Origin of the sequence: Streptomyces sp. NBC_01012 (assembly GCF_045162755.1) — a bacterium.
Lineage (GTDB): Bacteria > Actinomycetota > Actinomycetes > Streptomycetales > Streptomycetaceae > Streptomyces.
Genome location: NZ_CP108688.1, coordinates 2006197 through 2061747 on the forward strand (window position 1 = coordinate 2006197; position 55551 = coordinate 2061747).

56 protein-coding genes and 1 pseudogene (2 of these 57 cut by a window edge) are annotated in these 55551 nt (G+C 70.6%); 10 read left to right on the top strand and 47 right to left on the bottom strand.

Translation table 11 applies throughout. The features are described 5' to 3' along the window. The 6 genes from rlmN to rpsB all read right to left on the bottom strand — a co-directional run. On the bottom strand, positions 1 to 344 hold the start of the coding sequence (rlmN, locus tag OG623_RS08620) for a 23S rRNA (adenine(2503)-C(2))-methyltransferase RlmN (protein ID WP_406145656.1). 763 nt of this gene lie to the left of the window's left edge; the window shows 344 of its 1107 coding nt (coding positions 1-344); its start codon is at positions 342 to 344; its stop codon lies off the left edge, out of view. A gap of 95 nt (positions 345 to 439) precedes the next feature. Next, entirely contained in the window at positions 440 to 1528 is a 1089-nt protein-coding gene (locus tag OG623_RS08625; protein ID WP_406145658.1) for a phosphatidate cytidylyltransferase, read from the bottom strand. After that, positions 1528 to 2085: a ribosome recycling factor gene (gene frr / locus OG623_RS08630; protein ID WP_406145660.1), complete on the bottom strand. Its 558-nt coding sequence runs from the start codon at positions 2083 to 2085 to the stop codon at positions 1528 to 1530. Before frr ends, OG623_RS08625 begins: the two co-directional genes overlap by 1 nt. Before the next feature lie 115 nt (positions 2086 to 2200). Beyond that, a complete protein-coding gene (pyrH, locus tag OG623_RS08635; RefSeq protein ID WP_406145662.1) occupies positions 2201 to 2977 on the bottom strand; it encodes a UMP kinase in 777 nt (258 codons plus the stop codon). A gap of 156 nt (positions 2978 to 3133) precedes the next feature. Continuing rightward, on the bottom strand, positions 3134 to 3970 hold the full coding sequence (gene tsf, locus OG623_RS08640; protein ID WP_406145664.1) for a translation elongation factor Ts: 837 nt from the start codon (positions 3968 to 3970) through the stop codon (positions 3134 to 3136). Positions 3971 to 4070: 100 nt separating this feature from the next. Next, positions 4071 to 5018 (bottom strand): 30S ribosomal protein S2, encoded by a 948-nt coding sequence (gene rpsB, locus OG623_RS08645; RefSeq protein WP_406145666.1) that lies wholly within the window; start codon positions 5016 to 5018, stop codon positions 4071 to 4073. A 278-nt stretch (positions 5019 to 5296) separates the two neighbouring features. On the opposite strand from rpsB, the pseudogene OG623_RS08650 reads away from it, so the two are divergent. Then, positions 5297 to 5881, top strand: a pseudogene (locus OG623_RS08650) (murein hydrolase activator EnvC family protein); the annotation flags it as partial. A gap of 20 nt (positions 5882 to 5901) precedes the next feature. Here the strand turns inward: OG623_RS08650 and OG623_RS08655 are convergent. The 17 genes from OG623_RS08655 to OG623_RS08735 all read right to left on the bottom strand — a co-directional run bounded on the left by OG623_RS08655 (position 5902) and on the right by OG623_RS08735 (position 18901). After that, positions 5902 to 6459 carry a TetR/AcrR family transcriptional regulator gene (locus tag OG623_RS08655; RefSeq protein ID WP_406151740.1) on the bottom strand — a complete coding sequence of 186 codons (558 nt, stop codon included), beginning with the start codon at positions 6457 to 6459 and terminating at the stop codon, positions 5902 to 5904. 97 nt (positions 6460 to 6556) lie between these two features. Then, positions 6557 to 7393 carry an RNA polymerase sigma factor WhiG gene (gene whiG, locus OG623_RS08660; protein WP_406145668.1) on the bottom strand — a complete coding sequence of 279 codons (837 nt, stop codon included), beginning with the start codon at positions 7391 to 7393 and terminating at the stop codon, positions 6557 to 6559. Between the two features lie 261 nt (positions 7394 to 7654). Next, positions 7655 to 8827: a DNA-processing protein DprA gene (dprA, locus tag OG623_RS08665; protein ID WP_406145670.1), complete on the bottom strand. Its 1173-nt coding sequence runs from the start codon at positions 8825 to 8827 to the stop codon at positions 7655 to 7657. Further along, a complete protein-coding gene (locus tag OG623_RS08670) occupies positions 8824 to 10446 on the bottom strand; it encodes a YifB family Mg chelatase-like AAA ATPase (RefSeq protein WP_406145672.1) in 1623 nt (540 codons plus the stop codon). The genes dprA and OG623_RS08670 overlap by 4 nt, the downstream gene beginning before the upstream one ends. Next, on the bottom strand, positions 10446 to 10805 hold the full coding sequence (locus tag OG623_RS08675) for a YraN family protein (RefSeq protein ID WP_406145673.1): 360 nt from the start codon (positions 10803 to 10805) through the stop codon (positions 10446 to 10448). The genes OG623_RS08670 and OG623_RS08675 overlap by 1 nt, the downstream gene beginning before the upstream one ends. Positions 10806 to 10939: 134 nt before the next feature. Continuing rightward, positions 10940 to 11248, bottom strand: coding sequence for a DUF2469 domain-containing protein (locus OG623_RS08680; protein ID WP_003965949.1), 309 nt, complete (start codon positions 11246 to 11248; stop codon positions 10940 to 10942). Positions 11249 to 11311: 63 nt separating this feature from the next. Continuing rightward, positions 11312 to 11881, bottom strand: coding sequence for an NUDIX hydrolase (locus OG623_RS08685; protein WP_406145675.1), 570 nt, complete (start codon positions 11879 to 11881; stop codon positions 11312 to 11314). Continuing rightward, positions 11871 to 12656: a signal peptidase I gene (gene lepB / locus OG623_RS08690; protein ID WP_406145677.1), complete on the bottom strand. Its 786-nt coding sequence runs from the start codon at positions 12654 to 12656 to the stop codon at positions 11871 to 11873. Before lepB (OG623_RS08690) ends, OG623_RS08685 begins: the two co-directional genes overlap by 11 nt. A 50-nt stretch (positions 12657 to 12706) precedes the next feature. Next, a complete protein-coding gene (gene lepB, locus OG623_RS08695; protein ID WP_406151742.1) occupies positions 12707 to 13588 on the bottom strand; it encodes a signal peptidase I in 882 nt (293 codons plus the stop codon). Continuing rightward, a complete protein-coding gene (gene lepB, locus OG623_RS08700) occupies positions 13506 to 14576 on the bottom strand; it encodes a signal peptidase I (RefSeq protein ID WP_406145679.1) in 1071 nt (356 codons plus the stop codon). Before lepB (OG623_RS08700) ends, lepB (OG623_RS08695) begins: the two co-directional genes overlap by 83 nt. Beyond that, a complete protein-coding gene (gene lepB, locus OG623_RS08705; protein WP_406145680.1) occupies positions 14569 to 15345 on the bottom strand; it encodes a signal peptidase I in 777 nt (258 codons plus the stop codon). The genes lepB (OG623_RS08700) and lepB (OG623_RS08705) overlap by 8 nt, the downstream gene beginning before the upstream one ends. A 45-nt stretch (positions 15346 to 15390) precedes the next feature. After that, on the bottom strand, positions 15391 to 15741 hold the full coding sequence (rplS, locus tag OG623_RS08710) for a 50S ribosomal protein L19 (RefSeq protein WP_028443269.1): 351 nt from the start codon (positions 15739 to 15741) through the stop codon (positions 15391 to 15393). Positions 15742 to 15868: 127 nt separating this feature from the next. Further along, a complete protein-coding gene (trmD, locus tag OG623_RS08715; protein WP_406151744.1) occupies positions 15869 to 16690 on the bottom strand; it encodes a tRNA (guanosine(37)-N1)-methyltransferase TrmD in 822 nt (273 codons plus the stop codon). Further along, positions 16690 to 17343: a ribosome maturation factor RimM gene (gene rimM / locus OG623_RS08720; protein WP_406145681.1), complete on the bottom strand. Its 654-nt coding sequence runs from the start codon at positions 17341 to 17343 to the stop codon at positions 16690 to 16692. Before rimM ends, trmD begins: the two co-directional genes overlap by 1 nt. Before the next feature lie 126 nt (positions 17344 to 17469). Further along, positions 17470 to 17709 (bottom strand): RNA-binding protein, encoded by a 240-nt coding sequence (locus tag OG623_RS08725; RefSeq protein ID WP_014153811.1) that lies wholly within the window; start codon positions 17707 to 17709, stop codon positions 17470 to 17472. 2 nt (positions 17710 to 17711) lie between these two features. After that, positions 17712 to 18152: a 30S ribosomal protein S16 gene (gene rpsP, locus OG623_RS08730; RefSeq protein ID WP_362891314.1), complete on the bottom strand. Its 441-nt coding sequence runs from the start codon at positions 18150 to 18152 to the stop codon at positions 17712 to 17714. Between the two features lie 155 nt (positions 18153 to 18307). Next, entirely contained in the window at positions 18308 to 18901 is a 594-nt protein-coding gene (locus tag OG623_RS08735; RefSeq protein ID WP_362891312.1) for a hypothetical protein, read from the bottom strand. A gap of 440 nt (positions 18902 to 19341) precedes the next feature. On the opposite strand from OG623_RS08735, the gene OG623_RS08740 reads away from it, so the two are divergent. Further along, positions 19342 to 20202 (top strand): SAM-dependent methyltransferase, encoded by an 861-nt coding sequence (locus tag OG623_RS08740; RefSeq protein WP_406145684.1) that lies wholly within the window; start codon positions 19342 to 19344, stop codon positions 20200 to 20202. A 42-nt stretch (positions 20203 to 20244) separates the two neighbouring features. Here OG623_RS08740 and ffh read toward each other — a convergent pair whose 3' ends face one another. From ffh to OG623_RS08765, 5 genes are all read right to left on the bottom strand, one after another. Next, entirely contained in the window at positions 20245 to 21792 is a 1548-nt protein-coding gene (gene ffh, locus OG623_RS08745) for a signal recognition particle protein (RefSeq protein WP_406145685.1), read from the bottom strand. Positions 21793 to 21913: 121 nt separating this feature from the next. Beyond that, positions 21914 to 24364, bottom strand: coding sequence for a [protein-PII] uridylyltransferase (locus OG623_RS08750; protein ID WP_406145687.1), 2451 nt, complete (start codon positions 24362 to 24364; stop codon positions 21914 to 21916). A gap of 33 nt (positions 24365 to 24397) precedes the next feature. Next, entirely contained in the window at positions 24398 to 24736 is a 339-nt protein-coding gene (locus tag OG623_RS08755; RefSeq protein ID WP_200694701.1) for a P-II family nitrogen regulator, read from the bottom strand. Next, positions 24733 to 26085 (bottom strand): ammonium transporter, encoded by a 1353-nt coding sequence (locus OG623_RS08760; RefSeq protein WP_406145688.1) that lies wholly within the window; start codon positions 26083 to 26085, stop codon positions 24733 to 24735. The genes OG623_RS08755 and OG623_RS08760 overlap by 4 nt, the downstream gene beginning before the upstream one ends. Positions 26086 to 26423: 338 nt before the next feature. Continuing rightward, the gene (locus OG623_RS08765; protein WP_406145690.1) at positions 26424 to 27899 is read right to left on the bottom strand and encodes a hypothetical protein; all 1476 of its coding nucleotides are present in this window, start codon (positions 27897 to 27899) and stop codon (positions 26424 to 26426) included. Between the two features lie 422 nt (positions 27900 to 28321). Between OG623_RS08765 and OG623_RS08770 the strand changes: the two genes are divergently transcribed. Beyond that, positions 28322 to 28969, top strand: a complete 648-nt coding sequence (locus OG623_RS08770) for a bifunctional DNA primase/polymerase (RefSeq protein WP_406145692.1) — start codon at positions 28322 to 28324, stop codon at positions 28967 to 28969. A 65-nt stretch (positions 28970 to 29034) separates the two neighbouring features. Here the strand turns inward: OG623_RS08770 and ftsY are convergent, their stop codons facing one another. After that, complete coding sequence (gene ftsY / locus OG623_RS08775) at positions 29035 to 30234, bottom strand: signal recognition particle-docking protein FtsY (RefSeq protein ID WP_406145693.1); 1200 nt, start codon at positions 30232 to 30234, stop codon at positions 29035 to 29037. 110 nt (positions 30235 to 30344) lie between these two features. On the opposite strand from ftsY, the gene OG623_RS08780 reads away from it, so the two are divergent. Next, positions 30345 to 31814 (top strand): purine-cytosine permease family protein, encoded by a 1470-nt coding sequence (locus OG623_RS08780; RefSeq protein WP_406145694.1) that lies wholly within the window; start codon positions 30345 to 30347, stop codon positions 31812 to 31814. Here OG623_RS08780 and OG623_RS08785 read toward each other — a convergent pair. From OG623_RS08785 to OG623_RS08800, 4 genes are all read right to left on the bottom strand, one after another. Then, a complete protein-coding gene (locus tag OG623_RS08785; RefSeq protein WP_406145695.1) occupies positions 31723 to 33141 on the bottom strand; it encodes a sugar porter family MFS transporter in 1419 nt (472 codons plus the stop codon). The two genes, OG623_RS08780 and OG623_RS08785, sit on opposite strands and share 92 nt — an antisense overlap. A 143-nt stretch (positions 33142 to 33284) precedes the next feature. Further along, the gene (locus OG623_RS08790) at positions 33285 to 36992 is read right to left on the bottom strand and encodes an AAA family ATPase (RefSeq protein WP_406145696.1); all 3708 of its coding nucleotides are present in this window, start codon (positions 36990 to 36992) and stop codon (positions 33285 to 33287) included. A 220-nt stretch (positions 36993 to 37212) separates the two neighbouring features. Next, positions 37213 to 37425 carry a hypothetical protein gene (locus OG623_RS08795; protein WP_033304037.1) on the bottom strand — a complete coding sequence of 71 codons (213 nt, stop codon included), beginning with the start codon at positions 37423 to 37425 and terminating at the stop codon, positions 37213 to 37215. A gap of 437 nt (positions 37426 to 37862) precedes the next feature. Beyond that, positions 37863 to 38144: an acylphosphatase gene (locus OG623_RS08800; protein ID WP_406145697.1), complete on the bottom strand. Its 282-nt coding sequence runs from the start codon at positions 38142 to 38144 to the stop codon at positions 37863 to 37865. Positions 38145 to 38299: 155 nt separating this feature from the next. Between OG623_RS08800 and OG623_RS08805 the strand changes: the two genes are divergently transcribed. Both OG623_RS08805 and OG623_RS08810 read left to right on the top strand, forming a co-directional pair. Beyond that, positions 38300 to 39259, top strand: a complete 960-nt coding sequence (locus OG623_RS08805; RefSeq protein ID WP_406145698.1) for a CAP domain-containing protein — start codon at positions 38300 to 38302, stop codon at positions 39257 to 39259. 43 nt (positions 39260 to 39302) lie between these two features. Then, positions 39303 to 39686, top strand: coding sequence for a VOC family protein (locus OG623_RS08810; protein ID WP_406145699.1), 384 nt, complete (start codon positions 39303 to 39305; stop codon positions 39684 to 39686). Positions 39687 to 39704: 18 nt separating this feature from the next. Here OG623_RS08810 and mutM read toward each other — a convergent pair whose 3' ends face one another. From mutM to OG623_RS08855, 9 genes are all read right to left on the bottom strand, one after another. After that, positions 39705 to 40562, bottom strand: coding sequence for a bifunctional DNA-formamidopyrimidine glycosylase/DNA-(apurinic or apyrimidinic site) lyase (gene mutM / locus OG623_RS08815; RefSeq protein WP_406145700.1), 858 nt, complete (start codon positions 40560 to 40562; stop codon positions 39705 to 39707). 76 nt (positions 40563 to 40638) lie between these two features. After that, the gene (gene rnc / locus OG623_RS08820; protein ID WP_406145701.1) at positions 40639 to 41463 is read right to left on the bottom strand and encodes a ribonuclease III; all 825 of its coding nucleotides are present in this window, start codon (positions 41461 to 41463) and stop codon (positions 40639 to 40641) included. Positions 41464 to 41482: 19 nt separating this feature from the next. Further along, positions 41483 to 41656 (bottom strand): 50S ribosomal protein L32, encoded by a 174-nt coding sequence (rpmF, locus tag OG623_RS08825; protein WP_003965982.1) that lies wholly within the window; start codon positions 41654 to 41656, stop codon positions 41483 to 41485. A 2-nt stretch (positions 41657 to 41658) separates the two neighbouring features. Next, complete coding sequence (locus OG623_RS08830) at positions 41659 to 42330, bottom strand: YceD family protein (protein ID WP_406145702.1); 672 nt, start codon at positions 42328 to 42330, stop codon at positions 41659 to 41661. Positions 42331 to 42467: 137 nt separating this feature from the next. Continuing rightward, positions 42468 to 43607: a cell division initiation protein gene (locus tag OG623_RS08835; RefSeq protein WP_406145703.1), complete on the bottom strand. Its 1140-nt coding sequence runs from the start codon at positions 43605 to 43607 to the stop codon at positions 42468 to 42470. Positions 43608 to 43704: 97 nt separating this feature from the next. Further along, the gene (gene coaD, locus OG623_RS08840; protein WP_406151745.1) at positions 43705 to 44184 is read right to left on the bottom strand and encodes a pantetheine-phosphate adenylyltransferase; all 480 of its coding nucleotides are present in this window, start codon (positions 44182 to 44184) and stop codon (positions 43705 to 43707) included. 26 nt (positions 44185 to 44210) lie between these two features. Further along, positions 44211 to 44795 (bottom strand): 16S rRNA (guanine(966)-N(2))-methyltransferase RsmD, encoded by a 585-nt coding sequence (rsmD, locus tag OG623_RS08845; RefSeq protein WP_406145704.1) that lies wholly within the window; start codon positions 44793 to 44795, stop codon positions 44211 to 44213. 89 nt (positions 44796 to 44884) lie between these two features. Next, on the bottom strand, positions 44885 to 47098 hold the full coding sequence (gene recG, locus OG623_RS08850) for an ATP-dependent DNA helicase RecG (protein ID WP_406145705.1): 2214 nt from the start codon (positions 47096 to 47098) through the stop codon (positions 44885 to 44887). A gap of 39 nt (positions 47099 to 47137) precedes the next feature. Continuing rightward, the gene (locus OG623_RS08855; protein WP_406145706.1) at positions 47138 to 48760 is read right to left on the bottom strand and encodes a DAK2 domain-containing protein; all 1623 of its coding nucleotides are present in this window, start codon (positions 48758 to 48760) and stop codon (positions 47138 to 47140) included. Between the two features lie 256 nt (positions 48761 to 49016). Here OG623_RS08855 and rpmB point away from each other — a divergent pair, with 256 nt between their 5' ends. Further along, positions 49017 to 49202: a 50S ribosomal protein L28 gene (gene rpmB, locus OG623_RS08860; protein WP_003965989.1), complete on the top strand. Its 186-nt coding sequence runs from the start codon at positions 49017 to 49019 to the stop codon at positions 49200 to 49202. 86 nt (positions 49203 to 49288) lie between these two features. Here rpmB and thiD read toward each other — a convergent pair whose 3' ends face one another. Then, complete coding sequence (gene thiD, locus OG623_RS08865) at positions 49289 to 50098, bottom strand: bifunctional hydroxymethylpyrimidine kinase/phosphomethylpyrimidine kinase (protein WP_406145707.1); 810 nt, start codon at positions 50096 to 50098, stop codon at positions 49289 to 49291. A gap of 38 nt (positions 50099 to 50136) precedes the next feature. Further along, positions 50137 to 51108, bottom strand: a complete 972-nt coding sequence (locus tag OG623_RS08870) for a thiamine-phosphate kinase (protein ID WP_406145708.1) — start codon at positions 51106 to 51108, stop codon at positions 50137 to 50139. Between the two features lie 252 nt (positions 51109 to 51360). On the opposite strand from OG623_RS08870, the gene OG623_RS08875 reads away from it, so the two are divergent. After that, complete coding sequence (locus tag OG623_RS08875; RefSeq protein WP_104789405.1) at positions 51361 to 51594, top strand: Lrp/AsnC family transcriptional regulator; 234 nt, start codon at positions 51361 to 51363, stop codon at positions 51592 to 51594. Positions 51595 to 51614: 20 nt separating this feature from the next. Further along, positions 51615 to 52103 (top strand): DUF3515 domain-containing protein, encoded by a 489-nt coding sequence (locus tag OG623_RS08880; protein ID WP_406145709.1) that lies wholly within the window; start codon positions 51615 to 51617, stop codon positions 52101 to 52103. A 56-nt stretch (positions 52104 to 52159) separates the two neighbouring features. On the opposite strand, the gene OG623_RS08885 is transcribed toward OG623_RS08880, so the two are convergent. From OG623_RS08885 to OG623_RS08895, 3 genes are read right to left on the bottom strand one after another with little or no spacing between them, the layout of a single operon-like run. Then, positions 52160 to 53344 carry a D-alanine--D-alanine ligase family protein gene (locus OG623_RS08885; protein WP_406145710.1) on the bottom strand — a complete coding sequence of 395 codons (1185 nt, stop codon included), beginning with the start codon at positions 53342 to 53344 and terminating at the stop codon, positions 52160 to 52162. Positions 53345 to 53378: 34 nt separating this feature from the next. Then, positions 53379 to 54389 carry an NAD(P)H-dependent glycerol-3-phosphate dehydrogenase gene (locus tag OG623_RS08890; protein WP_406145711.1) on the bottom strand — a complete coding sequence of 337 codons (1011 nt, stop codon included), beginning with the start codon at positions 54387 to 54389 and terminating at the stop codon, positions 53379 to 53381. Beyond that, positions 54386 to 55138 (bottom strand): lysophospholipid acyltransferase family protein, encoded by a 753-nt coding sequence (locus OG623_RS08895; RefSeq protein WP_406145712.1) that lies wholly within the window; start codon positions 55136 to 55138, stop codon positions 54386 to 54388. The genes OG623_RS08890 and OG623_RS08895 overlap by 4 nt, the downstream gene beginning before the upstream one ends. A gap of 150 nt (positions 55139 to 55288) precedes the next feature. On the opposite strand from OG623_RS08895, the gene cofC reads away from it, so the two are divergent. Beyond that, positions 55289 to 55551, top strand: partial view of a 2-phospho-L-lactate guanylyltransferase gene (cofC, locus tag OG623_RS08900; protein WP_406145713.1) — the 5' portion only. Its footprint extends 421 nt past the window's final position; only the first 263 of its 684 coding nucleotides appear in the window; the start codon lies at positions 55289 to 55291; its stop codon lies beyond the right edge, outside the window.

A 55551-nucleotide genomic window follows, 5' to 3' on the forward strand; every position in this document is an offset into this window, starting at 1 on the left:
TACCGCATGAGGACGGACTCGACGAGCGTGCCGTCGTGCAGCTTCCACAGCGTCTTACGGGTGGTGTCGTCGTCGCAGCTGATGTGGCGCATCACCGACATCAGGTCGGGGAACATCGCCTCGGCGAGCTTGTCCCGCGACGCCGCCGGAATGTTGGTCCACTCCGCCGGGTCGTGGGCGTACCGCGTGAAGTAGTGCTGTGACAGCTGCTTGGCACGGAAGGGCTTCTCGCCGGTCGCGGCGACTGCTTCCTTGCGCTCGTCGGGTGTGAGGTCGGCGAGGTGCCGCGGCGGCCGCTTGGCTCCACGGGGCGCGACAAACTGGAGTTCTCCGGGCTTAGGCATGGTTCTTCCAGTGTCGCAGACGTACGAGTAAGTCCGACCGGCCCCGAGGACCCGCCCCGAGGACCGGCCGAGCGGGCAGGCCCCTCAGGGCGTGATCAGCCGGATCCGACGAACAGCACGAGCAGCAGCCATACGACCGGGGCGCTCGGCAGGAGCGAGTCGAGCCGGTCCATGATGCCGCCGTGGCCGGGCAGCAGCGTGCCCATGTCCTTGATCCCGAGGTCCCGCTTGATCATGGACTCGCCGAGGTCCCCCAGCGTGGCGCTGGCGGCGACGGCGAGGCCCATCAGCAGACCCTGCCACCAGCTCCCGTCGTCGATCAGGAACTCCATGCACAGGGCGCCGGCGACCATCGCGAAGGTGACCGCGCCGATCAGGCCCTCGCGGGTCTTCCCGGGGCTGATGCGGGGTGCCAGCTTGTGCGTACCGAAGCGCCAGCCGACGGCGTACGCGCCGGTGTCGCTGACCACGGTCAGCAGGAGGAAGGTCAGCACCCGCCAGGCGCCGTCGTGCGCGGTGAGCATCATCGCGACGAACGTGGCCAGGAACGGGACGTAGAACACGGCGAAGACACCCGCCGTGACGTCCTTGAGGTAGCCCTCCGGGGGCTCCGTCATCCGCCAGACGAGCACCGCGAGGGCCGTGAGCGCCATCGCGACCCAGGCCCCTTCGGCCTCCCGTACATAGCCGGCGACCACCATCGCGGCGCCACCGACGGCGAGGGGCACCAGCGGGGCGTTGATGCCCTTGCGCTCCTTGAGCCGGGAGGTGAGCTCCCAGAGCCCGACCACCACCGCCAGCACGATCACACCGACGAAGACGGCCTTGACGATGAAGAGGGAGCCGACGACCAGAGCGCCGAGGCCGACACCGACCCCTATGGCGGCGCGCAGATCACGCCCCGCACGCTTCTTGGGCGGCGGGGTGGACGGCGGCGGGGTGGACATGGGCTCCTGCGGCTTCTCGTCACGGAACAGGGGGCCGCTGATGCGCGCGGCGTCCCCCCTCCGGTCGTCGCGGTCGTCAGCGTCTCTACCTGCGTCGGGAGCGTCCGGCACGATGGGCATGGGCCGAGTCTGCTGGGCGCCGTGCACATCGTAGGCAGGACCCGCCGGAGCGCGCCCCATCTCGGGTGCGGCCCCGTAGCCGGGTCCCTGCGGGGCGCCCCAGGAAGAGTCGTTCATCAGACTTCGAGCAGCTCGGCTTCCTTGTGCTTGAGCAGCTCGTCCACCTGCGCGACGTACTTCGCGGTGGTGTCGTCGAGCTCCTTCTCCGCACGGCGGACCTCGTCCTCGCCGGACTCCTTGTCCTTGACGAGCTTGTCGAGCGACTCCTTGGCCTTGCGGCGGACGGAGCGGATCGAGATCTTGGAGTCCTCGGCCTTGTTCTTGGCGACCTTGATGTACTCCTTGCGACGGTCCTGCGTGAGCTCCGGGAACGTCACACGGATGATGTTGCCGTCGTTGCTCGGGTTGACTCCGAGGTCGGAGTCACGGATCGCCTGCTCGATGTTGCGCAGAGCGGTCTTGTCGAACGGGGTCACCACCGCCATGCGCGGCTCGGGAACCGAGAACGAGGCGAGCTGGTTGATCGGGGTCAGCGCGCCGTAGTAGTCGGCGACGATCTTGTTGAACATCGCCGGGTGCGCACGGCCGGTACGGATCGCGGCGAAGTCCTCTTTCGCGACCACGACGGCCTTCTCCATCTTCTCCTCGGCCTCGAGGAGGATTTCTTCGATCACCACGTGCTCCTGCGTGTCTTGAGCGGACCCGGCATCGTCGGGTCCTGCGGATCCTGCGTCGCGTCCTCACCTGCACGGTGTCCGACCGGCAGGCCGTTGTCCATCTTCTGGGCCGTCAGACCCGGGTGCTCCGGTCGCTCACCAGTGTGCCGATCTTCTCACCCTTGACCGCGCGGGCGATATTGCCCTCCAGGGTCAGTTCGAAGACGAGGATGGGGAGCTGGTTGTCACGGCAGAGCGTGATGGCGGTGGCATCGGCGACCTTGAGGTCCCTGGCGATCACCTCGCCGTACTCCAGGGCGTCGAACTTCACCGCGTCGGGGTTGGCCTTCGGGTCGGAGTCGTAGACCCCGTCCACGCCGTTCTTCCCCATCAACAGCGCCTCGGCGTCGATCTCCAGGGCGCGCTGGGCCGCGGTCGTGTCGGTGGAGAAGTACGGCATCCCCATGCCGGCACCGAAGATCACGACGCGCCCCTTCTCCATGTGCCGCACGGCGCGGAGCGGGATGTACGGCTCCGCGACCTGACCCATGGTGATGGCGGTCTGGACGCGTGAGTCGATGCCTTCCTTCTCCAGGAAGTCCTGCAGCGCCAGGCAGTTCATGACGGTGCCGAGCATGCCCATGTAGTCGGACCGCGCCCGGTCCATGCCGCGCTGCTGGAGCTCGGCGCCACGGAAGAAGTTACCGCCGCCGATGACGACCGCGATCTCCGCTCCGTCGCGTACGACCGCGGCGATCTCGCGGGCGATGGCGTGCACGACGTCGGGGTCGACTCCGAGGCCTCCGCCACCGGCGAAGGCCTCGCCGGACAGCTTGAGCATGAAACGGCCTGAAATCGTACCGTTGTCGCGCTTGTGGTCACCCTGTGTGGCGTCCGCGCCCTTGTTCATGGAGATTCTCCTCGTGCACATACGAAGAAGGCCATTGCCGTCGGGTCTGCTGTCCCTCGCGGCAATGGCCTCCTCGTCAGATCTGCGGTCGTCCGGCTGAGTGCGGCCGTCGACTGCACCAGACCCTATCGGGTCCACCGTTGTTCGCGGACGGACTCAGATGCCGACCTTGATACGCGTGAAGCGCTTCAGGGCGACACCGGCCTCGTCCAGGACCTTCTGAACGGACTTCTTGTTGTCCAGGGCGTACGGCTGGCCGAGGAGGGTGGCCTCCTTGAAGAAGCCGTTGACGCGACCCTCGACGATCTTCGGGAGCGCGGCCTCGGGCTTGCCCTCGGCGCGCGTGGTCTCCTCGGCGACGCGGCGCTCGGCCTCGACGACCTCGGCGGGGACGTCCTCGCGGGAGAGGTACTTCGGGGCGAAGGCGGCGATGTGCTGCGCGAGGCCCTTGGCCAGCTCGGCGTCGGCCTTGTCCAGCTCGACCAGCACACCGATCTGCGGCGGCAGGTCGGGCATGGTGCGGTGCATGTACACGGAGACGAACTCGCCCTTGAACTGCGCGAAGCGGTCCAGGACGATCTTCTCGCCGAGGTTGGCGTTGGCCTCGTCGACGTACGCCTGGACGGTCTTGCCGGGCTCGATCTCGGAGGAGAGAAGCGCCTCGATGTCGGCCGGGGAGGTCGCGGCGACGTGGGCGGCGAGCGTGTTGGCGACGGCCTGGAACTTGTCACCCTTGGCGACGAAGTCCGTCTCGCACTTCAGCTCGACCAGGACGCCGGACGTCTTGTCCTCGGAGACGAGGGAGACGACGGCGCCGTTCTCGGCGGAACGGCCCTCGCGCTTGGCGACGCCCTTCTGGCCCTTGATGCGGAGCGCCTCGACGGCGGCGTCGACGTTGCCGTCGGCCTCGTCGAGCGCCTTCTTGCAGTCCATCATGCCGGCGCCGGTGAGCTCGCGGAGCTTCTTGACGTCAGCGGCGGTGTAGTTCGCCATGAGTCTGTTTCTCTCTCGAAGTCTGAAAGATCTACGGGTGAACGGCGGGGGCGGTGCCGTGCACCGGCCCCCGCCGTCATTCAGCCGTGACTGACGGGTGTCAGGCCTGCTCGTCCTTGGCCGGCGCCTCGGCGGCCGGGGCCTCCGCGGCGGGGGCCTCGGCCTTCTCGGCGGCCTGCGCGTCGGCGGCGGCGGCCGGCTCGGCGTCGGCGGCCTTCTCCGTCTCGGCGGAGGACTGGACCTCGGCGGCGCCCTCGGCGTCGGCCTTCTTGTCGCCCGCGAGCAGGTCACGCTCCCACTCGGCGAGGGGCTCGCCGGCGGCCTTCTCGCCCGGCTTCGAGTCACCGGTGGCGGCACCGGAACGGGCGATGAGGCCCTCGGCGACGGCGTCGGCGATCACGCGGGTGAGCAGGGTGACGGAGCGGATCGCGTCGTCGTTGCCCGGAATCTTGTAGTCGACCTCGTCGGGGTCGCAGTTGGTGTCGAGGATCGCGACGACCGGGATGTGGAGCTTGCGCGCCTCACCGACGGCGATGTGCTCCTTCTTGGTGTCGACGATCCAGACGGCGCTCGGCACCTTCTGCATCTCGCGGATACCACCGAGGGTCTTCTCCAGCTTGGCCTTCTCGCGCGAGAGGACCAGGAGCTCCTTCTTGGTGAGGCCGGAGGCGGCCACGTCCTCGAAGTCGATGAGCTCGAGCTCCTTCAGACGCTGAAGGCGCTTGTAGACGGTGGAGAAGTTGGTGAGCATGCCACCGAGCCAACGCTGGTTGACGTACGGCATGCCGACGCGCGTCGCCTGCTCGGCGATGGCCTCCTGGGCCTGCTTCTTCGTACCCACGAACATGATGGAGCCGCCGTGGGCGACGGTCTCCTTGACGAACTCGTAGGCGCGGTCGATGTACGACAGCGACTGGAGCAGGTCGATGATGTAGATGCCGTTGCGCTCGGTGAAGATGAAGCGCTTCATCTTCGGGTTCCAGCGACGGGTCTGGTGACCGAAGTGGACGCCGCTTTCCAGCAGCTCCCGCATCGTGACGACGGCCATGGCCGTACTCCTTGAGGTACTCGGTTGTCGCGACCGCAGGATTGCTGTCGCGCCTGACGCCCCGACGCGCCGTGCCACAAGGGACCGAGGAGCGCGGCCACCGTCCGCAGAGGGGGTGGTGGCGGGGCGTGCGAAGTCGACCCGGTGACCCGGATCGCCAGAAGAAGTGTACGGGACCCGCAAGGTGCGGGGTGACGGCGATGTCCACAACCCGTCCGTCGTCCACAGATCCGGACCATGATCCCCGCGGAACGGGCCTGCGAGGAGATCGTTGCGTCATGCGCCGCCCACCTGGAACGACCGCCACGCTGCCGACCGCCGCACTCCTGGCCGTCCTGCTCCCAGTCCTGCTGGGAGCTGCCTCCGCCCGGGCGGTGTCCCCGGCGACGGGAGCTCCGCCGGGGACGCCGCCCGGCGGTGACCGCGTCTGGCCGCTCTCGGGCCGGCCCCTGGTCGTGCGGGGCTGGGAGCCGCCCGAAGGTCCCTACGGCCCCGGCCACCGCGGGGTCGACCTCGCCGCCCCACCGGGCACCCCGGTGCGGGCGGCCGCCCCCGGCCGGGTCGCCTTCGCGGGACCGGTGGCCGGGCGCGGGGTGCTCTCCGTCGATGTGGCGGGGAGCGGGGATCCACCGCTGCGCTTCACGTACGAGCCGGTGCGGGCGCGGGTCGCCGAGGGCGACGAGGTGGCCGCGGGGCAGGTGGTGGGTGTGACCGGGCCCGGGCCGTCCCACTGCGCCTCGGGCTGTCTGCACTGGGGGCTGCGGCGCGGGGACGTCTATCTGGATCCGCTGTCGCTGCTTCCGCCGTCCCTGCTGCGACGGGGCCCCTCCAGGCTGCTGCCGGTGTTCGGTGTGCCGCTCCCCGATGCGGGCAGGGCGCGGGCTCAGCCCCGCACACCGCGCAGGACCATGGCCACGGCCGTGTCCGCCACAATGCCCGGCTCCTCGGCCGCGCCCAGCTCGATCCTGCGGACCGCCGCGTCCACGGAGCCCTGCAGCAGCATGGCCGCCAGCCTCGGCTCGGTGTGGCCCAGGTCGACAAGGGCCTCGACGATCATGGCGATCAGACCGCCGTGCGCGGCGCGGATCTTCTCCCGGGCGCCCGCGTCCAGCTCGCTCGCGGAGATGGCCACGACAGCGCGGTGCCGCCGGTCTCCGACCAGATCGAGCTGCCGGCGGACATAGGCCTCGATCTTCGCCTCGGGCGTACCGGCGCGCTGCATCGCGTTCTCGACCTCGGCGGCCCAGACGGGGAAGTCGACGGCGCAGAGCTCCTCGACGACGGCCGCGCGGGAGCGGAAGTACTCGTAGACGGAGGACCTGGCGAGGCCCGTGCGCTCGGCGAGGGCGGGGAAGGTCAGCGCCTCCGTACCACCCTCGGACAGCAGGGAGCGCGCGGCGTCCAGGAGGGCGCCGCGCTGCATGGTCCGGTGCTCGGCCACGGAGGCCGCTCGAATCCTGGGCACCCCTCCACTCTACGGCGGCACCGGTCGGAAAGGAGGCCCGCGTCCGTGTCCGGGTGGCCGAAGCCGCTCCGGTTCAGCGTCCGGCGTCGGCCAGCTTCGCCCGCAGTTGCAGCACGGACTTGGTGTGGATCTGGCTGACCCTGCTCTCGGTGACCCCGAGGACATTGCCGATCTCGGCGAGGGTGAGGCCCTCGTAGTAGTAGAGCGTGACCACGGTCTTCTCCCGATCGGGGAGGGTGTTGATGGCGCGGGCGAGCAGCCGTCTGAGCTCGCGGTCCTCGGCGACCTCGACCGGGTTGTCGGCCGCGGTGTCCTCCAGCGTGTCCATCAGACTCAGCCGGTCGCCGCCCTCACCGCCGACATGCAGCAGCTCCTCCAGCGCCACCACATTGGCCAGGGACAACTGGCTGAAAACAGCGTGCAGTTCTTCCAGGGCCACGCCCATCTCCGCGGCGACCTCGGCCTCCGACGGGGTACGCCGCAGCTGCGCCTCCAGCGTGGCGTAGGCGCGCTCGACGTTGCGCGCCTTCTGCCGCACGGAGCGTGGGATCCAGTCCAGCGCACGGAGTTCGTCGATCATCGCCCCGCGGATCCTGGTGATCGCGTAGGTCTCGAACTTGATGGCCCGCTCGACGTCGAACTTCTCGATGGCGTCGATCAGCCCGAAGACCCCGGACGACACGAAGTCCGCCTGCTCCACATTGGACGGCAGCCCCACGCTGACCCGGCCGGCGACGTACTTCACCAGGGGCGAGTAGTGCAGGATCAGTTGCTCCCGCAGCCTCCCGTCGCCGGTGGTCTTGTACGAACGCCACAACTCGTCGAGCGAGGAGGGGGCGGGAGGACGCACAGTGCCACGCGCAGCCGGTGGTACTGCCGCGCGGTCAGACCCGGAGGTGTGCTGGGGCATGTGGTGCCTTGAGCCGTTCTGCTGTGAAGTGCTGGGACGTGTCTCTCGGGCGGAAACCTTGTGAGCGTAGCGTGACCGCGGTGTCGCGGTGCGCTCAGGACAAGGGAACCGTGCGGTGCTGTCGCGCTCCAAATCTCTCGTCGTTTCCCCGCCGTCGGAGGAAGCCGACAGGGCCGACCGCCACCGCTCGCAGCGTCCCCGAAGGCCTGGCCGGGTGCCGCCGGGGTCTTCCGCATCACCTTTTCACCCGAATGCTCCGGGTCAAGTACCGCCTCGCCGCGCGTCCCCATTGCGTGTCCGTCCCGGCGTCAACCGCCATCCGTCGCCCTCGCGTTCGACGAACCCCAGTGAGTGGAGTTCGTACAACCGCCCGAGCACTTCATCCGTCGACGCTCCGGCGCTCCGGGCCACGTCACGACCGTCCACGACGCCCGTCCCCGGCAGCGCGTCCAGCACCCGCGCGGCGCCGGCGTCGAGGAGATCCCTGGGCAGGACGGGACCCCTTCTGGCCGGGGCCAGTTCGCCCATCTCCCCCACCAGTTCACAGATCTCGGCGGCGTCGGTGACCAGGACCCCCTCACCGCGCAGGAGTTCATGGACGCCGGCCGACAGCCCGCTGGTGGCGGGGCCGGGCACCCCCATCGTGAAGCGGCCCAGCCGCTGCGCGCTCCTCGCGGTGACCAGCGAGCCGCTGCGGTATTCGGCCTCCACCACCACGGTGCCCCGGGTGAGGGCCGCGATCACCCGGTTCCGCAGGATGAATCTGCTGCGTGTCGGGTGGTCCGAGGGCGGCAGCTCGCCCACGACCATGCCCTGTTCCGCGATGCGCCCGATCAGCTCCGCGTGCCCCCGCGGATAGGCCACGTCCACCCCGCAGGCCAGCACCGCCATGGTCGCCCCGCCCGCGGCCAACGCCCCACGATGGGCGGCTCCGTCCACACCGAAGGCAGCACCGGAGACCACCACCCAGCCTCGCTCGGCCAGTCCGCCGGCGAGCGTCGCCGCCATGTGCGCCCCGTAGGGCGTGCAGGCCCGGGCGCCGACCAGGGCCACCGAGCGCAGTGCCCACAGACGCAGGTCGGGCCCGCCGCGCGCCCAGAGCCCGATCGGCCGCCCGTCGCCCAGGTCGTCGAGCTGGCTCGGCCACTCCCGGTCACCGGGGCAGACGAACCGTCCACCGATCGCGGCCATGTCCGCCAGATCCCTCGCGGGGGCCGCGCTCGACGCCCGCAGCCGGTAGCCGGCGAGACGGGCCGCCGTCATTCCCCCGAGCGCCCGCGCAGGTCCGTCCGGGCCGGTGAGACGCCGCATCAGCTCGACGGGCCCGAGCTCACGGATCCACCGGCCACCGCGCTCGTCCCCGGGCTCGAACACCCGGGTCAGGGCGGCGCGCGCCAGCCGCTCCCGCTCGGCGTGGGGCGGCGGGGCCGTCATCGCGCACCCGCCTGCATCGGGACCCCCCGCTGGATGCCGGTCCGCAGCTCCAGAGCCATCGCGATGTCCGAGGCGTCCGGGCGGTCTGCGGCTCTCAGGTCCGCCACGGTCCATGCCACGCGCAGGACCCGGTCGAGCCCGCGGGCCGTGAGAATCCCCCGCTCCATGTCCCGCTCGGCGGCCATCAGCGCGCCGGGAGCGGCGACCAGCCTGGTCCTCAGCTCATGCCCGGGGACTTCGCTGTTGGTCGCCCAGGGTGTGCCGGCGAGCCGCTCGGCCGCACGCTTCCTGGCCTCCCGCACCCGGGCGGCCACCTCGGCCGACGACTCCCCTCGGCCGCCGCCGCCCATCAGGTCGGCCCGTGCGACCGGCTCGACCTCGACCCGCAGATCCACCCGGTCGAGCAGCGGCCCCGACAGCCGGGCCTGATAGCGGCGGACCGCCGACGGCGGACATTCGCAGCCCGCACCCGCCAGGGTGTGCCGCCCGCACGGGCAGGGATTCGCGGCCAGGACCATCAGGAAGCGCGCGGGCAGCCGGACGACCCCGGCCGCCCGCGCGACCACCACATGTCCGGACTCCAGGGGCTGGCGCAGCGCGTCGAGGGCCCGCCCGGAGAACTCCGGAGCCTCGTCGAGGAAGAGGACGCCCCGGTGCGCCAGGGACACCGCTCCCGGCCTCGGCAGGCCGTTGCCCCCGCCCACGAGCGACTGCATCGTCGCCGAGTGGTGCGGCGCGCAGTACGGCGCGCTGCTGATCAGGGGCTCGCCGGGCGGGAGGATGCCCGCGACCGAGTGCACCGCCGTCACTTCGAGGGACTCCTGCCGCGAGAGCGGCGGCAGGATCGCCGTGATCCGCTCGGCCAGCATGGTCTTCCCCGCCCCGGGCGGCCCGGACAGCAGCAGATGGTGCCCGCCCGCCGCGGCCACCTCCAGGGCCTTGCGCGCCCGGCCCTGGCCCGCGACATCGGCCAGGTCGAGCCGCTGAGCCGCCCCGTCGGCCGACAGCGGGGCCAGACCCGTGCCGAGGCCCGCTCCGGGCACCATGAGTCCGGCGAGCATCGCGTCGGGGCGGCCCGGGCCCGGAGCCGGCTCATCGGGCACGGGTTCGTCGCCGAGGACAGCGATCAGCTGGCGCAGGCTGCGCACACCGAGGACCGATACGCCCGGCACCAGGGCGGCCTCCCCCGCGGTCTGCTCCGGGACGACGACCTGGCGGTATCCCGCCTCCGCCGCCGCGAGCACCGCGGGCAGCACCCCGCGCACCGGCCGGACCCTGCCGTCGAGGCCGAGCTCCCCGATCATCACCACATCCGCGACGGCGGCCGGGTCGATCCGCTCCGCGGCGCCGAGCACCGCGCACGCCACGGCGAGATCGAAGCCCGAACCACTCTTGGGCACGGAGGCGGGGGACAGCCCCACCGTGAGCTTCTTCTGCGGCCACTCAGCCCCGGAGTTGACGACCGCGGCCCTGACCCGGTCCCTGCTCTCCACCAGGCTCTTGTCCGGCAGGCCGACCAGCGTGAACGCTGCCACGCCCGGTTCCAGATCGGCCTGGACCTCCACCACCACACCCTCGACGCCGACCAGCGCCACCGAGCACGCCCGTGCGAACCCCATCAGGCCACGCCCCGCACATGCTCGGCGACCGGTGCGCCGCGCCTGGGCATGAGCACGCCGATGAGATCGATCCGGACCCCGCCGGGCGGCGGCCCGCCGTGCCGGTCGAGCCAGGTCTCGGCGAGTCTGCGCAGCCGGTCGGCCTTGACCGCCGTGACGGCCTCCATGGGATGCTCGAAGACGCCCGCCCTGCGCGTCTTCACCTCACAGACGACCAGTGCGTCGCCGTCCCGCGCGACGATGTCGATCTCTCCTGCGCGGCACCGCCAGTTGCGCTCCAGCACAGTCATTCCGGCTTCGGCCAGCAGCCGCGCCGCCAGATCCTCGCCGTACCGCCCGAGTGCCCCCCGTGCGTTCATATCGGCACCACCTCCGGCACCGACTGTGACGCGCCCCGGCCGATCTATTGGATCTTGGTGGACAACCAGTCCGATGTGAACATCCTGGCCACCCGGACGAGTGAACCGAAGCGTCGGGGTCAGCTATCCAGGGCTCAACCGCCCGGGAGTTCGAGGTCACTCTTGTTGAGCTCTTCGATGTTCACGTCCTTGAACGTCAACACACGGACCTGCTTGACGAACCGAGCGGGCCTGTACATGTCCCAGACCCACGCATCCGCCATGGAAACCTCGAAGAAAACCTCACCCTGGACCGAGTGCACCTGCATCTCGTAGTCGTTGGTGAGGTAGAAGCGCCGTTCGGTCTCGATCACATATTTGAACAGACCGACGACATCGCGGTACTCCCGGTAGAGCTTCAGCTCCATCTCGGTCTCGTACTTCTCGAGGTCCTCGGCACTCATGGCATGTTCCCCTTCAGCCGTGCGTCCCCCTATTGTGCGTCAGCCCTTCCGACCCCTGGCCGATTAGACGATTTCGGGGGCGAGAACCAGCGGCGCACTCGGGGGACCCTCGTCGAGCAGCGTGCGCAGCAGCCCGGCGAGCCTGGTCGGATACACCGTCTCACGCGTGGCGAGAAGTTCGGCGGAAGTCCACCACCTCAGACCGGCGACACTGCGCAGCTCCAGCTCGGTGAGGCCTCCCTGATCGGTCGCCGTCTGCGACGTACGGGCCAGGAAGTACCACTCGTCCTGGTCCCAGCGCCGCCCGTCGAACGGGAAGGAGCAGATCCTCGTCCACAGCAGCGGACCGAGCGAGACATCCGTGATCCCGGTTTCCTCGGCCAGCTCACGCAGAGCGGCCTCCTCGCGGGTCTCGTCGCCCTCCAAACCCCCGCCGGGCGTGAACCACCACCTGTCGGCCGGATCCTCGGGCTCGAAGCCGTGCAGCAGGAGGATCCGGTCGTCCGGGTCCAGGAGCACCACACGAGCGACCTTGCGGCTCTCGGTCGCCCCGGCCGCCCCGGTCGCCCCAGTGGCCCCGGTAGCCCCAGCGGCCCCGGCCGCGCCTGCCGCCCCGTCCGTCTCAGCGGACACCGGCGGCCGCCCTCTGCCCGTTGCTCCCCTGGCCGCCCCGCCGCGCGGAGCGTGCCGCCAGCGGGCCGTAGGCGGCTCCGCCCACGATGAGCACCACTCCCACCACGAGGACCCCGACCTGGAGCGGCAGCGGCCCTTCGGACGACACGCCGCCCGGCAGCGCCGCGAAGGCGTCGGGCCGGCCGATCATGCCGTTCATGGGCCAGGCGATGGCGTCCACCCGGGCCTGGACGGCGCTGCGGGGCACCGAGCCCTGACCCGGGTCCTCCAGATGGACGCGGGAGTCCATGGAGGTGCTGCGCTCGTCCCCGAGGAGGAAGAGCTGGCCCTTGGGCACATCGGCCGTGAACTTCTGGACGGAGGCCGTGGACCCGCCGCCCAGCGAGGCGAACGGCGACGCGCCGTCCGCCCGCAGATACGGTTCCTCGATGGGCTTGCCGTTGAGGGTGAGCCTGCCCTCCTTGTCGCAGCAGGCGACCTTGTCGCCGCCCACGCCGACGACCCGCTTCACCATGGGCACATCGCCCCATGCCGAGTCGGTGAAGACGACCACGTCCCCACGTCGCACGTCGTCGCCCGTTATCCGCTCCGCGAGGACCCGGTCACCGGCGTTCACCGTCGGTGTCATCGAGTCGGTCGGCACGGTGTACGGCTTGTACACCACCGCTCCCCAGGCGAATCCGCCGAGGAAGAGCACACAGCCGACGGCCACGGCCAGGTTCGACAGCGTGGTGCCGAGCCGGCCGCGGCCGTCATGACGTCCTGATCCACTCATCCCAGCGCTCCCCCATCGGAGATCGACAATCGCTGATCCGAGTCGGCACCCTACCCGGCGGTATGCCCGCGGGTCAGCCTGCGGCGACGCCAGAACACGAGGGGCAGCGCACCGGCTACACCCAGTGCTCCCGGCACCGCGGCCGTGGCTGCGGCGTTCAGACCGGACTGGTCGAACGTGCCAGGCACCGGAAGGGTCGCCCAGCGGTTGACGGGCCAGACCACGACCACGGCCCGGCCGACGACCTCGTCGGTGGAGACCGTGCCGTGCCCCGGCAGCTCCTGGTGGTAACGGGAGTCCAGCGAATTCTGCCGGTGGTCGCCCATCACCCAGATACGCCCCTTGGGCACATGGATCGGCCCGAACGGTTCGTCGTCGCAGGCGCTGTTGCCCTCGAAGATGAACGACTTGTCGTCCAGCGCCTTGCCGTTGACCGTGACCGGGCCGTTCTTCTTGCACTCGACGGTGTCGCCGCCGACCGCGATGACCCTCTTGATCAGGTCCTTCTCCTCGGCGGACGGCATCAGCCCGATGAAGCTCAGGAACTTCTGCACCGCGTTGGGCTCGGGCGTCGCGGTGTCCTCCAGCCAGCCGCCCGGGTCGTGGAAGACCACGACCTCACCGCGCTCCGGCTCCGAGCCGAACCACGGTGTCAGCTTGTCGACCAGGACCCGGTCACCCCGCTGCAGGGTGTTCTGCATGGAGTCCGACGGGATCGAGAAGGCCTGCACGAGGAACGTCTTGATCAGCAGCGCGAGAATGAGCGCGATACCGATGAGGAGCGGCAGCTCCTTCCAGAAGGAACGTGGCTTCTTCACCGCAGTGCTGCCACCGTCCGGGGACTCGCCGTCACTCTCCGCCTCCACCGGGACCTCGTCGCTCGAAGGCCGGTCCTCGGGTTCCTCGTGTCCGGATCGTGCGCCGACCGCCAAATCCCCCACATCCACTCCTCACTCCGTGCCACCGCCTGCGACCGATTCGGTGCAGGCCCACCACTCCCATAACGAGCGGGAGTTCCGCAGGGGTCGGGAGCAGGACCATTCCGTTGAGATCCTGGTTGAGGTCCTGGGAGGACACACTATTCGACGGGGCTTCCGCGGCCGTCGCGCCGACGCTCCCCGCGGGGACGGAGGCATACGTTCCGGGCTCCTTCAGCCTGGTCCAGTGGTCGAACGGCCAGGCGATCACCACGGCCCGTCCCACGACCTCGTCCACCGAGACCGTGCCCTTTCCCGGCTTGTCGAGATGGAAGCGGGAGTCCGCGGAATTCGACCTGTGGTCGCCCATCACGAAGATGCGGCCCTGCGGAACCTTTACCTCGAATTTGAGAGTGGAGGGCACATCGCCGGGATTCAGATACGGCTCGTCGAGCGCCACGCCGTTGACCGTGATCCTGCCGTCGGTGCCGCAGCACTTCACGGTGTCGCCTCCGACGGCCACCACACGCTTGATCAGATCCTGCTCGTCCGCCGAGGGCAGCAGTCCGATGAAGGTCAGCAGTTGCTTGATCTGTTTGACGCCGGCCGGCGGGTCGTCGGTGTCGCCGGTCTCCTGCTGGAGCCAGCCGCCCGGGTCCTTGAAGACCACGACGTCGCCGCGCTGCGGCTCGGACCCGAACCAGGGGGTCAGCTTGTCCACCAGCACCCGGTCACCGATCCGGATGGTCTGCTCCATCGACCCGGAGGGAATCACGAAGGCCTGGACGAGAAAGGTCTTGAGAACGAGCGCGATCAGCAGCGCCACCAGGACGAGGAGGGGTATCTCCTTGATCGCGGACCGGCGTCGGCGGCGTTTCACCTTACGGGCGAGCTTGCGGCGCTCCGCCCGCGTGGGCAGTGAGCGGCCCGTGGCCGGCCCCTGCCCTGTGGGCTGTGGCGGGCCGGAGTCCGGTGCTCCGCGCCTGCGCCCCCGGTTACCCATGGTCCGCGTCCGCCGGCCGTATGCCGGTGAAGGCGTCGGTGCCCTCCAGGGAGCCGATCCGGCCGAGCGGCCAGCCGAGCCAGTCGACCCGTCCGACGACCTGCTCGACGGGCACCATGCCGCCCCCGGGCTGCCCCAGGTGGTCCCTGGAGTCCCGGGAGCTGCTCCGGTGGTCGCCCATCACCCACAGCCTGCCGTCGGGCACCACGATGTCGAAGGCCACGTCGGACGGATGATCCCCCGGGTACAGATACTCCTCGTCCACCGGAGCGCCGTTCACCTCGAGCCTCCCCCGCTTGTCGCAGCAGACCACACGGTCTCCCCCCACGCCCACCACCCGCTTCACGAAGTCGGACCCGGCGGGTTCGGCCAGGCCCAGGGACGCGGCCACTGTGTGCACCAGCTCACCGACGGCGTTCTCCCCTGACTCCGTCTCCTGTACGAAGGATCCGGTGCCGTCGAAGACCACCACGTCGCCGCGCCGGGGCTCCGAGCCGAAACGGTACGCCAGTTTGTTGACGAGGACCCGGTCCCCGACGCGCAGAGTGGGCCGCATCGAGCCACTGGGAATGAGGAAGGGCTGCAGCACGAACGCGCTGAGAAGCAGCAGCGCGACGGTGCAGAGCACGCCCAGGAGGGCGGCACGCCCCCAGGGCCCCACAGCGGACAACCGGCCTCGGACATGCGTGGAGCGCGACCCCTCCTCCGTCCCGTCTGCGGGGCCGGAGGAACGATCGCGCTCCATGTGCTGTGCTGCTTCCGTGTCCATCGGGGCCGAATCCTATCCGGCCATGTCGTGGACGCCGGAGGTGACTCAGCGGTCGCGCTTCTCCTTGATCTTCGCGGCCTTGCCGCGGAGCTCACGGAGGAAGTACAGCTTGGCGCGACGGACGTCACCGCGGGTGACGAGCTCGATCTTCTCGAAGATCGGGCTGTGCACCGGGAAGGTGCGCTCGACGCCGACGCTGAAGGAGACCTTGCGGACCGTGAAGGTCTCGCTGACGCCCGAGCCCTGGCGGCGGATGACGATGCCCTTGAACTGCTGGATACGGGAGCGGCTGCCCTCGATCACGCGCACGTGGACGTTGACGGTGTCACCGGGGCGGAACGCCGGGAGGTCGGTACGGAGCGAGGCGGCGTTGACGCCATCGAGCAGGGAAGTCATCTTGTCTGCTTTCTTCGCCGATGCCACAGGTCATCGGCGGGAGTGAAGTTCGAAGTTCGGATGCTGGTCACCTCGGGCGGGCGTCTGTCCCCCTGTGGCAGGGGCGCGCGCCGGACGTACAGCGGGCCTATTCTTCCACGGCCTCGGGCCTGCGCCAAAATCGCCCGTCGGGCGCCGGGAACCAGCCGAGGATGGAGAGCATCTCGCGGTCCTTCTTGTCGAACCCCGACGCCTCGCAGCGCTCGATGAGATCGGGCCTGTGCAGAGCGGTACGGCGGAACGCCTCGTCCCGTCGCCAGCGCGCGATCCGGCCATGGTGGCCGCTGAGCAGCACCTCGGGAATGCCGCGCCCGCGCCACTCGGGGGGCTTCGTGTAGACCGGGCCCTCCAGCAGGTCCGCCATGGCCCCAGGCGCGAAGGAGTCGTCGCGGTGCGACTCGGCGTTGCCGAGCACACCGGGCAGCAGTCGTGCCACGGCCTCGGTAATCACGAGTACGGCGGCCTCCCCTCCCGCGAGTACGTAGTCGCCGATGGACACCTCGATGACCCGCATCCGGGTCGCGTACTCATCGGTCACCCTGCGGTCGATGCCCTCGTAACGGGCGGGGGTGAAAATCAGCCACGGCTGTTCCGAGAGCTCGACGGCCAGCTCCTGGGTGAAGGGCCGGCCACTGGGGGTGGGCACCACGAGCACCGGGGAGCCGGCCCCGGCCTCGTAACCGTCGGCCAGCGCGTCGTCGAGTGCCTCGCCCCAGGGCTCGGTCTTCATGACCATGCCGGGGCCGCCGCCGTAAGGGGTGTCGTCCACCGTGTTGTGCCGGTCGTGGGTCCAGTCCCGCAGATCGTGGACACGCACGTCGAGACGGCCCCGGGCGCGCGCCTTGCCGACGAGCGAGACGTTCAGGGGCTCCAGGTACTCGGGGAAGATCGTGACGACGTCGAGCCGCATCACGCCTCGCCCTTCCCACCGTCGCCGGCAGCCGCGCCCGCGTCCCCATCCGCATCGGTATCCGCATCGGCATCGGCATCGGCATCGGCATCGGCATCGGCATCGGCATCGGCGGAGTCACGCGCGGAGGCCACCACGGCCTCGCTCTCGTCGATCAGGCCGGGCGGCGGCGTGATGACGGCCCGCTGCTCCTCCAGGTCGATCTCCTCGACGATCTCCTCGACGAACGGGATCATGACCTCGCTGCCGTCCGGCCGTTCCACGATGAACAGGTCCTGCGACGGCAGATGTGAGATCTCGGTGATCCGGCCGATCTCGGTGCCGTCCGCGAGGACGACGTCGAGGTCCATCAGCTGGTGGTCGTAGAACTCCTCGGGGTCCTCGGGCAGCTCCGCGGGGTCGACCTCGGCGATCAGCAGGGTGTTGCGCAGCGCCTCGGCGCCCGTACGGTCGCGTACGCCCTCGAACCGCAGCAGCAGCCTGCCGCTGTGCACCCGGCCGGTCTCGATCGTCAGCGGCCCGGCGTGGGCGGGCTCGGTGGCCAGCACGGCCCCCGGCCCGAGCCTGAGTTCGGGCTCGTCGGTGCGCACCTCGACGGTGACCTCGCCCTTGATGCCATGGGCGCGACCGATCCGCGCAACTACCAACTGCACGCTACTTCTCCCGGTGATCTTCGACTTGAGGAGGCTGTCAGCCCTTGAGGAGGCTGTCATGTACGGACGACAAAGGCCGGGGAGGGCTCGAAAGCCCTCCCCGGCCCCGGCCGGTGTTCAACTCTTTCAGCGAACCTGGTCCACATCGACGAGGTCGACACGGATCCCACGACCGCCGATGGCACCCACGACGGTACGCAGAGCGCGCGCGGTGCGGCCGTTGCGGCCGATCACCTTGCCGAGGTCGTCGGGATGGACCCGGACCTCCAGCACGCGCCCACGGCGCAGGTCACGCGAGGCGACCTGCACATCGTCGGGGTTGTCGACGATGCCCTTCACGAGGTGCTCAAGAGCCTCCTCGAGCACGCTCAGGCCTCGGTCGACTCGGTGGACGCGGCAGCGTCAGCCGCCTCGTCCGCCTTCTTGTCCGACTTCTTGGCCTTCTGGGTGATGGCCTCACCCTTGGCCTCGTCGCCGTCCGTGGCCAGGGCCTCGAACAGGGCGCGCTTGTCAGCCTTGGGCTCCGGCTGCAGAAGCGGCGCGGGGGCCGGGAGACCCTTGTGGGCCTGCCAGTCACCGGTGAGCTTCAGGATCGCGAGGACCGGCTCGGTCGGCTGGGCGCCGACGGACAGCCAGTACTGCGCGCGCTCCGCGTTGACCTCGATGCGCGAGGGGTTCTGCACCGGGTGGTACAGGCCGATCTCCTCGATGGCCCGGCCGTCACGGCGGACACGGGAGTCGGCGACGATGATGCGGTAGTGAGGCGAACGGATCTTGCCCAGACGCTTCAGCTTGATCTTGACTGCCACGGGAGTGGTGTCTCCTGGTCTATGACGTGGTTGGGCACAAAAGATGCCACGTGGGGTTGCGGTACTCGGGTGCCCGATGGACGCGTCAGCCGGAGGAGAGAGGGGTCCTGTGCGACTGTCGAGTACAGCTGACCATTGTGCCACACCACACCGGGTCACCCCACCACGACCGCCCCTTCCGGGATCCGGAAGGGCTTTCCGCATCCGCCGCAGACGATCGGCGCCTGGGCGAGGACGGAGGGAACGACGCGGACGTTGCGCCCGCAGTCGCAGACGGCCTTCACCCGCACCCCTCCTCCGGACGAGCCGTGCCGCGCGGCGGGACCGCGGAACGACCGCTTGGTGTCCGCCGCGGTGGCCACGGTGTGCGCCTTGAGCGCACGCTGCAGCCGTTCCGTCGTCGGGCGGTATCTGCGTTTGGCCTCGGGATTCAGCGTCACCAGCGAGAATCCGCTGCTGGGGTGGGGCTCCTCGGCATGATCGAGGCCCAGCTCCTCGGCGATCGCGAGGAAGCGTCGGTTGTGGTAGCGGCCGGCGCGTGAGGTGTCCCGGACACCTCTCGCGGCGGCGATGCCGTGGACTGCCTCATGGAGCAGCCGTTCGAAGGAGAGCTCGGCGCCACAGGCGGACGAGGACTCTCCGATCAGGGACTCTGGCGCGGCAAGATCGGGCAGCTCGGGGTGGTACCGCTGAATGTCGGCCCACGCCTGTGCCAGCTCTGCGGCAAGTACAGGTGGTGTCGTGCTCACGTCGTGTCAACGAGCCTGAGTGCCCCGGTGTTCCTATTCCGGGGCATCCCAAATAATTTGCACGTACCAGTCAGTTGCCGTTGATGCGTCCGGACGAGGGCGGGTGCGCAGATCAGCGGAGAAGTCTCACAGCTCGCACCAAGGTGGTACGTAGCAACACGTACGCACCGGCGTGGACGGCCACCCCGCGAGCGACAGTACCCGGCACGGAGCCGCGGCCTCGCACCGGTCCTGGCCCCGGCCGGGGCGCTCGACATGCTGCGTCCCGCGCGTCGGGTGAGACTGTGAGGAATACGATCCCACCCCGTCCGGCCTCTGGACGGGACCGCCGATGCGGAGTTCTCTGACATACGGGGGCTGTGGGCGCGCACACACAGCACATGGACATGGGGGACCTGACTCGGGCACGACCGACCTCACGGCGGATTGGGGCGCATTCCATGACACCTACGCTCGTCCGGCACCACAGGTACGCGGATTCGTCCGCCCCGGTGGACGCCGGTTCCCGTGCCCGCGACTGGGCCGAGATCCAGGAGCGCATGCTGGCACCGCTGTACGAGGCGGTGTACGAGCGCCTCGAAGTCGCGGGCGGTACGCGCATGCTCTCCCTCGGCTGCGGTTCCGGGCTCGCCCTGCTGATCGCGGCCTCGCGCGGGGCGCGTGTCACCGGCGTCGACACCGACCACGAACGGCTCGCCCTGGCCCGCGCGCGCCTGTGCGCCGACGAGGAAGCGGACCCCGGCCGTACGGATCCGCGGGCGAGGCTCTTCGGCAGTGTCGCGGCGGCCTCCCCCGAGGGCGAGGCTCCGTACAACCTGCTGACCGCCTTCCAGCCGATCGGCTGCGCCGCCGGGGACTCCGACGGGCTCGCGCCCGCACTGGCCGCCGCCGTGCCGCTGGCCGTGCGGGGGGCCACCGTGGTGCTGGCCGGCTGGGGGCCGCCGGAGCGGTGCGCCACGGCCCCGGTGCTGAGGGTGGCCGCCCGGCTCACGGAGTCGGCGCGCGCCGAGCGTTCCGGGAGCGGCTGGCGGCCCACGCCCCGGGACGAGCTGGAGGAGGTCGCGGCGCGCGCCGGGCTCAAGCCGGACGGCTCGGGCCGGGTGTCCTGCCCCTTCGGTTACGCGGACGTGGACAGCGCGGTGCGCGGCCTGCTGTCGACCGGCCTGTTCGACACGGCGATACGGGCGACGGACCGCACCCAGGTGGAGAAGGAAGTGGCGGAGGCTCTCCATCCACATCTGCGGCCCGACGGCACGGTATGGATGCCGAACGTCTTCCGCTACCTGGTGTGCGTGGCCTGACGCCCGCCGGGGCGCCCCTTCGTGCGTGTGCCCGTCCGCTCGTCAGCCCATGAACTTCTTGAACTCGTCAGGCAGCTCGAAGTTCTTCTCGTCCTGGGCGGGCAGGTTGAACGCGCCGCCCTGCGCGGCCTGCTCGCGGCGGGCCGCTGCCGCCTGCTCCTCGGCCTTGCGCTTCATCGGGTTGCCGCTCTTGCGCTTGCCCTTGGCCTGCTTGACCTGCTTCTTCTGACGGCCGGGGCCGCCGCCCGAGCCGGGCATCCCCGGCATCCCGGGCATGCCGCCGCCCTGGGCCATCTTGGACATCATCTTGCGGGCCTCGAAGAACCGCTCGACGAGGCCCTTGACCGCGGAGACCTCGGAACCCGAACCCTTGGCGATACGGGCACGGCGCGAGCCGTTGATGATCGTCGGCTCGGCGCGCTCCTTGGGCGTCATCGACTTGATGATCGCGGCCATGCGGTCGACATCGCGCTCGTCGATGTTGTTGATCTGGTCCTTGATCTGCCCCATGCCGGGCAGCATCCCGAGCAGCTTGGAGATGGAGCCCATCTTGCGGACCTGCTCCATCTGCGCCAGGAAGTCGTCGAGCGTGAAGTCCTTGCCCTTGCTCGACGCCAGCTTGGAGGCCATCTTGGCGGCCTCTTCCTGGCTGAAGGTCTTCTCCGCCTGCTCGATCAGGGTGAGCAGGTCACCCATGTCGAGGATGCGGGAGGCCATGCGGTCGGGGTGGAAGGCGTCGAAGTCCTCGAGCTTCTCACCGTTCGACGCGAACATGATCTGCTTGCCCGTGACGTGGGCGATCGACAGGGCGGCACCACCACGGGCGTCACCGTCGAGCTTGGAGAGCACCACGCCGTCGAAACCGACGCCGTCGCGGAAGGCCTCGGCGGTGTTGACCGCGTCCTGACCGATCATCGCGTCGACGACGAAGAGGATCTCGTCGGGGCTGACGGCGTCGCGGATGTCCGCGGCCTGCCGCATCAGCTCCTCGTCGATGCCGAGACGCCCGGCGGTGTCGACGATCACGATGTCGTGGACCTTGGACCTGGCGAACTCGATGGAGTCCTTGGCGACCGCGACCGGGTCACCCACGCCGTTGCCCGGCTCCGGCGCGTACACCGCGACACCCGCGCGGTCGGCGACGACGCTCAGCTGGTTGACGGCGTTGGGGCGCTGGAGGTCGCAGGCCACGAGCAGCGGGGAGTGACCCTGGCTCTTGAGCCAGAGGCCGAGCTTTCCGGCGAGGGTCGTCTTACCGGCACCCTGGAGGCCGGCGAGCATGATCACGGTGGGCGCGGTCTTGGCGAACCGCAGCCGCCGGGTCTCGCCGCCGAGGATGGAGACGAGCTCCTCGTTGACGATCTTGACGACTTGCTGGGCCGGGTTCAGGGCCTGGGAGACCTCGGCACCGCGCGCCCGCTCCTTGATGTTGGCGATGAACGCGCGAACGACGGGGAGGGCGACATCCGCTTCGAGCAGGGCGATACGGATCTCGCGAGCCGTGGCGTCGATGTCCGCCTCGGACAAGCGGCCCTTGCCCCTGAGGTTCTTGAAAGTCGCGCTAAGGCGGTCGGAGAGAGTATCGAACACGGCGCTCGTCGGTCCTCAGGGTCGGGGGCGTGGCAGGTCAGTCGTTCTCCAGGGTATCCGGACCCCGGAGAACGCAAAGCCCTCGCCCGTTTCTCGTGACGAAGGGGCCGGGGCAAGGAGCTCAGCCCAGCGCCTTCTCGACCTCCCCCGCCACCTCGGCGGCCCGCTCGGGAGCCAGTGGTTCACCGGCACGGTCCGTGACGTAGAAGGCATCCACCGCGTTCGCCCCCAGCGTGGAGACATGGGCGCTGCGCACGCGTACCTCGCTCCGCTCCAGCGCCCGGCCGATCCGGTGCAGCAGCCCGGGGGCGTCCTGGGCGCGTACCTCGATCACGGTGGCCAGTCGGGAGCCGGCCGCGGCGACGCTCACCCTGGGGGGCGGGGCCTTCACCCCGCGCCGCCGCGGATAGGCCGCCTCGCGTTCGGCGAGCCTGGCCCGGATGTCGAGGGAGCCGTCCAGGGCGCGTACGAGGTCGGAGCGCAGCCGGGCGGCCTGCGGGAGCGAGCCGTACTCGGCGGCGACCCGCCAGCTGAGGACCAGCAGACCGGCGGATTCGCCCAGCTCGGTGGGGAGTTCGACGGCGCGCAGATCGGCGGCGCGCACGGTGAGGCGGTGCAGGGCGAGCACGCCTGCGACGGCGGGCAGGACGCCGGGGCGGTCGGGCAGCGCGATGAGGAGTTCGGCCCCGACGGGTTCGGGCCCGCCGTCCTCGGCGGCCGGCTCGGCCCTGGTGTGCAGGGACAGGACGGGCTCGCCGGTGCGCAGAGCCTCGACGGCCAGGCGCTCCTGTTCGGCGCTGGGCGCGAGCGGCTCCGGCTCAGGGGGCTCCTCGCCCGCCAGCAGCGCGGCGACGCGTGTGACCAGGTCGGCGACGAGGGAGGCCCGCCAGGCGCTCCAGGCCGCCGGTCCTGTGGCCAGCGCGTCGGCCTCGGTGAGCGCGTGCAGGAGCTCCAGGGTGGAGGCGTTGCCCACGGCGGTGGCGACGGAGCGGACGGTCGCGGGGTCGTCGAGGTCGCGCCGGGTGGCGGTCTCGACGAGCAGCAGGTGGTGGCGTACGAGCGTGGCGACGACGCCCACGTCCTGCTGGTCGAAGCCGATGCGGGCGGCCATGTCGCGGGCGATGACCTCGCCGGCGACGGAGTGGTCCCCCGGCCATCCCTTGCCGATGTCGTGGAGCAGCGCGGCGATCAGGAGCAGGTCGGGGCGGCCGACGCGGCGGGTGAGGTGGGAGGCTCGTACGGCCGTCTCGACGAGGTGCCGGTCGACGGTCCAGGTGTGCACGGGGTTGCGCTGGGGCCGGCAGTGGACCCGCTCCCAGTCCGGCAGCAGACCGGTGACGATGCCTTCCGACTCGAGCGCCTCCCACACCCCGACGGTGGACTCGCCCGCGCCGAGCAGGGTGATGAGCTCCTCGCGGGCCTGGGCGGGCCACGGCACGGGGAGCGGCTGGGCCTCGGTGCCCAGATGGCGTACGAGATGACGGGAGAGCGGCAGTCCTGCCTCGGCGGCAGCGGCGGCGGCCCTGAGGGTGAGCACCGGGTCGCGTTCGGGGCGGGCGGTGCGCGCGAGGACGACCTCGCCGTCGGCCTCGACGACGCCGTCGGCGAGCGGGGTGCGTTCCGGTGCCGCCTTGGCGCCGCCGAGGATCGTCCGCAGCCGTGGCCGTACGGAGCGGGCCCGCAGGACGCGGTTGACCTCGCGCCAGGTGACGTCGGTGGCGTAGGAGACGGTCCTGGCGGCCTCGTACACCTGGCGCAGCAGGGTGTCGGCGTCCAGGAGGCCGAGTGCGCCGGCGACCTGGTCCTGTTCCTGGAGGGCGAGGCGGTCGGTGGCCCGGCCGGTGGTGAGGTGGAGCGCGTCGCGGGCGTCGAGGAGCGTCCGGCGGGCCTCGGCGAGGCCTTCGCGGGGGGCGTCCGCGACCCAGGAGGCGGCGACGGCACGCAGGGCGCCGGCGTCACGCAGACCGCCTCGGGCCTCCTTGAGGTCGGGTTCCAGGAGGAACTGGAGCTCGCCCATGCGTTCGGCCCGCTCGCGGCAGAGCTCGTCGAGGGCGGGGAGGCGCTTGGGGGCCTGGTTGCGCCAGTCGGCGAGGATCGCGGTCCGCAGCCCGGCGACAAGGCCGAGGTCCCCGGCCACGGGACGCGCGTCGAGCAGTCCGAGCTGGACCTTGAGGTCCTCCCCCGCCGTCCTGCGGGCCTCGCCGGGGGTGCGTACGGAGTGGTCGAGGGCGAGGCCGAGGTCCCAGACCGGGTACCAGACGCGGTCGGCGAGGGCAGCGACCGCTCCGGCGTCCGCGGTCCCGTCGTGCAGGAGCACCAGGTCGAGGTCGCTGCGCGGGGAGAGCTCGCCCCGCCCGTATCCGCCGACGGCGACGAGGGCCGCGCCGCGCACCCCCGCGTGCTCGGCGGCGGCGGTGAACAGCCCGCCGAGCCAGTCGTCGGTGAGCCGGGCCAGGGCGGCACGGCGCGGCGGCCCGGACCGCGTCTCGTCATGGAGCAGACGCAGCCGGGCCGCCGCATAGCCGCTGGGTCCCGAGTCATCGGGTCCTGTGGTCACTTCGGTGCTCGTCACCCAGCTGCCTTTCCGTTCACGGGAACCGCCCGGTCAGAGTGCGTCGGGTCCGCGTTCGCCGGTCCGTACGCGGATCGCGGTCTCGACCGGGACGCTCCAGACCTTCCCGTCGCCGATCTTGCCGGTCCTGGCGGCCTTGACGACCACGTCGACGAGCTGTTCGGCGTCCTCGTCCTCGACGAGGACCTCGATACGGATCTTCGGTACGAGGTCGACGGTGTACTCGGCGCCGCGGTAGACCTCGGTGTGTCCGCGCTGACGCCCGTAACCGCTGGCTTCCGTGACCGTGAGGCCCTGGACTCCGAAGGCCTGGAGGGCCTCCTTGATCTCGTCCAGCCTGTGTGGCTTCACGACTGCGGTGATGAGCTTCATGCGTCCACCTTCTTGTTCGTCGTCGCCGCTGCCGAGCCTGCGGCCTGGGCCGTGGTACGGGGGGCGGAGCCGCCGCCCGCACCGCTGAAGTCGTACGCGGTCTCGGCGTGTTCGACCTGGTCGATGCCGGAGATCTCGTCGTCCTCGCCGACCCGCATCCCGATCGTCCTGTCGAGGACGAACGCGAGGGCCGCGGAGACCACCAGGGAGTAGGCGAGCACCGCGAAGACACCGACGGCCTGCTTGCCGAGCTGGTCGGGTCCGCCGCCGTAGAACAGGCCCTTGGCGTCGGACTGCACACCGCCGGTGGCGAAGAAGCCGACGAGGAGCGAGCCGATCACACCGCCGACGAGGTGGACGCCGACGACGTCCAGGGAGTCGTCGTAGCCGAACCTGTACTTGAGGCCGACGGCCATGGCGCAGAGTACACCGGCGATCACACCGACGGCGATGGCTCCGAGCGGGCTGACCGAGCCGCCCGCCGGGGTGATGGCGACGAGGCCCGCGACGGCGCCGGACGCGGCACCGAGGGTGGTGAAGGAGCCGTGGCGGATCTTCTCGTAGGCGAGCCAGCCGAGGACCGCGGCACCGGTGGCGACCTGTGTGTTGAGGAACATGACGGCGCCGACACCGTCGTCGTTGCCGAGCCACGAGCCGGCGTTGAAGCCGAACCAGCCGAACCACAGGAGGGCTGCGCCGAGCATGACGAGCGGCAGGCTGTGCGGCCGCATCGGGTCCTTCTTGAAGCCGATCCGCTTGCCGATGACGAGGATCACGCCGAGGGCGGCGGCACCGGCGTTGATGTGGACGGCCGTACCGCCGGCGAAGTCGATGACACCCAGCTCGTAGAGCCAGCCGCCGGCGCCCCAGACCCAGTGCGCGACCGGGAAGTAGACGACGGTGACCCAGAGGGTGATGAACAGGGCCCAGGAGGTGAACTTGACGCGGTCGGCGAGTGCGCCGCTGATGAGGGCCGGGGTGAGCACGGCGAACATCAGCTGGAAGACCGCGAAGACGTACACCGGGATGGTGGTGCCGTCCCAGAGCTCGGTGATGCCGATCCCGCCGAGACCGACGAAGTCCGAGCTCCAGCCGATGACGGAACCGGCATCGGTGCCGAAGGCGAGGCTGAATCCGTAGAGCACCCACAGGATCGTGACGATCCCGAGGCTGATGAAGCTCATCATCAGCATGTTCAGAGTGCTCTTGACGCGGACCATGCCTCCGTAGAAGAAGGCCAGACCCGGGGTCATGAGCATCACCAGCGCGGAGCAGATGAGCATGAACCCTGTGTTGGCGGCAGACAGCTGCGGGGCGTCTGCGGCAAGCGTCGTGATGCCTGGGGGCATCGGCGTCTCCTCGTCGTCGGTGCGGCCACGTGCGGGGGTGCGGGACCACGGTGAAAAGGTGCGGGCCGGTTATGCGCCATGAGATTCGCGCAGCGCGGTTTCCACGGATGCCGCACGATGTTTCACCGCAGTGACGAAGGAGCTGTACGTGTTACGTCGCCATGAACCACGGGTGTCGGACCCGGTGCGCTGCCTACCATGCTGCCTGCGCCGCATACGGCGCGGCCGGGGCGCCCGGGGACATGAACCGGCCACGACGGCGACCCGCTGACCTGGCAATGGGGGAGCCGAGTCGGGTGGTACGGGGCGGCCGTCGTGGCCGGTGGCGGTGGTGCCGGTCAGACCGCTTCGGCGGTCTCCGGGAGCTGCTCGGAGAGCAGATCGGTGAGCTGGGCGACCTCGGGAACGTCCCCGAAGTCCCTGGTAGCGGTGTCGACGGTCTTGCGGAGCCTGGTGTTGACGCGCTCCGACCTGACCTTCTTGGCGATCCTCAGAGCCCTGGTGGCGAGGACCGTCGACTCCTCGGGCTCGCGCTTGATGAGGTGCACGGTGGCCATGCCGATCAGATTGAGCGCGTAGGACCTCTGGTGCTCGTCGTCCTCGCCGAAGAGCTCGACCGCGCGGGCCATGACGGGCTCGGCGAGCGAGGCGTAGGTGGGGCTGCGGCCCGCGACATAGGCCAGGTCACGGTAGGAGTGGGCGTTCTCCCCGTGCAGCTCGGCATGGGAGAAGAAGCGGATCCAGTCGGGCTCGGGCTCGTCGTCGGCGAGGGCGTCGGCGAAGGTGTCCTCGGCCATCCGGACCGCCCGCTTGCACTTGCTCGGCTGGCCCATGTTGGCGTAGGCGCGCGCCTCCATCGCATACAGCATGGCCTGGGTCCGCGAGGTGGCGCAGTCTCGACTGCCGTACTGGGCGAGATGGATGAGTTCGAGCGCGTCGTCCGGCCGGCCGAGGTGGATCATCTGGCGGCTCATGCTGGAGAGGATGTACGAACCCAGCGGCTTGTCGCCGGCCTCCTTGGAGGCGTGCAGGGCGAGCACGAAGTACTTCTGGGCGGTGGGCTGGAGACCCACGTCGTAGCTCATCCAGCCCGCGAGCTCGGCCAGTTCGGCCGCGCAGCGGAACAGCCGCCCGGCGGTGGCTCCGGTCTGCGGCTCCTGGAGCAGGTCGGTGACCTCGTGGAGCTGGCCGACGACGGCCTTGCGGCGCAGCCCGCCGCCGCACTGGGCGTCCCACTGGCGGAACATCGCGGTGGTGGACTCCAGCAGGTCGAGCTCAGGACCCGAGAGCCGCGAGGAGCGGCTGCCCGCGGCCGGCTGCGCGGTCTCGGGCTCCCCAGGGCGGGCGACGGGCACCAGCCAGCGCTGCATGGGCTCGATGAGGGTGGGGCCCGCGGCCAGGGCGAGGGAGCTGCCGAGGAAGCCGCGCCGGGCGAGCATGAGGTCGCTGCGGGAGAACTCGCTGAGCAGCGCGACGGTCTGCGGGCCGGCCCAGGGCAGGTCGACCCCCGCCACCGAGGGCGCCTGATGGGCGGTGCGCAGTCCGAGGTCCTCGACGGAGACGACGGTGCCGAACCGCTCGGAGAGCAGCTCGGAGAGGATGCGCGGGATGGGTTCGCGGGGCTGTTCGCCGTCGAGCCAGCGGCGCACCCGGGAGGTGTCGGTGCTGATGTGGTGGGCACCCAGCTGGCGGGCGCGCCGGTTCACCTGGCGGGCGAGCTCGCCCTTGGACCAGCCGCTCCGCACGAACCACGAACCCAGTTGCCCGTTGGGGCGCTTCCCGGCATTCGTCTCGCCTGCGCCGCTGCCACTCACTGGAACGCCCCCATCCCGCTGAAATCTGTCGCGCGAACCTCTATCAGAATGCCGCGCCCCGCCGCTTCCCGTACCCGCGTTGTCCACCATCGAACAGATCGGCGGTTTGCCCGAGGCATACTCAACTGCAGGTGCAATTGCAGCTTCGGGCACCCACAGTAATCCTACGATCACCGCTGCGGCGAGGGCCGTTGCAGAAACGCCACCATTCGCCACCCCTTCGGATGAACCCGTTCGGCGCAGTCCGCGATTCACTTGACAGGCCGTGATCGGCAGTAGGCGGACTGAAGCATTCAGGGGCGTGCGGTTCACCATGTACCCCCTGCGTCGCCACCCCGTGCGCCGGCGGATCCGCGGCGCACGGAGGGCGTACCGGTGCTCCGGGTCGTAACCACCGGTGAGTCGGACCCGTTGGAGGGTGCATGGGCTTCACGATCGGCGGCATCCGGGAGATGCGGTCAGGCACGCGGCGCCGCGGGCGCCCGGCCGGGGCGACCGCGGTGGCCGAGTACACGGCACTCTGGGGCTGGGCGGTGGCTCCGGGCGCCCGTGCCTCGGCAGGCGTCTGCTCGTGCGGCGACACCGGGTGCGCCGCCCCCGGCGCGCATCCGCTGGACTTCGCCCGCGAGGTGCCGCCCGGCGCCACGCTCGGCACGGCCACCGACGCCTGGGCCGAGGTACCGGGCGCCTCGATGCTGCTCCCCACCGGCCGCTCCTTCGACGTACTGGACGTCGCCGAGGCCGCCGGCCGTCGCGCGCTGGTGCGGATGGAGCGGATGGGGCTGCCGCTGGGGCCCGTGACGGTGACGCCGTCCGGCCGTACGCAGTTCTTCGTCGCGCCGGGCGCCGCTGCGGGGCTGCCAGGACTGCTGTACCGGATGGGCTGGGACGACGCGGACCTGGACCTGCGGGCCCTGGGCAGCGGGGGGTACGTCACCGCCCCGCCGTCGGACCTCGGAGGCCTCGGCCCGGTGCGCTGGCTGCGGGCGCCGGTGCCGGACACCGCCGCCGCTCCCCCGCAGGCGCGGCTGCTGCTGGGCACCCTCGCCTACATATGCCACCGGTGGTGAGCGCCGAAGGGCGGTGAACCCCTCTCGGGTCCACCGCCCTTCGCGCGTGCTCGGGGTGCGTGCGGTCAGTCGCCGATCAGCGCGTCGACGAAGGCGCCGGGCTCGAACGGGGCCAGGTCGTCCGGCCCCTCTCCGAGGCCGATGAGCTTCACGGGGACGCCCAGCTCACGCTGGACCGCGACCACGATGCCGCCCTTGGCCGTGCCGTCCAGCTTGGTGAGGACGATGCCGGTGATGTCGACCACCTCGGCGAAGACCCGGGCCTGGACGAGACCGTTCTGCCCGGTCGTGGCGTCCAGGACGAGCAGCACCTCGTCGAGCGGCCCGTGCTTCTCGACGACCCGCTTGACCTTGCCGAGCTCGTCCATCAGCCCGGTCTTGGTGTGCAGCCGGCCCGCGGTGTCGATGAGCACCGCGTCGGCGCCCTCGGCGATGCCCTCCTTCACCGCGTCGAAGGCGATCGACGCGGGGTCGCCGCCCTCGGGACCGCGCACCGTACGCGCGCCGACGCGCTCGCCCCAGGTCTGGAGCTGGTCGGCCGCGGCGGCGCGGAAGGTGTCCGCCGCGCCGAGCAGGACACTGCGGCCGTCGGCGACGAGCACCCGGGCGAGCTTGCCCGTCGTGGTCGTCTTGCCGGTGCCGTTGACCCCGACGACCATCACGACGCCGGGCGTCTCCTCGCCGCCCTCCGTCCTGACCGTGCGGTCGAAGTCGGGGCCGAGCAGGGTGACGAGTTCCTCGCGGAGCAGGGTGCGCAGCTCGTCGGGCGTACGGGTACCGAGTACACGGACCCGCTCCCTGAGCCGCTCCACCAGCTCCTGGGTGGGGGCGACGCCGACATCGGCGGTGAGGAGGGTGTCCTCGATCTCCTCCCAGGTGTCCTCGTCGAGGTTGTCGCGGGACAGGAGCGTGAGCAGCCCCTTGCCCAGGGAGTTCTGCGAACGGGCGAGCCGGGCGCGCAGCCGCACCAGGCGGCCGGCGGTGGGTTCGGGGACTTCGAGCTCAGGGGTCTCCGGTTCGAGGACGACCGGCTCCTCCCCGACCGGGGTCCCGGGGAGACCGACCTCCTCGATGGTGCGCCGCGCTTCGTCGCGCGGCGTCTCGGCCTCATCGCCGACCTTCGGCTCGGCGGGAGGAGTGAGGGTCGGCGTGCTCGACGGGGCCTCGGGCGGCAGCTGCTTCTTCTTGCGGCTGCTGACCACGAGCCCGCTGATCAGGCCGACCGCGACCAGGGCGATGACTACAGCAAGGATGACGATTTCCATAACGCGTCCAGTATCGGCCACGGCCGAGGTCTGGCGCGGCTGCGAGGAGCGGAGGGTGTCGGCCGCTGGGTCGGTATGCCACGTTTGGGGGTAAAGGTACGCTGCTGCCCGTGGAGAACCGCGGCCTGGAACCCGTCCCCGACGCCGAGCGCACCGGTCGGGTCCGCACCCTGTTTCCCACCTGGGTGACGGCCAACATGACGGTGCTGCTGCTGACCGTGGGAGCCGGGCTCACCGTCTTCAACAGGCTGAATTTCTGGCAGGTGCTGGTCGTGGCGGCCACGGCCTCCGTGGTCTCGTTCGGCCTTGTCGGTCTGGTGTCGATCGCCGGGAGGCAGGGCGGGGCGCCGGGCATGGCGCTGTCGAGGGCGGTTTTCGGACAGCGCGGCAATCTCTTCCCGGGAGCCCTGCTCTGGGTGGCCCGCTGGGGCTGGGAGACGGTGAACGCGGTCACCGGCTCCTACGCGTTGCTGGCCGTACTCGATCTGCTCTTCGACGTCAGACGTACCGGGACACTGGCCCTGGTGATGCTGGCGGCCTTCGTCGCCGCCGGCTTCCTCGTGTCGGGGATCGGGATCAGGGCGCTGCGGCTGTCCTCCCGGATCTCCGTCCTGCTCTTCGGGGTCGCGAGTGTCCTGGTCCTGGCCGATCTGATCGCCTCGGCCCCGTGGGGGACCGTCCTCGCCAGGCCGCCGGGCACGGCCGCGATGCTGATCGCGGGGATCGCGCCGCTGGCGGCCGGTGGCATCAGCTGGGTTCCCTCGGCCCCGGACTTCGCCCGCTATCTGCCGCGCTCCGCTTCCGGCCGGGCGATGGTCGGCGCGGCCGTGGGCGGAGCGCTGGTCACGGTGTTACCGATGGTGATGATGGGTGCGGTGATGGCGGTGAGCTCACCCCACCTGGCCGTCACGAAGAACCCCGTGGCCTTCATCGGTGACCTGCTGCCCCGGTGGATCGCCGTGCCCTATCTCCTGCTCGCCGTCGTCGGCATGGTGCTGATCAACGCGATGTCGATGTACTCCGCGGGATTCACCGCGCAGACGCTCGGCTTCGCGATCCCCCGCGCCTGGGCCGTGGGCGTGAACGCGACGATCAGTCTGCTGCTCGGCGGCACGCTGATGCTGGTGGCGAGGAATTTCATCGGCACCTTCCTCTCGTTCCTGACCCTGCTCGGTGTGACGTTCTCCGCCTGGATCGGGGTCTTCGGCATGGACATGCTCCGGGGCCGTACGTACGACCCCGTGGCCCTCATGGACACCTCTCCCGGCAGCGGCTACTGGTACACCCGGGGTTTCAGCCGGCCGGCCATGGGCGCCTGGGCGGTGGCACTCGCGACGGGGCTGCTGTTCACCGACGTGGAGTGGTTCACCGGCCCGCTCGCCACCTCCTGGATCGGGCACCACGGGCTCGGCTGGGCGGCCACGATCCTGGTCGCCGCAGGGGCGTACGCGGTGCTGCCGCGCCCGACGGGCGGGGAGGCGGCGGGCGTCAGCCCATCTCCTCCAGCGCCTTGCCCTTGGTCTCCTTCACGAACAGGATCACGAAGGGGATGGAGAGCACGGCGAAGCAGGTGTAGATGATGTAGGTGTCCGAGAGGTTCCAGTCGGCCAGACTCGGGAAGCTCGCGGTGATGGCCCAGTTGGCGATCCACTGCGCGGACGCGGCAACACCCAGCGCGGCGGCGCGGATCCGGTTCGGGAACATCTCGCCGAGGAACACCCAGACCACGACACCCCAGGACAGTGCGAAGAAGAGCACGAAGACATGGGCCGCGATCAGGGCCACAGTGCCCTGGGTGGTGGGCAGTTTGCCGTCGACCAGGTCCGCCGAGAAGGCCCAGGCCTCGAACGCCAGGGCGATGGCCATGCCGGTGGATCCGATGAGCGCGAGCGGCCTGCGGCCGACCCGGTCCACCAGGACCATGGCGATCACGGTGCCGATGATGTTGATGATCGACGTGGTGAACGAGTAGAAGAACGAGTCGGTCGGGTCGATGCCCACGGACTGCCACAGCGTCGCCGAGTAGTAGAAGGCGACATTGATGCCGACGAGCTGCTGGAAGACCGACAGCCCGATACCGACCCAGACGATCGGCAGGAAGCCGAAGCGGCTCCCGAACAGATCGCTGAACTTGGACTTGTGCTCACGGCGCATGGCCGTCTCGATCTCTTCCACGCGCCGGTCGAGGTCGACGTTCTTGCCCTCGACCTCTTCCAGGATCTTCCGGGCGCGCTCCCGCTTGCCGATGGAGAGCAGGAAGCGCGGCGACTCGGGGATCGCGAAGGACAGCAGCCCGTACAGAATGGCCGGCAGGACCATCACGCCGAGCATCCACTGCCAGGCCTCCAGGCCGGCGATCTTGCCGCGCTGGTCGCCGTCGGCGATCTGCAGGATCCCGTAGTTGACCAGCTGCGAGATGGCGATGCCGACGACGATGGCGGCCTGCTGGAAGGAGCCGAGCCGGCCTCGGTAGGCGGGCGGCGAGACCTCGGCGATGTAGGCGGGGCCGATGACCGAGGCCATGCCGATCGCGAAGCCGCCGATGATCCGCCACATGGCGAGGTCCCAGAGGGCGAACGGCAGCGCGGATCCGATGGCGCTGGCGGTGAAGAGCACCGAGGCGATCTGCATGCAGCGGATACGGCCGATCCGGTCGGCGATCCGTCCGGCGGTGGCCGCACCGATCGCACAGCCGATCAGCGCGATGGCGATCACCTGTGCGAGCGTCCCCGACCCGATGTCGTAGCGGTGGCGGATGGCTTCCACGGCCCCGTTGATGACGGAGCTGTCGTAGCCGAAGAGGAAGCCGCCCATCGCCGCGGCCGCGGTGATGAAGATGACATGGCCGAGATGGTCCGGGTGGGCCTCCCGCGCTCCGGACTCCGGTCCGTTCGCCGTGCTGGTCACATGAACTCCTCTTACCTGGCCGCCGACGTCAGGTGTGGGGGATGAGCCCTCCCAGTGGCGCACAACTTCCCTGCGGCCACCACTTGAGGACCGGAGCCCGGACGGGACGGGTGTGACCACCCATCAGCCGCGGTACGCGGGACTCAGCGCAGCCGCTGGCTGATCACCTTGGAGACGCCGTCGCCCTGCATCGAGACTCCGTAGAGCGCGTCGGCGACCTCCATCGTCCGCTTCTGGTGCGTGATGACGATGAGCTGGGAGCTCTCCTGGAGCTCCTCCATGAGCCGGATCAGGCGCTGCAGATTGGTGTCGTCGAGCGCCGCCTCCACCTCGTCCATGACATAGAAGGGACTCGGCCTGGCCTTGAAGATGGAGACCAGCAGGGCGACGGCGGTGAGGGACCGCTCGCCGCCGGACAGCAGGGAGAGCCGCTTGACCTTCTTGCCCGGCGGCCTGGCCTCGACGTCCAGACCGGTCGTCAGCATGTTGTCCGGGTCGGTGAGGATGAGACGGCCCTCGCCGCCCGGGAAGAGCCGGGAGAACACTCCCTCGAACTCGCGTGCGGTGTCCCGGAACGCCTCCGTGAACACCTGCTCCACCCGCTCGTCGACCTCCTTGATCACCTGCATCAGGTCGGCACGCGTCTTCTTCAGGTCCTCCAGCTGCTCGGAGAGGAACTTGTGCCGCTCCTCCAGCGCCGAGAACTCCTCGAGGGCGAGAGGATTCACCTTCCCGAGTTGCTGGTACGCCCGTTCGGCCGCCTTCAGCCGCTTCTCCTGCTCGCCCCTGACGAACGGCTTCGGCTGATTGCGCGGATGCTCAGGGTCCGCCGGCAGCTCCTCACCCTCCGCCGCGGGGGACGGGGGCACCAGCTGGTCAGGCCCGTACTCGGCGGCCAGCCCTGCCGGCTCGACGCCGAACTCCTCCAGCGCCTTGGCCTCCACCTGCTCTATCCTCAGCCGCTTCTCGGCCCCGAGCACCTCGCCCCTGTGCACCGAGTCGGTGAGCCGGTCGAGCTCGGTCTTCAGATCACGGCCGCGTCCGCGTTCGGCCGTCAGATCCCGCTCGCGCTCGGCCTTCGCCGCCTCGGCACGGCGGCGCTCCTCGTCCGCCCGTACGACCGAGACCTCGACATGGGCGAGCAGTTGCCGCGCGCCCGACGCCACGGCCGTGGCCACGGCGGCCTCGTGGCGCAGCCTGGCGCGCCGCTGCTCGGCACGGGCACGCGCCTCGCGCTCGGCCCTGGCCCCGCGGTCGAGCGCGTCGGCCCGCCCGGCGAGCGCCTTGACCCGTTCCTCATGGGTACGCGCCTGGAGGCGGGCCTCCATCTCGGTCTGGCGTGCGTTGGCACCGTCGGCGGCGAGCCGGTCGCGTACGGAGGTGTCGGGCTCCTCGTCGACCGGGGTCTCCTCGGCGACCAGCAGCCGTTCCGCGAGCTCCTCGGCCTCCTCGGTGGCGCGCTCCAGCGCCTCCTGGGCCCTGGCCGCCGAAGCGGTCGTCCGCTCGGCCTCCCCCGCGGCCCCACGGGCCTGCCCGGCCAGCCGCCCGAGCCGCTGCGCCACCTGGGACTTCTCCCGCTCACCTGCCCTGCGCCGCTCCCCCAGCTCCTCCACCAGGGCCGCGCCCTCGCTGCGGCGTACCGCGGCGGCGCGCTGGGCCGAGGCCAGCTCCTCGCAGCGCACGTCGAGCTCGGCCAGTTCGGCGGCGGCCTCGTCGACGGAGGCCTGGACCTCCAGCAAGCTGGGCGCGCCGGCGGAACCACCCTGGGCGAAGTGGGCGCCCAGCACATCGCCGTCGGCGGTGACGGCGGCCAGCCCGGGGTGGGCGGCGACCAGTTCCTCGGCGTCCTCCAGGGTCCCCACGACGACCATGTCGCGCACCAGCCGCCGCACGGCGACCATCAGTTCGGCGGGGCCCCGCACCAGACCGGCGACGGTGGGCGCGGCGCACTCCCCGGTGACGAGGGGCGGGGTCGCCGCCTTACCGTGCTCGGCGCCGGCCGTGGCGCCGGGCTCCGGTCCTGGTGCCTGCCCCGCGGGCTGTCCCGATGCCTGCCCAGGGAGCCGGCCCGCGGGCCCGGGGCCGGGCTCGGCCTGCGGCTCCGTGCCCTGCGCGGGTACCTGCCCGCCTCCTGTTCCTCCCGTCACCAGTGCCGCGCGCCCCGCGTCCTGCTTGCGCAGCAGGCGGATCGCGTCCGCCGCCGTGCCGGGATCCGTCACCGCGACGGCGTCGGCGGCCGCGCCCAGTGCGGCGGCCACCGCCACCTCGTGCCCCGGGGCCACCGTGAGCAGCTCGGCGACCGGTCCGAGCAGCCCGGAGAGCCGGTCGCCCGCGCCGAGCAGCGCCCCGGTGCCGTCCTTGCGCCGGAGGCCGAGCGCCAGCGCCTCGCGCCGTGCGGAGACCGCCGCGCGGCTGCGTTCCGCTCCGGTGAGCGCCTCGCGCGCCGCGCTCAGGTCCGCCTCCGCCCCGGCGAGCTCCCGCTTGGCCGCCTCGTGGCGGTCCGCCAGCTCGGCGTCCCCCGCGTCAAGACCCTCGACCTCGGCCTTGAGCTGCTCGTACTCCTCCTGGGCCGTGACCGCGCGCTCCTGTGCCTCGTCCCGCGCCGCGGCCAGCCGGTCGATCTCGGCCTGCGCCGAACCGGCCCGGCTGCGGGCCGCGTTGACCTGTCCGTTGAGCCGGGCGAGCCCTTCGCGCCGGTCGGCGATGGCCCGGGCCGCGTCCCTGAGCCTGCGCTCCTCCGAGGCCAACTCCCGCTCCAGGTCGGCGCGGTGCGCGGTGGTGTCCTCCAGGGCGTGCTCGGCCGCTTCGAGCGCAGCCGTCAGCTCCGCCTCCTGCTCGCGGATCCGGGCCGCCTCGCGCTCCATGTCCTCGGGGTCACGCCCCCGCCGCTCCTCATCGGGTACGGCGGTGGCGCTCTTCACCCGGGCGTCGGCGAGCGAGATCGTGCCCCGGACGCGTTCGGCGAGCTGGGAGAGTTCGTACCAGGTCTGCTGGGCCCGCTGGAGCCGTGGCGCCAGCCTGCGCACCTCGTCCTCCAGGTCGGCCTCGCGCGCGAGCGCCGCCCTGAGGTCGGCCTCCGCCGCCTCCCGGCGGCGTTTGAGTGCCGCCTCGTCGGCGATCTCGCCGCGCAGCGCCTCGCGCAGCCGCACCAGGTCGTCGGCGAGCAGCCGCAGCCGGGCGTCCCGCAGATCGGCCTGGATCACGGCGGCCCGGCGGGCCACGGCCGCCTGCCTGCCCAGCGGCTTGAGCTGGCGCCGCAGTTCGTCGGTGAGGTCCTGGACGCGGGCGAGGTTGGCCCCCATCGCCTCCAGCTTCCGCAGCGCCTTCTCCTTGCGCTTACGGTGCTTGAGCACACCGGCCGCCTCCTCGATGAAGGCGCGGCGCCCCGTCGGATCGGCGTGCAGGACCGAATCGAGACGGCCCTGGCCCACGATGACGTGCATCTCGCGTCCGATACCGGAGTCCGAGAGGAGTTCCTGGATGTCGAGCAGCCGGCAGGTGTCGCCATTGATCTGGTATTCGCTGCCGCCGTTGCGGAACATGATCCGGGTGATCGTGACTTCGGCGTAGTCGATGGGCAGCGCACCGTCGGAATTGTCGATGGTCAGCGACACTTCCGCACGCCCCAGAGGCGGCCTTCCCGTGGTTCCGGCGAAGATCACGTCTTCCATCTTGCCGCCGCGCAGGGATTTGGCTCCCTGTTCACCCATGACCCAGGAGAGCGCGTCCACCACATTGGATTTACCCGACCCGTTGGGGCCGACAACACAGGTGATCCCCGGTTCGAACCGCAGGGTCGTGGCGGATGCGAACGATTTGAAACCACGGAGGGTCAGGGCCTTGAGGTGCACGCCGCCGGACTCTACCTTTCACTCTCGGTTTCGCTGATGAAGGTGCAGGGCACATCAGACGGTAAGCGAAGAGCGATAAGGCAGGCGACGGCCCGGGGGGAAAGAAAGAAGGGACGCCGAAGCGTCCCTTGTAAATCCTGCACGGTGCAGCTGTGCAGTCGTGGTGGGTGTCCCGAGCGGCTGGCGTGTTGGCCCCGCCGGCCCTGGCAGGGCCCTGGGGTCAGGTCAGCGCGGGCTCCGCCTGGGGTACGTCGATGTCGATGCTGTCGAGCAGCGACTCCTGGTGCTGAGCGGCGGCGTTGAGCGCGTCGTTCTCGTCCTGGATCCGTACGAGCTCGGATTCCAGGTCCTGAACACGCTTCTGAAGCCGTCGCATCTCGGCGAGGAGTCGCGGATCGGAACCGCCGACGTAACCGAGAAGCGCCTTTGCCATGATGGATGGTCCTCCACACTGAGCGACCGACCGATGCGGTGTGGGTCGTGAGGGAATCGCACCCGCGGTGCTCGGCAGTGCTTCTGTATTCACTGCTGTTCTGCTGTCACCAGCTCTGCCGAACAGCTAAGGTGCGCGGGGTTTTCAGCGTCTCACCAAAAAGTTTGACGGTCAACACGATCACACGCCAGGGGGCCGGGTGTCCCGGGGGCGCGCGGCTCGACGATCACACGGCGCGACTCTCCTGCGGGTCCCGAAGGGCGTGGAGATCTTCGTCAATCCCGCAGCCTGGCACGAGGTGCGCGTCTTGGCAACCATGTCCGAATGCCGGCCTTATCCGCAGGTCATTTCGGGTGCGGGGTTCTCGCGCGCCCTCCGTCGACCGTCCGCCACGCCTCATGCGCGGAGCGGATCCGACCCGGATGTCTCCGGCCGTGTCAGCGGATCGCGAATCCCTCGTATCCACCGCGCGGGGTGTCCCAGATCTCAGTCACGCCATCCACGCGGCCGGGTGTGTCGTCGGAGGCGAGCCAGTCGAGCAGGCGGTGGCAATTCTCACGCGGCCCTTCGGCGACCACCTGCACCCGGCCGTCGTCGAGATTGAGGGCGAAGCCGGTGAGCTTTCCGATCCCCAGAGCATTCTCCCTGGTGAACCAGCGGAACCCTACTTGCTGTACTCGACCGCGTACCCAGACGACGAGTCGTGCGTCTTCGTTCATGCCCGAACGCTAACCGGCCAATTGTTCAACGAGCACGTCGCCCCAATCCGCCATGGCGTAAGGTCCCCTCGCAATAGCCTCACCCGAACGGGTGAGTTTGATCTTGAATACGGTGACGTCGGCACGACGCCCGGAGCACGAGGAAGGCACAGCGCATGGGACGGCATCGACGCGCAGGCGCGGCCCCCGCCCCTGAGCAGCACACGGCGGACGCGCGGGACGGACAGCGGGGCGCACGCCGCAAGAAGCGCACCGGGATGCCCGTGCGTGCGGGGCTTCTCGGCGTGTCCGCGGCCGTGGCCGTCGGCGCGGTCGCCGTGGCCTCGGGCCTGCTGCCCGGTGGCGACAGCTACAGCATCAGCGACGGCGGGGCCGCCGACCAGGTGCACGCGGGCGGAGCTCCCGATCTGCTGACCCAGGGCGACGCGTCCGCCGAACCGACCAGCCGCACCTCGGCCTCCGCTTCGGACGAGGCGGACCGAGGTTCCGGCCGCTCAGCCGGGCCGTCGAAATCCGCGTCGAAGTCCTCCGACTCCCCTTCGGCGAGCCCGAGCAGGACGAGCGAGAAGCCGTCCGCCGGCGCGTCGAAGACGGCGACCAGGACACCGGAGCGTACGAAGGCGCCCGCGGCGCAGCCGAAGAAGACCTCCTCCAGCCCGACGGCCAAGGCCCCGACCGCTTCGAAGTCCCCCTCCTCAAGCCCGAGCCGCACGGCCACCGCTTCGCCGAGCCCGTCCGCCACGACCGCGCAGGCCGCGGTGCTCGACCTGGTCAACCAGGAGCGCGCGAAGGTCGGCTGCAGCCCGGTCACCAGGAGCAGCTCGCTGACCGCGCTCGCCCAGGACTTCAGCGAGGACATGGCGGCCCGTGACTTCTTCGGCCACACCGACCCCGACGGGGCGACACCCTGGGACCGCGCCGAGGCAGCCGGTGTCGAGGGCCTCGGCGGCGAGAACATAGCCAGGGGCCAGGCGGACGCGCAGGCCGTGATGGACGCCTGGATGAACAGCGAAGGCCACCGCGCGAACATACTCAACTGCGACTACAAGACGCTCGGCGTGGGGGTCCACCTCGGCTCCGGCGGCCCCTGGTGGACACAGGACTTCGGCTTCTGAGAAATCCCCGGCCGTCCGAACACCTCTTCGTACACTGACGGGCATGGCATGCCGCATCAGTGAACTGGTCATCGACGTCGCCGATCCCGAGCGGCTCGCCGCGTTCTGGAGCGAGGTGCTCGGCTACACGGAAATCGGCCGGGAGGACGACGGGAGCATCGAGATCGGGCCGCCCGACGCCGGCTTCGGCGGCCCGCAGCCCACCCTGGTCCTCAGCCCCAGCAGCGCCCCCCGCGCCGGGAAGCTGCCGCTGCACATCGATGTCAACGCCACCGACCGCGATCAGGACGCCGAGCTGGAGCGGCTGCTCGCGCTCGGCGCCAGGCGGGCCGACGTGGGCCAGAGCGGCAACGAGGGCTGGCACGTCCTGGCCGACCCGGAGGGCAACGAGTTCTGCCTCCTGCGCAGGCGGCTCCAGCCGCTCTGAGACACGTCAGGAGTCGAGTCAGGAGAGGCGCGGCGGCCGCTGACAGCGCGGGCAGAAGTAGCTGGAGCGGTTCATCCACGGCCGCCGGCGGATCGGCGTGCCGCAACGGTGGCAGGGTTCGTCCTCGCGTCCGTAGGCGTCCAGCGAGCGGTCGAAGTAGCCGGACTGGCCGTTCACATTGACGTACAGGCTGTCGAAGCTGGTGCCGCCCTGGTCCAGGGCCTCACGCATCACGTCCCGGACATGGCCGAGCAGCTCCGCGGTCCTGGGGCGGGTCAGGGTCGCGGTCGGCCGCTCGTAGTGCAGCCGGCTGCGCCAGAGCGCCTCGTCGGCGTAGATGTTGCCGACTCCGCTGATCAGGGACTGGTCGAGCAGGGCGCGCTTGACCGTCGTACGCCGCAGACGCAGCGCCAGATGGAAGGCGGTGTCGTCGAAGGCCGGGTCCAGGGGGTCGCGCGCGATGTGCGCGATGACATCGGGCAGGCCGTCGGGGGTGTTCCCGTGCAGCGAGAGACCGCCGAAGGTCCGCTGGTCGACGAAGCGCAGCTCGGTGCCGAGCGCGTCGTCGAAGCGGACCCGGATCCTCAGGTGCTTCTCGTCGACGGCATCCTCGGGCTGCACGAGCAGCTGACCGCTCATGCCGAGATGGCCCAGGAGCGAGGAGTCCGCCTCGTCGAGGGGGACCCAGAGGTACTTGCCGCGGCGCATCGCCGTGCCGAAGCGCAGACCACGCAGGCGGGCCGCGAAGTCCTGGCCGCCCGCGAGGTGCCGGCGGACGGCACGTGGGTGCAGTACCTCGACGTCCTCGACGGTGCGGCCCGCGGTCCAGCGCTCCAGACCCCGCCGCACGACTTCGACCTCGGGCAGTTCGGGCACGGTGACTCCTTCGGCACAGGGGGGAAGACAGCGAGAGCCCCCCGGTGCGCGGGGCACCGGGGGGCTCTCGGACGGTTCAGGCCGGAGCGGCGTCCGAATTCGGCGACGGGTCGGCAGGGACGTCGGCGGTCCCTCCGCCGGCTGCGGCCTCGGCCCCAGCCTCCCGTGCTTCCGCGGCGGCGCTGATCTCACGCCAGGCGGACTCCGCCGCCTGCTGCTCCGCTTCCTTCTTGCTGCGACCGGTGCCGGTGCCGTACGAGACACCACCGACGCGAGCTGCAGCAGTAAAGGTCTTCTCGTGATCGGGGCCGGTCTCCGTGACGAGGTACTCGGGGACTCCGAGGCTCTCGCTCGCGGTGAGCTCCTGGAGACTGGTCTTCCAGTCCAGGCCGGCTCCGAGGTTGGAGGACCTGTCGATCAGCGGGTCGAAGAGCCGGTGGACCAGCTCCGAGGCCGCGCCGAGGCCCTGGTCGAGATAGACGGCGCCGATCACCGCTTCAAGGGTGTCGGCGAGGATGGAAGCCTTGTCCCGGCCACCCGTGCCCTCTTCACCACGGCCGAGCCGGATGAAGGAACCGAGTTCGAGGCCGCGGCCCACTTCCGCAAGCGCACGCGAATTGACCACCGCGGCCCGCAACTTGGCCAGCTGGCCTTCGGGCAGGTCGGGGTGGGTGCGGTACAGCGTGTCCGTGACCACCAGGCCGAGCACCGAGTCCCCGAGGAACTCCAGCCGCTCGTTGGTGGGCAGACCGCCGTTCTCGTACGCGTACGAGCGATGGGTCAGCGCACGCACCAGAAGGGCGGACTCGAGGTGATACCCGAGCCGCCCTTCCAGAAGCGTGTGGGACGAGGCTGTGTTGATGTTGTCTGTCTGCTTCTTGGAGCTGGACAACTCAGACATCGGGCCTCTCACCAGCCGCTCAGACCTCGAGGACCTGGCGCTTGTTATAGGTGCCGCAGCTCGGGCACGCAATGTGCTGGAGCTTCGGCTCCTGGCAACGCTCACACGAAACCAGGGTGGGGACCGCAGCCTTCCACTGCGACCGGCGGTGGCGCGTGTTGCTGCGCGACATCTTCCGCTTCGGAACAGCCACGGCTACTTCTCCTGCTTCTCGTCGACGCCGGGTGCGGCGCCGCCCATGTTGTCCTTCTCGCCGTCCTGAACGGTGTCGGCGAGTCCTTGCAGTGCCGCCCAACGGATGTCGACGGCATCGTGGTGGTGGTCCGGATTCTCGTCCAGCCTGATTCCGCATTCGGAACACAGACCGGCGCAGGTCTCCTTGCACACCGGCTGCAGCGGCAGTGCGAGCACCACCGCGTCACGCAGCACAGGCTCGAGATCGAACGAGTCGTCCTCGAGAAAGAACCTGTCCTCGTCGTCCTCGGCGTCGTCGACCGGGTCCGCAGTCCTGCTGCGGTTCCGGTCATCGGCGTCAGGGTACGAGAACATCTCCTGGAAGTCCGCCTCGACCTCGATGGCCAGCGGCTCCAGACACCTTACGCACTCCCCCTCGGCCGTCGCACGGGCGGTGCCTGTGACAAGCACCCCTTCCATGACCGATTCGAGACGGAGGTCCAGCGCCACGGGCGCCTTCTCCCGCACGCCGATGACCCCGTCGATACCGAGGACCGGCGAACCGGGAGCTTCCACCGTGCGGGTCAGCCGCTTCATGGCACCAGGACGCCGGCCCAGCTCGCGCGTATCGAACACGAGAGGGCTGCGGTGATCGAGATGGCCGTTCAGGGCTTCTCCTGCTTTCGAGATCATGTGCGTGGTGCGGTTTACGGGAGGGCCGCTCCTGTCCTGACGGAAAGAGGGCAGCCGGGATCGCGGACATACACGCGACCGAGGAGCCAGGATACTGGACGTACCGCCCAGCTCCCAATCCGGTTCTCCCGCTCCGGTCAGCGGCCCTGTTCGTAGCGGCGGAGCTGTTCCAGGTCGATCATGCCGGTGTCGAAGAGGCTGGTCTCGTCGAGCGCGCCCTGGCCCTGCTGCGCGGGGATCTGGCCCTGCTGCGGCCAGTACTCCTGCTGCTGGTTCGGGTCGTACGTCTGCTGCTGGTAGGCGCCGTACGCGTCGGGCTGCTGCTGGTAGCCGGCGTAGGGGTCGGCCTGGAGCTGCTGCGGGTCCTGATAGCCGTACGACTGCGCGTACTGCGGCTCGGGCTGTCCCTGGACCGGGAAGCCGGTCTGTGCGGGGTCCTGGTAGCCGGCGACCGGCGCGTAGTCCTGCTGCACCGGCTCCGCGTAGTCCTGCTGCGCGGGCTCCGCGTACGAGGGCTGCTGGGGGCTCCGGTGCGGTTCAGGGGTGGCGGTGTCGGCGAGGCCGGCCCAGTGGTCGGCGTCGCTGGTGTGCTGCCCGCCGGCGGCGTCCTGGGCTGCCATGTGCGCGCCGAGCTCATCGGTCGCGACCCGGCCGAGCAGCTTCTGACGGCCCCGGCCGACGGCCTCCAGGGTCTTGACGAGCACGGCCTCGAAGGCGCCGAACTTGGTGTCGACGTAGTCGTCGGCGCGCCGGCGGAGCGTCTCGGGGTCGGTGCTGCGCTCCGGCGCCTCGGCGAAGTCGGGGTCCTCGTAACCCTGCTCGTCGATGCCCTCGCTGCGGCCCAGGAGCTTCTCGCGGCCACGGTCGACGGAACCGATGGTCTTGGTGAGGACGACCTCGAAGTTGGCGAGCTTGCTGTCGACGTACTCGTCGGCCTCGCCGCGGACCTCGTCGGCCTCCCTGCGGGCCTCGGACAGGATCCGGTCGGCCTCGGCCTGGGACCGCTGGGCGATCTCGGTGCCGGAGATCAGCGAGCCGCGCTCGGCTCGGGCGGACTCGATGATCCGCTCGGCCTCCTGCCTGGCCTGCTCGACGAGCTGCTCACGGCCGCCGATGAGCTCCTCGGCGTGTGCCAGCGAGCCGGGCAGGGCCTCGCGCACCTCATCGAGCATCGCGAGCAGTTCGGCCCGGTTGACCACGCAGGACGCCGACATGGGCATGGAGCGGGCGTTCCCGACCGTTTCGACGATCTCGTCGAGCTTCTTCTGCACGTCCACCGTGTGCTCGCCACTCTCTGCTGCTGTTGGAGACGGACGGGACGACTGTAAGGCCAGTCGCCTCCCGTCCGACACCTGGTGACGGACAGTCAGCGCATCACTTCTCGCCGAGACGCTTCACGAGTGCCTCGTGGACCGTCGGCGGCAGCAGGTGCGCCACGTCGCCGCCCCAGGTCGCGACCTCCTTGACCAGGGAGGACGACAGGAAACTGTAGGTCGGGTTCGTCGGCACGAAGAGCGTCTCGACGCCCGAGAGACCGTTGTTCATCTGGGCCATCTGCAGCTCGTAGTCGAAGTCGCTCACGGCCCGCAGGCCCTTCACGATCGCCGGGATGTCGCGCTGCTTGCAGAAGTCGACCAGCAGGCCGTGGAAGGCCTCGACCTCCACGTTGCCGAAGTCGGCCGTGACCTCGCGGATCAGCTCGATCCGCTCGTCGACGGTGAACAGCCCCTTCTTGGACTGGTTGATCATCACGGCGACGTGCACGACGTCGTACAGCTTCGAGGCTCGTCCGATGATGTCGAGATGTCCGTTGGTGATGGGGTCGAACGACCCCGGACAGACGGCGCGGCGCAACGTGGTTCCCTCGCTCTCCGGTGCGGTCATCGTGCGTCTTCGCACGTAGAGGCGGCGCGACCGTACCAAAACGTGGCTTCGCCGTAGCGACGGGCCCGCTGTGGGTCGAATCCGTCGGGCCAGTTGAATTGCCCGCCCCTGGTGCTCCGTTCCACCGTGACGAGAGCATCGTCCGTGAGCCACCCCTGAGCACGGAGTGTGAGCAGAATCTCCCGAAGATCGTCGTCGGTGACGACGTACGGCGGATCGAGGAAAACCACGTCGTACGGATCCGCCGGCGCCGGTCCCGTCACGATCTGTTCGGCTTTGCCCGTACGGAATTCGGCGCCCGGCAGGCCGAGGGTGCGGATGTTGTCGCGGACGGTGCGCGCGGCCTTGGCGTCGGCCTCCACGAACAGCGCGTGGGCGGCTCCGCGCGAGAGCGCCTCCAGGCCGATGGCTCCGGAACCCGCGTAGAGATCGGCGACACGGACGCCGTCGAGCGTGCCCAGGAGCGCCTCCCAGGTGGAGAACAGCCCCTCGCGCGCACGGTCGGATGTGGGGCGGGTGCCGGTGCCTGGCGGGACGGCCAGGCGGCGTCCGCCGGCCACGCCTGCGATCACGCGGGTCATGGGCTCTTCGTTCCTCGGGTCGCGGGCGGCGCACAGGACGGGACGTGCGCCGTGCTCCCACGATATGGCGTCGCCCGCGATCCGCCCGGTCAGCCCTTGTCGAGGTACTCCTCCCTGTCCTTGTCGAGCAGGGCGTCCAGCGCGGTGCGCAGCTCGGGCAGCCCGTCGAGCCCGGGGTCGTCCGCGACGACGCGGACGGCCTCCTCGCGGGCCGCGGCGATGACCTCCTCGTCGTCGATGACGCTGAGCACCCGCAGGGAGGAGCGGACACCGGACTGGGCCTGGCCGAGCACGTCGCCCTCGCGCCGCTGTTCGAGGTCGATGCGGGAGAGCTCGAAGCCGTCGAGGGTGGCGGCGACCGCGGAGAGCCTGGCCCGGGCGGGGCTCGCCTCGTGGGCCTCGCTGACCAGCAGGCAGAGACCGGGGGCGCTGCCGCGCCCGACGCGGCCGCGGAGCTGGTGCAGCTGGGAGACCCCGAAGCGGTCGGCGTCCATGATCACCATCGCGGTGGCGTTGGGGACGTTCACCCCGACCTCGATGACGGTGGTGGCGACCAGGACGTCGACCTGGCCCGCGGCGAACCGGCGCATGACGTCGTCCTTGTCGTCCGGCGCCATCCTGCCGTGGAGCACCTCGACGCGCAGACCCGTCAGGGGGCCCTTCGCGAGCTGTTCGGCGATGTCAAGCACGGCGAGCGGCGGCCGCTTCTCCGCGTCGTCCTCGGGCGCCGCCTTCTTCCCCTTCTTCCCGGTCTCCTCCGCGTCGTCGCCGATCCGGGGGCACACGACGTAGGCCTGGTGGCCGTTCTCCACCTCCTCGCGGACGCGTTCCCAGGCGCGGCTGAGGAAGTGGGGCTTGTCCTTGGCGGGGACGACATGGCTGGCGATCGGGGAACGGCCGGCGGGGAGTTGGTCGAGCACGGAGGTCTCCAGATCCCCGAAGACGGTCATCGCGACCGTACGGGGAATGGGTGTGGCCGTCATGACCAGCAGATGGGGCGGCTGCTTCCCCTTGGAGCGCAGCGCGTCACGCTGTTCCACGCCGAAGCGGTGCTGTTCGTCGACGACGACCAGGCCCAGGTCGTGGAACTGGACCTTGTCCTCGATCAGCGCGTGGGTGCCGATGACGATCCCGGCCTCGCCCGTGACCAGGTCGAGCAGCGCCTGCCTGCGGGCCGCCGTGCCCATGGAGCCGGTGAGCAGCACGACCTTCGTCCCGGAGTCGGAACCCCCGAGCATCCCGCCTTCGGCCAGCTCGCCCATCATCTCGGTGATGGACCTGTGGTGCTGCTGGGCCAGCACCTCGGTGGGTGCGAGCATCGCCGCCTGGCCGCCCGCGTCGACGACCCTGAGCATGGCCCGCAGCGCGACCAGTGTCTTGCCCGAGCCGACCTCGCCCTGGAGCAGCCGGTGCATGGGGTGTTCCGTCGCCAGGGCGCCGAAGATCTCCTCGGTGACCTTCCGCTGGCCGTCGGTGAGGGTGAAGGGCAGCGTGGCGTCGAAGGCGTCGAGCAGTCCGTCCTGGACGGGGCCGCGGGCCACCGCGGGGAGCTGGGTGTCGGCATAACGGCGGCGGGCGAGCGCGACCTGGAGGACGAAGGCCTCGTCCCAGCGCAACCGGTCCCGTGCCGCCGCGATGTCCGCCTTGGTCTGCGGGCGGTGGATCCTGAGCAGCGCCTCGGGCAGCGGGACGAATCCACGTCCCTCGCGCAGTGCGGGGGGCAGCGGGTCGACCGCCTCCTGGGCGCTGGGCAGGACCGTGTCGACGGCCTTGGCGATCCGCCAGGAGTCGAGCTGCTTGCAGGCGGGGTAGATCGGCAGCAGCTGTCCCGCGAAGGCGTCGACGGCCTGGGTCACCTCGGCCGGGTCGTCGTCGTCCCTCGCGTCGAGGAGCTGGTACGTGGGGTGCGCGAGCTGCATCTTCCGGTTGAAGACGGAGGCCTTGCCCGCGAACATCGCCCGGCGGCCCGGCAGGAGCTCCTTGTGCGGCTTGTGGACACCATGGCCGAAGAAGACCAGCTGGAGCCGGCCGCTGCCGTCGGTGAGGGTGACCTCCAGACGCTTGCCGCGGCCGTTGTTGAACATCATGATCCGCGCGTCCGCGACCTGTGCGACGACCGTCACATGCTCGTCCAGCGGCAGGTCGGTGAGGGCCGTGAGGCGGCCACGCTCCTCGTAGCGCCGGGGGTAGTGGTGCAGCAGATCACCGACCGTGTGCAGGTCGAGGTGTTCGGCCATCACCTTCGCGGTGGCTCCGCCGAGCAGCTTCTTGAGGGGTTCATCGAAAGCGGACACGCGGTCCATTGCACACCACGCCACTGACAGATGTCGCGGGACACCGCGTCACTCGACGCCGATCAGCAGGGGTGCCGTCTGGTGGCCGCCCCGGTAGACGACCGTGTCGACGGCGAGGTAGCCCTCCCTGACATGGGCGCTCAGCTCGTCGGCCAGGGCATCGGACACGTCCTCGCCGAGGACCAGGGTGACGAGTTCGCCGCCGGCCGACAGCATCCGGTCCAGGACGGTACGGGCGGTGGCGGGTACGTCCTCACCGATGACGGCGACGTCCCCGTCGATCAGGCCGAGGATGTCACCGGCCTGGCAGATGCCCGCCATGGTCCACGACTGCCGCTCGGCGACGGCGAGTTCGGCGTATCGGGTGGCGCCGGCCGCCGAGGTCATCGCGACGACGTCCTCGTCGAAGCTGCGGCCGGGCTCGTGGACGGCGAGCGCGGCGATGCCCTGGACCGCGGCGCGGGTGGGGACCAGGGCGACGCGGATGCCTTCGCCCCTGGCCTGTTCGGCGGCCGCGGCTGCGGTGTGACGCAGCGCCGCGTCGTTCGGCAGGAGGACCACCTCGCGGGCGTGGGCCCGGCGGATGGCGTCGACGAGTTCGCCGCTGGCGGGCGGCTCTCCGGGGCGCGCCAGCACGGTGGTCGCCCCGGCCTCGGCGCACAGGCCGGAGAGCCCGTCGCCCGGTACGACCACGACGACCGCACGCTGTGCGGGCTCACGGGGGGCCGAGCCCCGGTCGGCGGCGAAGTGGGTGATGCGGATCCGGTAGGGCCGGCCCGCCTCGACCCCGGCCTCGACGGCCGCCCCCGCGTCGTCGACATGGACGTGGACGTTCCACAGGCCGTCGCCGCCGACCACGACCAGGGAGTCCCCCAGGGCGTCCAGCCGGCTGCGCAGCCGGGCCACCGCGTCGTCGCGGGCCTCCAGCAGATAGATGACCTCGAAGGCGGGACCGCTGCTCCGGCCGGGGTCCGCGCAGTCGCCGGTCAGGGGCAGGACGTCGGGGGCGGGGCGGACCGCGCGCTCCGGGACGCGCCCGCCGACCGCTTCCAGCAGGGCGCCCAGCACGGCGACCAGCCCCTGGCCGCCCGCGTCGACGACGCCGGCCCGCCCGAGGACGGCGAGCTGGCCCGGGGTCGCCGCCAGGGCCGCGCGTGCGCCTTCGTACGCCGCGTCGGCCACGGCCACGAGGCTCGCGCCCTCGTCCGTGGTCCCGGCCGCTTCGGCGGCCGCGGTGGCGACGGTGAGCACCGTGCCCTCGACGGGGTGGGCGACGGCCAGCCTGGCCGCCTCGGCCGCATCGGCCAGCGCGGTTCGCAGGTGGGGGGCGTCGCCCGAGTCGGAGAGCACCGCGGCCATGCCGCGCAGCAGCTGGGCCAGGATGGTCCCCGAGTTGCCCCGGGCGCCGATCAGCGCGCCGTGGGCCATGGCCCGCACGGCGTCGGCGTGCGCGGGCACGGTGGTGCCGGTCTCATGGGCGGCGAAGACCGCTTCGACGGCCGCGGCAGCGGACTCGACGGTGAGGTAGAGGTTGGTGCCGGTGTCCCCGTCGGCGACGGGATAGACGTTGATGGCGTCGATGGCCGCACGCTCACGTCCCAGGGCCTCCAGGGCCAGTGAGCACCAGGTGCGCACCGCGACGGCGTCGAGATCGTCGGGGCTCTGCGGCACCGTTGGTCCTCCTTGGGGCGGCCGTGGGGGGCTGGCTGCACCGCAGGGTAGCCCTCGTGTGCGGGCCGGGACGGTGCAGGTGCGGGACGGAGTGCACGGGGAGCCGTGGTAGTTTCGTATCTCCGACGCAGCCGTTGTATGCTGCTTCGGTTGCCCGATGAAAGTCGGGCCATTCCTCCGGTACCGCCACTTCAGTAAAATGATTCCGGCGCGCCGGAATTCACTGTAAGTGCATCTGAAGTCTTTGGAGTGACCCGTGGCTGCCAACTGCGACGTTTGCGGCAAGGGGCCGAGCTTCGGCAACAGCATTTCGCACTCGCACCGCCGTACGTCCCGTCGCTGGAATCCCAACATCCAGCGCGTGCGTGCAGTGGTCGGTCGGACGCCGAAGCGGCTCAACGTCTGCACCTCGTGCATCAAGGCCGGCAAGGTCGCGCGCTGACGTTCCCGTCGTAGCGCAGCCTTCCGGTTGCCCAAAAAGCCGGTCCACCTCGGTGGACCGGCTTTTTGCTGTGCTCCGCCGGGGGCTCAGCGCCCGGTGCGCGCCTGCCAGCCGTGGTCGACGGGGCCGATCCCGCCTCCCAGCGCGAAGCCGCCCCGGATGGCGCCGGTGACGTACTCCTTCGCGCCCCGCACGGCGGCCGGGACGTCCTGGCCGCGGGCGAGTCCGCAGGCGATGGCGGAGGCCAGGGTGCAGCCCGTGCCGTGGGTGTGCCGGTTGTCCAGCCTCGGGGCGCGCAGCCAGTGCTCATCGGAGCCGTCCGTCAGCAGGTCCACGGCCTCGCCGGGCAGATGACCGCCCTTGATCAGCGCCCAGCGCGGTCCGTGGTCGAGGATCCCGGCGGCGGCCCGGCGCATCCCCGCCTCGTCGGTGACGGTGATGCCCGTGAGCTGTGCCACCTCGTCGAGATTCGGGGTGGCGACCGTGGCGACGGGCAGCAGCTGCGTGCGTACGGAGTCGAGGGCCTCGGCGGCGAGCAGTGCGTCCCCGTGCTTGGAGACCCCGACCGGGTCGACGACGACGGGTGCGCCGGTCCCCGCGAGCAGTTCGGCGACGGTGTCGACGAGCAGGGCCGACGACAGCATGCCGGTCTTCACCGCCTGGACGCCGATGTCGTCGACGACGCTGCGGTACTGGGCGCGTACGGCGTCCGCCGGCAGGTCCCAGGCGCCCTGCACGCCCAACGAGTTCTGGGCGGTCACCGCGGTCAGCACGCTCATTCCGTGGGTGCCGAGGGCGAGCATCGTCTTCAGGTCGGCCTGGATGCCCGCACCGCCGCCGGAGTCGGATCCGGCGACGGTGAGGACACGGGGCGGTATCGGGGCGGGTGCGCTCATACCCCGGAATCTACTGGGCCCGCCCGAAGGATCCGAATCTACTGGGCGTCCTCGATGGATCCGAAATGGTCCCAGCCGCCCTTGCTCGTCCAGGGCGCCCCGTCGACGGTCACCTGGGGCAGCGCGGAAGGGTTGAGCACCTCTCCGATGACCTTCCAGCGGGCGGGGAGCTTCACGTCGGTGGGGAACGTCGCCACGATCGCGTGGTCCTCTCCCCCGGTCAGCACCCACTGGAGCGGGTCGACCCCGACGGCCTGCCCGATGTCGGACATCTGCGAGGGGATGTCGATCAGCCCGGAGCGCAGGTCGATACGGACCTTGCTGGCCTCGGCGATGTGCCCGAGGTCGGCGACGAGTCCGTCGCTGACGTCGGTCATGGCCGTGGCGCCGAGCCCGGCCGCCGCGGGGCCCGCGTGGTAGGGCGGCTCGGGGCGCCGGTGCGCCTCGACGAAGGCGCGCGGTGAGCGGAACCCCCGGGAGAGCACGGCGAATCCGGCCGCGGACCAGCCGAGCCATCCGGTGACGGCCACGACGTCGCCGGGCCGTGCTCCTGACCGGGTGACGGGCTCGTGGTTGCGCAGGTCGCCGAGTGCGGTGATCGAGACGGTGATGGTGTCGCCGCCGACGACGTCACCCCCGACCACCGCGGCCCCGGCGACCTGGCACTCGTCGCGCAGTCCGTCCATCAGCTCGGCGGCCCAGGTGACCGGCAGGTCCGCCGGTACGACGAGGCCGAGCAGCAGCGCCGTGGGCACGGCGCCCATGGCCGCGATGTCGGCGAGATTCTGGGCGGCGGCCTTACGGCCGACGTCGTACGCCGTCGACCAGTCGCGGCGGAAGTGCCGGCCCTCCAGCAGGATGTCCGTACTGGCCACGACCCTGCGGTCGGGAGCGGCCACGACCGCGGCGTCGTCGCCGGGTCCCAGCCGTACCGCCGGAGTGGTGGTGAGCCGGGAGGTGAGCTCTCTGATGAGCCCGAACTCCCCCAACTCGCCCACGGTTCCCTTCACCGAGTCTCACCTCTCATCTATCGCACCGGACACCTGTCCGGGCTGCTTCAGCGGTCGGCGGCCGGCACCGGTGGGCTTGCGGTCGCGAGCCCCAACCGCTGTCGGTACCGTCAAGAGATACGTCAACTTCTGTGGTGCGTACGCCACGCTGAGGGCGTCAACCGGCCCGTAGGTCTCCCATCGGCCCCGCGCGACGCGATAACGTGGCGTCCCTTTCCCCCACATGATCCTCGTGGCCGCCCTGGAGGTTCCGTGGTACAGGCGTACATCCTTATCCAGACCGAGGTGGGCAAGGCGTCGACCGTCGCCGAGACCATCGCGAAGCTCCCGGGAGTGATCCAGGCAGAGGACGTCACAGGCCCCTACGACGTGGTGGTGCGCGCGCAGGCCGACACCGTGGACGCGCTCGGCCGGATGGTGGTCGCCAAGGTCCAGCAGGTGGACGGCATCACGCGTACCCTGACCTGCCCGGTCGTCCACCTCTGACCCCCCTCTACGCTGGTCCGGTGACTCACATCGCCCGCCGGTCCCCCCGATCCCGTCTGCTCGCTCCGTCCGCCGCCCTGGGCCTCCTGGCCGTGGCGGGCTGTTCCGCCGGTGGTTCGCAGCCCTCGGTGGCGGTTCCCACGCCGTCGTCCGAGGCAGCCGGGTACTGCGGGAAACTGCACGAGGAGCTGCCGGAGACCGTCGACGATCTGGAACGGAGTGACCCCTCACCGGATTCGGACCTGACCGCCGGCTGGGGGAACGGGGCGATCGTACTGCGCTGCGGTGTCCCCCGGCCCGCGAGGATGGACGATTCCCAGTCGAAGGCCGTCGACGCGGACGGCGTCAACTGGCTGCTGGAGCAGTCCGACGACGCGGGGCCCAGGTTCACGACCACCTACCGCAAGGCGTATGTCGAGGTGACGCTCGGGACGGACTACGCCCATGACATCACCCCGTTGTCGGCGTTCGCCGCACCCGTGAAGAAGACGGTCCCGGACAGCGTCTGAGGGACCGCGGACGGCCTCCGCGGGCTGCCCCCGCGCGGGACAGCCGCCGGCAGAGGTCAGCGCAGGCCGGTGGAGCGGTTCAGCGCGGCCGTGATCAGCCGGTCCACCAGCTCCGGGTACTCCACCCCGCTCGCCTGCCACATGCGGGGGAACATGGAGATCGGTGTGAAGCCCGGCATGGTGTTGATCTCGTTGATGACGAAGGAGCCGTCCTCGGTGAGGAAGAAGTCCGCGCGTACGAGGCCCTCGCAGGAGGCCGCCTCGAACGCCTCGACGGCGAGCCTGCGCACCTCGGCGGTCTGCTCGTCGGTGAGCGGCGCGGGCACCAGTCCCGCCGCCGAGTCGATGTACTTGGCCTCGAAGTCGTAGAAGTCGTGGGCGGTGACGGGCGGGATCTCCGCGGGCACGCTGGCGCGCGGTCCGTCCTCGAACTCCAGCACGCCGCACTCGATCTCCCGGCCGCTCAGCAGGGACTCCACGAGGAACTTGGGGTCGTGCCTGCGGGCCTCCCAGATCGCCTCGTCGAGCCCGGAGGCGTCGTCGACCTTGGTGATGCCCATCGACGATCCACCACGGGCGGGCTTCACGAAGAGCGGCCAGCCGTGTTCGGCGGCGAACTCCATGATGCGCTTGCGGGCGGCCGGCCGGTCCGACTCCCACTCCCGGGGGCGGACGACCTCGTACGGGCCGACCGGCAGCCCGAAGGAGGTGAACACCCGCTTCATGTACTCCTTGTCCTGGCCGACGGCCGAGGACAGCACACCCGCGCCGACGTAGGGCACACCGGAGAGCTCCAGGAGCCCCTGGAGCGTGCCGTCCTCGCCGTAGGGGCCGTGCAGCATGGGGAAGACGACGTCGACCTCGCCCAGGACCGTGGGCACCGAACCGGGTTCGCTCACCACGACGTCACGGTTGCCCGGGTCGACGGACAGCGTCACGGCGCCCTGCGCCGAGTCGGCCAGCTGCTCCACGTCGGGGACCCGCCGGTCCGTGATGGCCATGCGGGCCGGGTCGTCGGACGTGAGGGCCCAACGCCCGTCCCTGGTGATGCCGATCGGCAGGACGTCGTACTTCGTCCGGTCGATGGCGCTCATGATGGCACCGGCCGTGACGACCGAGATGCCGTGCTCGGAGCTACGGCCGCCGAACACGACGGCCACACGCGGCTTGCGGCCCGGTTCGGAGCTCCGCTCGGAGCTCAGGGGGCTCTCAGGGCTCTGGGGGAGGTTCTGGCTGCTCATATCGCGACGAGCGTACCTGCTGGTAGGGCTCGAGTCAGCGTCGCTCGGGCTTGGCGCTGCGCGACATCAGCTCCTTGAGCGCCACCATCGGCTGCTTGCCCTCGTGGACGATGCCGAAGACGGTCTCGGTGATGGGCATGTCGACCCCGTGCCTGCGTGCCAGATCGAGCACCGATTCGCAGGACTTGACGCCCTCCGCCGTCTGGCTGGTGACGGCGACGGTCTCCTGGAGCGTCATCCCCCGCCCGAGGTTGGTGCCGAAGGTGTGGTTGCGCGAGAGCGGCGACGAGCAGGTCGCCACCAGGTCCCCGAGGCCGGCCAGTCCGGAGAAGGTCAGCGGGTCGGCGCCCATGGCGAGTCCCAGCCGGGTGGTCTCGGCGAGGCCGCGGGTGATGAGGGAGCCCTTCGCGTTGTCACCGAGGCCCATGCCGTCGGCGATGCCCACGGCGAGGCCGATGACGTTCTTCACGGCGCCGCCGAGCTCGCAGCCGACCACGTCGGTGTTGGTGTACGGCCGGAAGTACGGGGTGTGGCAGGCGGCCTGGAGGCGCCGGGCGACGTCCTCGTCCGAGCAGGCGACGACGCCCGCGGCGGGACGGCGTTCGGCGATCTCCTTGGCAAGGTTGGGCCCCGTGATGACAGCGATACGGTCCCTGGTGACCCCGGTGACGTCCTCGATGACCTCACTCATCCGCTTCGCGGTGCCGAGTTCGACGCCCTTCATCAGGGAGACGAGCACCGTGCCGGGCTCCAGATGCCTCGCCCAGTCCGCGAGGTTGGCGCGCAGGGTCTGCGAGGGCACCACGAGGACGGCGAAGTCGGCGCCGCGCAGCGCCTCGGCGGGGTCGGTCGTGGCACGGACCGAGTCGGGGAGTTCGACGCCCGGCAGGTACCCCGGGTTGGTGCGGGTGGTGTTGACGGCCTCGGCCACCTCGGCGCGACGGGCCCAGAGGGTGACCTCGCAGCCGGCGTCGGCGAGGATCATGGCGAACGCCGTACCCCATGAGCCGGTTCCGAAGACGGCCACCTTCGCGGGGTGCGTCACGTGGTTCCCTTTCCCTCTGCCTTGCGCCGCTGTTCAGCGCGGGCCTTGCGGTGATCGTAAGGCTCCGCGGGGGCCTTCTCACCGCGTACCTCCTCCAGCTGGGCGGTGACCGCGGCCATGATGGTCTCGGTCGCCCTGCGCAGGACGTCGGGCGTCGGTTCGAGGCCGTAGTAGCCGGAGAGGTCGACCGGCGGACCGGCCTGCACCCGCAGGGTCTTGCGGGGGAACAGCCGGAACTTCTTCTCCTTGGCGTAGGGCGGCATCGCGAGGTTGGCGCCCCACTGGGCGACGGGGATGACCGGGACCTTGGTCATCAGCGCGACCCGGGCGGCGCCGGTCTTGCCGGCCATCGGCCACATGTCGGGGTCGCGGGTGAGCGTGCCCTCGGGATAGAAGGCGACACACTCGCCCCGCTCGATGGCGTCGACGGCGGCGCGGAAGGCATCGAGCGCGTTGGTCGTCTCGCGGTAGACGGGGATCTGCCCCGTACCCCGGAGGATCATTCCGACGAACGGCGTCCTGAACAGTCCGGCCTTGGCGAGCAGCCTCGGCACGCGTCCGGTGTTGTACTGGAAATGCCCGTAGGACAGTGGGTCCAGATACGAGTTGTGATTGACCGCGGTGATGAATCCGCCGTCGGCCGGAATGTGTTCCATTCCCCGCCAGTCCCGCTTGAACAGAACCACCAGGGGCGGTTTTGCGATCACCGCCGCCAGGCGGTACCAGAAGCCGATTCTGCGGCGGGGCACTCGGGGGCCTTTCTCTAGGAACCGATCTGCTGCGGGGCTCGGGACGGTGCTGCCCCGCCCCTGGGCCCCTGCTGTGTGGAGAACACCGTACGCCTCGCCGGTGGGGGCGGACCTCCGGGTTGTCGTACCGGCAGGCGAGAATAAGGGCTGATGCGTACGGAGGGGGAGATCGCCACGAACACCGACCCGACCGGCCCCTGGTCCCTGGTCGTCCCGCTGAAACCGCTCGCACGGGCCAAGAGCAGGCTGGGCCGGGCGGTGGGCGGGGCTCTCCGTCCGCGCCTGGCGCTGGCGTTCGCACAGGACACCGTGTCGGCGGCGCTGGCCTGTCCCGCCGTGCGCGATGTGGTGGTAGTCACGGACGACCCGGTGGCCGGGGCCGCGCTGGCCGCGCTCGGGGCGCGGACCGTGGC

What these genes read in the sequence shown, in the direction of transcription:
- OG623_RS08885 (WP_406145710.1), bottom strand. Translation starts at nt 53,344, where the DNA reads ATGAGCAGCCAGAACCTCCCCCAGAGCCCTGAGAGCCCCCTGAGCTCC.
- pyrH (WP_406145662.1), bottom strand. Translation starts at nt 2,977, where the DNA reads ATGAACAAGGGCGCGGACGCCACACAGGGTGACCACAAGCGCGACAAC.
- dprA (WP_406145670.1), bottom strand. Translation starts at nt 8,827, where the DNA reads ATGACGGCCCCGCCGCCCCACGCCGAGCGGGAGCGGCTGGCGCGCGCC.
- OG623_RS08810 (WP_406145699.1), top strand. Translation starts at nt 39,303, where the DNA reads ATGGCATGCCGCATCAGTGAACTGGTCATCGACGTCGCCGATCCCGAG.
- OG623_RS08740 (WP_406145684.1), top strand. Translation starts at nt 19,342, where the DNA reads ATGACACCTACGCTCGTCCGGCACCACAGGTACGCGGATTCGTCCGCC.
- OG623_RS08830 (WP_406145702.1), bottom strand. Translation starts at nt 42,330, where the DNA reads ATGATCTCGAAAGCAGGAGAAGCCCTGAACGGCCATCTCGATCACCGC.
- OG623_RS08675 (WP_406145673.1), bottom strand. Translation starts at nt 10,805, where the DNA reads ATGAACGCACGGGGGGCACTCGGGCGGTACGGCGAGGATCTGGCGGCG.
- thiD (WP_406145707.1), bottom strand. Translation starts at nt 50,098, where the DNA reads ATGAGCGCACCCGCCCCGATACCGCCCCGTGTCCTCACCGTCGCCGGA.
- OG623_RS08670 (WP_406145672.1), bottom strand. Translation starts at nt 10,446, where the DNA reads ATGGGGTTCGCACGGGCGTGCTCGGTGGCGCTGGTCGGCGTCGAGGGT.
- rnc (WP_406145701.1), bottom strand. Translation starts at nt 41,463, where the DNA reads ATGTCTGAGTTGTCCAGCTCCAAGAAGCAGACAGACAACATCAACACA.
- rsmD (WP_406145704.1), bottom strand. Translation starts at nt 44,795, where the DNA reads ATGACCCGCGTGATCGCAGGCGTGGCCGGCGGACGCCGCCTGGCCGTC.
- tsf (WP_406145664.1), bottom strand. Translation starts at nt 3,970, where the DNA reads ATGGCGAACTACACCGCCGCTGACGTCAAGAAGCTCCGCGAGCTCACC.
- OG623_RS08770 (WP_406145692.1), top strand. Translation starts at nt 28,322, where the DNA reads ATGGGCTTCACGATCGGCGGCATCCGGGAGATGCGGTCAGGCACGCGG.
- OG623_RS08680 (WP_003965949.1), bottom strand. Translation starts at nt 11,248, where the DNA reads ATGAGTGCCGAGGACCTCGAGAAGTACGAGACCGAGATGGAGCTGAAG.
- lepB (WP_406145677.1), bottom strand. Translation starts at nt 12,656, where the DNA reads ATGAGTGGATCAGGACGTCATGACGGCCGCGGCCGGCTCGGCACCACG.
- OG623_RS08795 (WP_033304037.1), bottom strand. Translation starts at nt 37,425, where the DNA reads ATGGCAAAGGCGCTTCTCGGTTACGTCGGCGGTTCCGATCCGCGACTC.
- lepB (WP_406145680.1), bottom strand. Translation starts at nt 15,345, where the DNA reads ATGGACACGGAAGCAGCACAGCACATGGAGCGCGATCGTTCCTCCGGC.
- trmD (WP_406151744.1), bottom strand. Translation starts at nt 16,690, where the DNA reads ATGCGGCTCGACGTCGTCACGATCTTCCCCGAGTACCTGGAGCCCCTG.
- whiG (WP_406145668.1), bottom strand. Translation starts at nt 7,393, where the DNA reads ATGCCCCAGCACACCTCCGGGTCTGACCGCGCGGCAGTACCACCGGCT.
- recG (WP_406145705.1), bottom strand. Translation starts at nt 47,098, where the DNA reads ATGGACCGCGTGTCCGCTTTCGATGAACCCCTCAAGAAGCTGCTCGGC.
- lepB (WP_406145679.1), bottom strand. Translation starts at nt 14,576, where the DNA reads ATGGGTAACCGGGGGCGCAGGCGCGGAGCACCGGACTCCGGCCCGCCA.
- rpsB (WP_406145666.1), bottom strand. Translation starts at nt 5,018, where the DNA reads ATGGCCGTCGTCACGATGCGGGAGCTGCTGGAAAGCGGCGTCCACTTC.
- OG623_RS08625 (WP_406145658.1), bottom strand. Translation starts at nt 1,528, where the DNA reads ATGAACGACTCTTCCTGGGGCGCCCCGCAGGGACCCGGCTACGGGGCC.
- rplS (WP_028443269.1), bottom strand. Translation starts at nt 15,741, where the DNA reads ATGACTTCCCTGCTCGATGGCGTCAACGCCGCCTCGCTCCGTACCGAC.
- OG623_RS08800 (WP_406145697.1), bottom strand. Translation starts at nt 38,144, where the DNA reads ATGAACGAAGACGCACGACTCGTCGTCTGGGTACGCGGTCGAGTACAG.
- OG623_RS08805 (WP_406145698.1), top strand. Translation starts at nt 38,300, where the DNA reads ATGGGACGGCATCGACGCGCAGGCGCGGCCCCCGCCCCTGAGCAGCAC.
- OG623_RS08760 (WP_406145688.1), bottom strand. Translation starts at nt 26,085, where the DNA reads ATGCCCCCAGGCATCACGACGCTTGCCGCAGACGCCCCGCAGCTGTCT.
- OG623_RS08755 (WP_200694701.1), bottom strand. Translation starts at nt 24,736, where the DNA reads ATGAAGCTCATCACCGCAGTCGTGAAGCCACACAGGCTGGACGAGATC.
- ftsY (WP_406145693.1), bottom strand. Translation starts at nt 30,234, where the DNA reads ATGGAAATCGTCATCCTTGCTGTAGTCATCGCCCTGGTCGCGGTCGGC.